Annotated in this window: 36 protein-coding genes (2 of these 36 cut by a window edge); 27 read left to right on the top strand and 9 right to left on the bottom strand. The window is 60.0% G+C overall.

The genetic code is table 11. The annotated features are described in order from the left end of the window. A protein-coding gene (locus MJQ68_RS11220) for a M23 family metallopeptidase (protein WP_238751203.1) crosses the window boundary here: on the bottom strand, positions 1 to 953 show its 5' portion. The gene continues 733 nt to the left of window position 1, outside the view; only the first 953 of its 1,686 coding nucleotides appear in the window; its start codon is at positions 951 to 953; its stop codon lies off the left edge, out of view. Between the two features lie 14 nt (positions 954 to 967). Beyond that, a complete protein-coding gene (locus MJQ68_RS11215) occupies positions 968 to 2,206 on the bottom strand; it encodes an acyl-CoA dehydrogenase family protein (RefSeq protein WP_238751202.1) in 1,239 nt (412 codons plus the stop codon). A 118-nt stretch (positions 2,207 to 2,324) separates the two neighbouring features. Here MJQ68_RS11215 and MJQ68_RS11210 point away from each other — a divergent pair, with 118 nt between their 5' ends. Both MJQ68_RS11210 and MJQ68_RS11205 read left to right on the top strand, forming a co-directional pair. After that, a complete protein-coding gene (locus MJQ68_RS11210; protein ID WP_238751201.1) occupies positions 2,325 to 3,173 on the top strand; it encodes an alpha/beta hydrolase in 849 nt (282 codons plus the stop codon). Positions 3,174 to 3,182: 9 nt separating this feature from the next. Next, a complete protein-coding gene (locus MJQ68_RS11205; RefSeq protein ID WP_238751200.1) occupies positions 3,183 to 3,839 on the top strand; it encodes an SDR family oxidoreductase in 657 nt (218 codons plus the stop codon). On the opposite strand, the gene MJQ68_RS11200 is transcribed toward MJQ68_RS11205, so the two are convergent. Continuing rightward, the gene (locus tag MJQ68_RS11200; RefSeq protein WP_238751199.1) at positions 3,830 to 4,162 is read right to left on the bottom strand and encodes a DUF2853 family protein; all 333 of its coding nucleotides are present in this window, start codon (positions 4,160 to 4,162) and stop codon (positions 3,830 to 3,832) included. The two genes, MJQ68_RS11205 and MJQ68_RS11200, sit on opposite strands and share 10 nt — an antisense overlap. 128 nt (positions 4,163 to 4,290) lie before the next feature. Between MJQ68_RS11200 and MJQ68_RS11195 the strand changes: the two genes are divergently transcribed. Next, positions 4,291 to 4,968, top strand: a complete 678-nt coding sequence (locus MJQ68_RS11195) for a DUF4129 domain-containing protein (RefSeq protein ID WP_238751198.1) — start codon at positions 4,291 to 4,293, stop codon at positions 4,966 to 4,968. Further along, positions 4,961 to 6,229 (top strand): DUF4350 domain-containing protein, encoded by a 1,269-nt coding sequence (locus MJQ68_RS11190; RefSeq protein ID WP_238751197.1) that lies wholly within the window; start codon positions 4,961 to 4,963, stop codon positions 6,227 to 6,229. Before MJQ68_RS11195 ends, MJQ68_RS11190 begins: the two co-directional genes overlap by 8 nt. A gap of 2 nt (positions 6,230 to 6,231) precedes the next feature. Here MJQ68_RS11190 and MJQ68_RS11185 read toward each other — a convergent pair whose 3' ends face one another. Further along, positions 6,232 to 7,239, bottom strand: coding sequence for an aldose 1-epimerase family protein (locus tag MJQ68_RS11185; RefSeq protein ID WP_238751196.1), 1,008 nt, complete (start codon positions 7,237 to 7,239; stop codon positions 6,232 to 6,234). Here MJQ68_RS11185 and MJQ68_RS11180 point away from each other — a divergent pair. From MJQ68_RS11180 to recG, 3 genes are read left to right on the top strand one after another with little or no spacing between them, the layout of a single operon-like run. Further along, complete coding sequence (locus MJQ68_RS11180) at positions 7,168 to 9,486, top strand: CotH kinase family protein (RefSeq protein WP_238751195.1); 2,319 nt, start codon at positions 7,168 to 7,170, stop codon at positions 9,484 to 9,486. The genes MJQ68_RS11185 and MJQ68_RS11180 overlap by 72 nt on opposite strands. A 9-nt stretch (positions 9,487 to 9,495) precedes the next feature. Continuing rightward, on the top strand, positions 9,496 to 10,233 hold the full coding sequence (rlmB, locus tag MJQ68_RS11175) for a 23S rRNA (guanosine(2251)-2'-O)-methyltransferase RlmB (RefSeq protein ID WP_238751194.1): 738 nt from the start codon (positions 9,496 to 9,498) through the stop codon (positions 10,231 to 10,233). Between the two features lie 51 nt (positions 10,234 to 10,284). Continuing rightward, positions 10,285 to 12,414, top strand: coding sequence for an ATP-dependent DNA helicase RecG (gene recG, locus MJQ68_RS11170; protein WP_238751193.1), 2,130 nt, complete (start codon positions 10,285 to 10,287; stop codon positions 12,412 to 12,414). Between the two features lie 57 nt (positions 12,415 to 12,471). Here the strand turns inward: recG and MJQ68_RS11165 are convergent, their stop codons facing one another. Continuing rightward, positions 12,472 to 27,186, bottom strand: a complete 14,715-nt coding sequence (locus MJQ68_RS11165) for a PKD domain-containing protein (protein WP_238751192.1) — start codon at positions 27,184 to 27,186, stop codon at positions 12,472 to 12,474. 777 nt (positions 27,187 to 27,963) lie between these two features. Between MJQ68_RS11165 and MJQ68_RS11160 the strand changes: the two genes are divergently transcribed. From MJQ68_RS11160 to fcl, 18 genes are all read left to right on the top strand, one after another. Continuing rightward, positions 27,964 to 28,746 (top strand): polysaccharide biosynthesis/export family protein, encoded by a 783-nt coding sequence (locus MJQ68_RS11160; protein WP_238751191.1) that lies wholly within the window; start codon positions 27,964 to 27,966, stop codon positions 28,744 to 28,746. Positions 28,747 to 28,778: 32 nt separating this feature from the next. After that, positions 28,779 to 31,136: a GumC family protein gene (locus MJQ68_RS11155; protein ID WP_238751190.1), complete on the top strand. Its 2,358-nt coding sequence runs from the start codon at positions 28,779 to 28,781 to the stop codon at positions 31,134 to 31,136. Positions 31,137 to 31,183: 47 nt separating this feature from the next. Beyond that, on the top strand, positions 31,184 to 32,446 hold the full coding sequence (locus MJQ68_RS11150) for a lipopolysaccharide biosynthesis protein (RefSeq protein WP_238751189.1): 1,263 nt from the start codon (positions 31,184 to 31,186) through the stop codon (positions 32,444 to 32,446). Between the two features lie 99 nt (positions 32,447 to 32,545). After that, positions 32,546 to 33,472, top strand: a complete 927-nt coding sequence (locus MJQ68_RS11145; RefSeq protein WP_238751188.1) for a hypothetical protein — start codon at positions 32,546 to 32,548, stop codon at positions 33,470 to 33,472. Positions 33,473 to 33,479: 7 nt separating this feature from the next. Further along, positions 33,480 to 34,658, top strand: coding sequence for a glycosyltransferase (locus MJQ68_RS11140; protein ID WP_238751187.1), 1,179 nt, complete (start codon positions 33,480 to 33,482; stop codon positions 34,656 to 34,658). Beyond that, positions 34,655 to 35,884, top strand: coding sequence for a glycosyltransferase family 4 protein (locus MJQ68_RS11135; protein WP_238751186.1), 1,230 nt, complete (start codon positions 34,655 to 34,657; stop codon positions 35,882 to 35,884). The genes MJQ68_RS11140 and MJQ68_RS11135 overlap by 4 nt, the downstream gene beginning before the upstream one ends. 5 nt (positions 35,885 to 35,889) lie before the next feature. Next, positions 35,890 to 37,218, top strand: a complete 1,329-nt coding sequence (locus MJQ68_RS11130) for a hypothetical protein (protein WP_238751185.1) — start codon at positions 35,890 to 35,892, stop codon at positions 37,216 to 37,218. Further along, entirely contained in the window at positions 37,208 to 38,227 is a 1,020-nt protein-coding gene (locus tag MJQ68_RS11125) for a glycosyltransferase family 4 protein (RefSeq protein WP_238751184.1), read from the top strand. Before MJQ68_RS11130 ends, MJQ68_RS11125 begins: the two co-directional genes overlap by 11 nt. After that, positions 38,224 to 39,354, top strand: coding sequence for a glycosyltransferase (locus MJQ68_RS11120; RefSeq protein WP_238751183.1), 1,131 nt, complete (start codon positions 38,224 to 38,226; stop codon positions 39,352 to 39,354). The genes MJQ68_RS11125 and MJQ68_RS11120 overlap by 4 nt, the downstream gene beginning before the upstream one ends. Then, positions 39,351 to 40,277: a glycosyltransferase family 2 protein gene (locus MJQ68_RS11115; RefSeq protein WP_238751182.1), complete on the top strand. Its 927-nt coding sequence runs from the start codon at positions 39,351 to 39,353 to the stop codon at positions 40,275 to 40,277. The genes MJQ68_RS11120 and MJQ68_RS11115 overlap by 4 nt, the downstream gene beginning before the upstream one ends. 177 nt (positions 40,278 to 40,454) lie before the next feature. Beyond that, on the top strand, positions 40,455 to 41,708 hold the full coding sequence (locus tag MJQ68_RS11110; RefSeq protein ID WP_238751181.1) for a WcaI family glycosyltransferase: 1,254 nt from the start codon (positions 40,455 to 40,457) through the stop codon (positions 41,706 to 41,708). After that, complete coding sequence (locus tag MJQ68_RS11105) at positions 41,687 to 43,105, top strand: exopolysaccharide biosynthesis polyprenyl glycosylphosphotransferase (protein ID WP_238751180.1); 1,419 nt, start codon at positions 41,687 to 41,689, stop codon at positions 43,103 to 43,105. The genes MJQ68_RS11110 and MJQ68_RS11105 overlap by 22 nt, the downstream gene beginning before the upstream one ends. Positions 43,106 to 43,231: 126 nt before the next feature. Beyond that, the gene (gmd, locus tag MJQ68_RS11100; RefSeq protein WP_238751179.1) at positions 43,232 to 44,347 is read left to right on the top strand and encodes a GDP-mannose 4,6-dehydratase; all 1,116 of its coding nucleotides are present in this window, start codon (positions 43,232 to 43,234) and stop codon (positions 44,345 to 44,347) included. Between the two features lie 307 nt (positions 44,348 to 44,654). Further along, the gene (locus tag MJQ68_RS11095) at positions 44,655 to 46,238 is read left to right on the top strand and encodes a DUF1800 domain-containing protein (protein ID WP_238751178.1); all 1,584 of its coding nucleotides are present in this window, start codon (positions 44,655 to 44,657) and stop codon (positions 46,236 to 46,238) included. Between the two features lie 11 nt (positions 46,239 to 46,249). Then, positions 46,250 to 47,845 carry a DUF1501 domain-containing protein gene (locus MJQ68_RS11090; protein WP_238751177.1) on the top strand — a complete coding sequence of 532 codons (1,596 nt, stop codon included), beginning with the start codon at positions 46,250 to 46,252 and terminating at the stop codon, positions 47,843 to 47,845. A 126-nt stretch (positions 47,846 to 47,971) separates the two neighbouring features. After that, positions 47,972 to 48,931: a UDP-glucuronic acid decarboxylase family protein gene (locus tag MJQ68_RS11085; RefSeq protein WP_238751176.1), complete on the top strand. Its 960-nt coding sequence runs from the start codon at positions 47,972 to 47,974 to the stop codon at positions 48,929 to 48,931. Positions 48,932 to 49,009: 78 nt separating this feature from the next. Beyond that, on the top strand, positions 49,010 to 50,326 hold the full coding sequence (locus MJQ68_RS11080; protein WP_238751175.1) for a UDP-glucose dehydrogenase family protein: 1,317 nt from the start codon (positions 49,010 to 49,012) through the stop codon (positions 50,324 to 50,326). Then, a complete protein-coding gene (gene fcl / locus MJQ68_RS11075; RefSeq protein WP_238751174.1) occupies positions 50,323 to 51,255 on the top strand; it encodes a GDP-L-fucose synthase in 933 nt (310 codons plus the stop codon). Before MJQ68_RS11080 ends, fcl begins: the two co-directional genes overlap by 4 nt. A 135-nt stretch (positions 51,256 to 51,390) precedes the next feature. Here the strand turns inward: fcl and sucD are convergent, their stop codons facing one another. The 4 genes from sucD to carA form a co-directional block, all read right to left on the bottom strand. After that, positions 51,391 to 52,263: a succinate--CoA ligase subunit alpha gene (gene sucD / locus MJQ68_RS11070; protein ID WP_238751173.1), complete on the bottom strand. Its 873-nt coding sequence runs from the start codon at positions 52,261 to 52,263 to the stop codon at positions 51,391 to 51,393. An 8-nt stretch (positions 52,264 to 52,271) separates the two neighbouring features. Further along, positions 52,272 to 52,589, bottom strand: coding sequence for a hypothetical protein (locus MJQ68_RS11065; RefSeq protein ID WP_238751172.1), 318 nt, complete (start codon positions 52,587 to 52,589; stop codon positions 52,272 to 52,274). 32 nt (positions 52,590 to 52,621) lie between these two features. Beyond that, on the bottom strand, positions 52,622 to 53,917 hold the full coding sequence (gene eno, locus MJQ68_RS11060) for a phosphopyruvate hydratase (protein ID WP_238751171.1): 1,296 nt from the start codon (positions 53,915 to 53,917) through the stop codon (positions 52,622 to 52,624). 89 nt (positions 53,918 to 54,006) lie between these two features. Beyond that, positions 54,007 to 55,110: a glutamine-hydrolyzing carbamoyl-phosphate synthase small subunit gene (gene carA, locus MJQ68_RS11055; RefSeq protein ID WP_238751170.1), complete on the bottom strand. Its 1,104-nt coding sequence runs from the start codon at positions 55,108 to 55,110 to the stop codon at positions 54,007 to 54,009. A 225-nt stretch (positions 55,111 to 55,335) separates the two neighbouring features. Between carA and MJQ68_RS11050 the strand changes: the two genes are divergently transcribed. Continuing rightward, complete coding sequence (locus MJQ68_RS11050; protein ID WP_238751169.1) at positions 55,336 to 55,866, top strand: DUF421 domain-containing protein; 531 nt, start codon at positions 55,336 to 55,338, stop codon at positions 55,864 to 55,866. Positions 55,867 to 55,955: 89 nt separating this feature from the next. After that, positions 55,956 to 57,671 carry the 5' portion of a GMC oxidoreductase gene (locus MJQ68_RS11045; protein WP_238751168.1) on the top strand. 6 nt of this gene lie beyond the right edge of the window, so only the first 1,716 of its 1,722 coding nucleotides appear in the window; it begins with the start codon at positions 55,956 to 55,958; its stop codon lies beyond the right edge, outside the window.

Raw genomic sequence — 57,671 nt, 5'->3', positions numbered from 1 at the left:
ACCGTTACGGTCACGGGCTCACCCGGTAACAGCTCCTGTATGCCATCCTCCGTAAGTAGGGACTGCGTGGTGTCACGCCAGAACACGGCATCCGGCGTCCGCGCATACAGCAGGTAGTACCACGAGGACCGTTGCTTCCAGGCACTGTAATCGGTCAGCGCGTTCAGGTATTCGGTATCCTCGTAGGCGATGCGGTCGTAGACAAAGGAAAAGGTCTTGCGCTCATTGATGTGGAGTGCCGCGGCGTAGATCCCGTTCCGGTTGGGCATGGCGTTCTGCCGGTCGAATGCCTGGAAGCCCAGTCCTACCCTATCGTGGCTTACCCGAACGGTATCCGGCAGACTCCCATCGAGCAGATCGTACTCCGTTTCCGCTACGGGGTGGTCACGGGCATCCAGACTGTACACCCTGAGTTTACGCAGCTGCGGACTGCGGGTATCGGGCACCGCAAAGCCTAGCGACAGCGGATTGAGCGGTGCATCCGTAGCCGACTCACGGATCTCGAAGTGCAGGTGGGGGCCGAAACTGAAGCCCCGGTTGCCTACCCCACCGATCTGCTGTCCCTGCCGTACGGGGAAGGCCAGGGAATCGGGCCGCAGATCGATCTCGAAGGATTCACCTGCGTACTGCAATGCTCGTATAGTATCCCGGTACGCGGGAGCAAGTACCTCCAGGTGGCCGTATACACTGCGTTTGCCGTCCGGGTGGTCGATGTACACCGCCTGACCGTACCCGCCGCCGCTCACCCGTATGCGACTCACGTAACCTTCCTGTACGGCGTAGACGGGTGTGCCTACCGCTGCACGAAAGTCGAGTCCGCCGTGAAAGTGATCGCTGCGGAGCTCCCCGAAGGTGCCGGTGACCAGGAGGGGGCCCCTCAGGGGTGGGGTATACTGGGCGGATACCCCCAGACTATACAGCAGGAATAGGCCTAGGCAAATCAATCTGATCATCGGGAAGTCGCTACCTAGCCAAATGCATTGATCCCCGTGATGTCGTGTCCGGTGATGAGCAGGTGCACGTCGTGGGTACCCTCGTAGGTCAGCACGGTCTCCAGGTTCATCATGTGGCGCATGATGGGGTACTCGTGGGTGATGCCCATGCCGCCGTGGATCTGACGGGCTTCGCGGGCTACCTCTAGGGCCATGTGTACGTTGTTGCGCTTGGCCATGCTGATCTGGGCGGGGGTTGCTTCTCCCCGGTTGGCCAGGGTGCCGAGGCGCCAGGCCAGGAGCTGGGCCTTGGTGATCTCGGTGATCATCTCGGCGAGCTTCTTCTGCTGGAGCTGGAAGCCGGCGATGGGCTTACCGAACTGCTCGCGCTCCAGTCCGTACCGCAGCGCGGAGTCGTAGCAGTCGAGGGCCGCACCGATGGCACCCCAGGCGATGCCGTAGCGGGCCTTGCTGAGGCAGCTCAGCGGACCGCGTAGTCCCCGGATATCGGGAAATACGTTCTCCTTCGGTACCCGTACGTTATCGAAAACCAGCTCACCGGTGATGCTAGCCCGCAGGCTCCACTTGCCGTGGATCTCTGGGGCGCTGAAGCCGGGGCTGTCCGCGTCTACAACCATGCCACGCACTTTGCCCTCCTCGTCCTTGGCCCAGACCACGGCCAGGTCGGCGATGGGGCTGTTGGTGATCCACATTTTGGCTCCGTTGAGGATGTAGGCATCACCATCGTCTACGATGTTGGTGAGCATGCCGCCGGGATTGGAGCCGGCATTGGGCTCCGTGAGTCCGAAGCAGCCGATGTAGTCGCCGCTGCCGAGTTTGGGCAGGTACTTCTGCTTGATCTCCTCGGTGGCGTACTTGTAAATGGGGTACATGACCAGACTGCCCTGCACCGAAGCCATCGAGCGCAGGCCACTGTCGCAGCGCTCGAGCTCCTGCATGATCACGCCGTAGGCGATCTCGTCCATGCCGCCGCCGCCGTACTCTACCGGCAGGCTTGGTCCGAAGGCACCGACCTCGGCCAGCCCCTTGAAGAGGTGGGTAGGGCACTTACCGCGCATGGCGGCATCCTCGATGATGGGGCTCACTTCGGCCTTGACCCAGTCGCGTACGGACTGTCGGGCCATGCGGTGGTAATCCTCGAACAGGTCATCCACCAGGTAGTAGTCGTGAAACTGGTAGCGGTCGGCACGGGCCTGCTGGTGGAAGTCCTCCTTCTTGGTGACGTTATGGTGAGTGGTGGTGGTTTCGGGCATGATAGATCGGCTTTAGGGCACTTGGGTAAAGATACGGCGCAGGCGTACACTCGGCGTGCAATGCCCCGGCCTAAGTAGCTTTTCGCTTACTTTACCCCACGCACCAAGCACACCGATCATGCTAAAATACCTTTGCTTACTCCTCGCCCTACCGCTAGCTGCCCAGACCGGCCAGGTAAACGACCGGGTCACCATGCAATCGGACATCCTGGGTATGGAGCGCGCCTATGCCGTTTACCTCCCCCCCGGCTACGCGACCGATACGCGTAGCTATCCCGTCCTGTACCTCCTGCACGGGGCGGGCGACGATCAGACGGGCTGGGTACAGTTCGGCGAGGTTGGTCACATCGCCGACAAGGCCATTCGGGAGGGTACGGCTACGCCGATGATCATCATCATGCCGGATGCGAACACCGGAAAGCGGGGCTACTACAATAGCATCGGAGGAGACTTTCGCTACGAGGACTTCTTCTTTGAAGAGTTGATGCCGGAGGTAGAGTCGAAGTACCGCATTCGGGGCGAGAAACGCTATCGCGCCGTAGCCGGCCTGTCGATGGGCGGTGGCGGTACCCTCATCTACGCCATGCACCACCCGGAGCTATTCTCCAGCGCCGCCCCCCTGAGTGCCTGGGTGGGTGAGCTCACGCAGGATGCCTACGCCGAGCGGCTGCAACGCAACGGCGACACCTTCGACGAGGCCACTATGAAGGCGTACTTCAACCGCTACAGTGCGCTGGCTCAGGTGGAGAACGGAGATGCCGAGCAACTTGGCAGCGTGCGCTGGTACATCGACTGCGGCGACGATGATTTTCTCTACGAGGGCAACAGCCGCTTACACATCCTCCTGCGCGAAAAGGAAGTACCCCACGAATACCGCGTACGCGACGGGGCCCACAGCTGGACCTACTGGCGTGAATCCCTGCCGGAGGTACTCGGCTTCGTATCCCAGGCCTTTCACCAGTACTGAGTCCTCCCCATGGAGTATATGCCTCAGCCCCTGCGGGTACTCGTCACCGGTGCCTCACGGGGGATCGGCCGGGCGTGTGCGGAGGCGTTCGCGCAGGCGGGGCATACCGTGACGGCCGTAGCGCGTACGGGTGATCAACTAGCTAGTCTAAAGGCAGCGTGTGGCGAGCACGTCGAGGTACTGGTGGCCGACCTGACCGAGGACTTGCAGCTTACGGGTACCTACGACGTAGTTGTACTGAACGCGGCCTATTTCGCGCCCGGGGGTCTGCTGGATACCCGTGATGTATTCGGCGAATCCTTCACCCTGAATGTACTGGCCAATCACCGCCTGGCCCGGCAGCTACTGCCGGCCATGCGCGATCGGAAGTCCGGCCACCTGCTGGTGATCGGCTCTACGTCAACCGACGATACTTCCCCTCACATGACCGCCTATGCGGCCACTAAGAAGGCGCTACGCGCCCTGTATGAAGGCTGGGAGCAGGAACTGATCGGTAGTGGCGTCCGCACTACCCTGATCGCCCCGGGGGCTACCCTGACGAGCAGCTGGGACGGGCAGGAACTCCCGCCCCGTATGCTGGCAGCAGCGGAGGTAGCGGCACTAGTTTACCGGGCGGTGACGCAGGGGCTCACCGGACGGATCGTGCTGCGGGCGGATCAGCCGTAGTGGCTCTCCATACCCAGCTCCTTGACCACCAGGTAGTAGAATACGGTGCGGTGCTTGGCGCGATCTACGTATTTCTTGCAGACGGTCTGCACGGCATCCATGGCCTTTTCTTTGTCGGTCATACCGAGCTTCTTGATGCAAAGGTTATCTACGACGCGCTGTAGTTCGGCCTTGTCGCTACAGGCTACCTTGTTGGCATCGCTATTGTAGATGGAGGGCCCCAGGCCCTTTGCGACCTTACGGAGCAGGTCCTTATCGGCGTTCTTGTCCATTTTATCCAGGGCGGTCTCGTAGACGGCAAGGCGTTCATCAAATTTACTCATACGTACAGGGGGAGCTTGGTGTCCGGAAGAACCAGACAGGTGAGAAAAACTCTAATGTAAAGAAAACTGCTGTAGCCACCCCGCCTACCGCTGCCTGCCTCCACCCCTGCGTATCTTCGTCCGTACTGATGAGACTTCTACTCCCACTCCTGCTATTGTTCTATGCTCCACTGGGGGCGCAGGGAGGAGACGGGTCAGATCTCTTTCCAGCTACCCGGCATCAGGAGCTCCGCGAAGAACTCACCTATGAGCCCGAGGAGGAAGTAGTCGAGGAGCCCGCAGCGCCCGTCCGCTTCGATTTTGACCTGAGCAGCTTCCGCTCCCCGCTCGTTGTGGGCATCGCCCTGGCCTTAGTGCTGGGTTTGGGGTTTCTGATCTACCGTATTCTGGGTGACCTGGCGGTAAAACGACGGCAACAGGCTACGCCCCCCACAACGGGAGTAACCGTACAGGAGATCGTAGAAGAAGAACTCATGCAGCAGGGGGTCTCCCTGAGCATGCTGGAGCGGGCCGAGGCCGCCGGACAGTACGACATCGCGGTACGCTTACGCTATATCGATGCGCTCAAATCCCTCCAGGACGCCGGCCTGATCCGCTACCGGCGCGACTACAGCAACCGCGACTACCGAGAGCAACTCGCGGACCACCCCCTACGGACCGATTTCGTGCGCGTCGTGGAAGCGTATGAGCGGTACTGGTACGGTAGGTACGCCATCGACCGACTGAGCTACCGCTTGGTCGAGCGGGACTTTCGTACCCTGAGCGAGCAGATCGCGGTACCCACCACAACGGCCAGCCATGACTAAGGCATCCCCATGGCACATCCTGATCGGTGGTCTGGCGGTACTCAGTCTGTGCGGCTGCCCCGCTACCCCCTGGTACGAAACCTACGACTACGAAGGCAGGGAGCCCTACGGTTTGTACGGGCTGTACGAGCTACTGGCCGCCCGCCCCGAGGGCATTCACCTGCTGACCGACAGCAGTGATCTAGCGCAGCTTGACTCCGTCACCGGCACCAACTACCTCTTCGTCGGTCACTCCGCCCAGTACCGGGAGCAGGCCGTTACGGGTCTGCTCGACTACGTAGAGCGCGGCAATACGGTCTTCCTGGCCGCCAACGAGGTACCCGAAGATCTGGCATACCACCTCTTCGGTGACGACTGCTACTATGAAGCCTTCGAAGACTATAGCTACTACAGCGACGAGCGGTTTCCGACCGTACAGGTCGACTCGACCGTAGCCTATCGTTACCCCGCGGGTGACAGCTTTTCCCTGGTCTGCGTGCGGTACCGGAAGCCGGCCAGATTCAGTCTTCATACGGTGAGCGACCGCTTACTCTGCGACGAGGCGCTCGACAACCAAGTGCTCGGCGTACTCGACACCCACGGCATAAACTTCGTGCGCCTGGGCTGGGGCGAGGGCAACTTCTACTTCCACGCCAACCCCATCTACTTCACCAACTGGTTCCTGGTCGACTCCCAGGCCTACCGCTACCCCGAGACGATGCTCTCCGTGATCGGCGAGGGGCCCGTATACTGGGATGAATATCACCGGCGGTACCGGCAGGACCCCAGCAGCGGCCCGCAGACCGTGCAGCGTGACTACACCGGTGGTCGCAACCTGCTCGAGGGCAATCCTACGCTCCGCTACATTCAGGAGCGACGTGAACTGGCCTTCGCCTGGTACACCCTGCTGACCGGGGTCTTTCTATTCGTCGTTTTCCGCGGCAGGCGGCGGCAGCGGGTCATCCCCATCATTCCCCCGCGTGAGAACAGCAGCAAGCGCTTCATCGATACCATTAGCCGGCTGGTCTACCAGAAGGGGAACCACGCCGCCCTGGCCCAGCGGGAACTGGCCAGTCTGCGCTTCCATCTCAACCACCGGCGGGGCGTACGCTGGACCGAGGGCCAACCCCCACCCGCCGATCTGGCCGAACGGACCGGACTCCCGGAGGCTGTCGTCGAACGGGCGCTGACCGAGATCCGCGTAGTGCGCGCCGGAAAGAAGCTGGAGGACGGTGATCTGCTGCGGTTCTACCGCGCTATCGAACCGCTGTACGGGGTGTGAGCCTACAAAATCTTGATATCGTAGCTCATCTCGTACGCTTCGTTCGGCTCCAGTTGTACGATGCCTTCCTTGTGCGCGAATACGCCATCGCCCTCGGCGGCGTCCGCCAGACCGATCCAGGGCTCGATGCAGACAAAGTCTCCGTTGGTCTTTGCCCATATACCCAGGTGGGTCCAGCCCGCATAGTCCACCTTGAGGACAGGACCGTGGGTACGGCTCTCCAGGTTCACGCTGCGCGACTCCAGATCCTTGAATACCAGCGCATCTTCGGCGAATAGCTCATGGGTGAGGGGCAGCACCTTGCCGCCCTCCGTCCAGGGTACGGGACGGGTATCGGTGGTGCTGACCGTACCGGCATCGGTGACCCGGTAGCTCTTGCTGTCTTCCGCATGCTCGAAGCGCAGGACGTAATCCTCGTAACTATCGCCGTCGAAGAAGGGGACCCGGAAGGCCGGGTGTCCCCCCAGGTGAAACAGCATCGGCCGGTTGTCGCGGTTCATCACCTCGTGGTACACGATCAGGTGCTCGTTGCGCAGCCGGAAGGTGATGCGAAAGTCGAAGTGATAGGGGTACTGGGCGTAGGTTTCCTCATCGGAGCAGAGCCGGAACACGAGCCGGTCCTCCAGCTTGGAGTACAGCTCCAGTTTGTCGCTGTGCCGGATGATGCCGTGCTTCGGGATGGCATACTCCTTGCCCTCGATCTGCGTTTTACCATCCTTGAGGGTGCCGATGATCGGAAACAGGACGGGTGCGGTACTACCCCACACGGCCGGGTCGCCACTCCAGATATACTCCTGTCCGGTGTCCCGCTTCACCAGGCTGGTCAGTTCGGCACCGGTTGCGTTCACGGTTATTCGGAGCAGGTCGTTTTCCAGGCTGTGCATCAAGAAGGTAGTAAATTGGTTGCCCCCAAAGTACTCAATTAAGGCGTTTACGGCTTGCGTGGTATCCTTCTCTTCGTCCTCTTCCTTCCGTTGCTGTCCGGCGCGCAGGATACCCTGTCCTTCCATCCCGCCCCGGGTATCTACGCGCGGACGCAGCAGGTACGGATTGCGGGCGGGGCCGCGGGTGCGGTGTTCTATACCACGGACGGCAGCACCCCCACCCCACGCTCTTCCGTGTACGACGGCACCCCCATTCCAGTCAGTACCTCCCAGGTCGTCCGCGCTGCGCGCTTTAGCGGGTTCGTGCAGCAGGGCCGGACGGTGGGAGCCAGTTACCTGATCGGCGAGCCCGCTACGGAGTTGCTTACCGTATCGGTAGGGATCGATCCCTGGCGACTTTTCTCGACCACCTCCGGCTGGTTCATGCCCGGCCCCGACGACGGCCTCGGTGCCTGGGACCCTCAGGGCGCCAACTGGTGGACCCACGCCGAACACCCCGCCCACGTAGACCTCATCGAAGCCGACGGCACGGTCGTACACGATGGCACCCTGGGCCTGCGCATGTTCGGCGGCGTAAGCCGCATGCACCCCCAGAAGTCCTTTTCTCTCTCTGGCCGCAAGACGTACGGCAACAAGCGCATTGACTACCCCCTCTTCGGCGACGACGGACCCGACGACTTCCGCTTCCTCGTCGTGCGCAACGGCGGCAGCGACTGGGGCCGCAGTTTTATTCGCGATGCCCTGCTCACCAGCCTGCTCGTCGACCCCAGCTGGGACATGGACCTCCAGGCCGCCCGCCCGGTCCACGTTTACCTCAACGGTACCTACTGGGGCCTGTACCACCTGCGCGAAAAGATCAACCCCCGCTACCTGGCCGACCACCACAAGGGGGTCAAGAAAGACTCCCTCAGCCTACTGGAGCACCAGCAAACCCTCAAGCACGGCTCCATCCGGGCGTACCGGCAGCTGCAGGTGTTTATCACTACCCAGGACCTGCGCGATCCCGCTACCTTCGCCCGCCTCGGTGAGCTGATGGACATTGATAACTTCCAACGGCTTCAGATCGCCCAGACCTACTTCGACAACCGGGATGCCGGTGGCAATATTCGCTACTGGCGACCGGACGGACCCGGACAGCGCTTCCGCTGGTTGCTGTACGACGTAGACCAGGGCTTCGGTCTACACCGCCGGGAGGGTTGGACCATCAATACCCTGGCCTTCAATACCGACCCCGCCGGACCGAGCTGGCCCAACCCGCCCTGGTCTACCCTCTTCCAGCGCCGGTTACTCACCAATCCCGATTACCGACGCACCTTCGTCAACCGTACGCTCGACTACCTCCACAGCGACTTCAGCCCCGAGGCCGTTGCGGAGCTGACCGAAATTATGATCGACGGCGTGACCGACGAGATGCCCCGTCACCTCGCCCGCTGGGAGCAGTCGCCGAAGCAGTGGCAGTACCACCTCGAGCAATTGCGTCGCTTCGGACAACTGCGGCCCACCTACCTGCGCGAGCACCTGCGGGACTACTTCCGGGCGGGGGCGGATCGCACCGTCAGCCTACAGGCGCGGCGGGGCGGCTATGTCGTACTTAACGACAACCTACAGGTCGGCAGCGACGGACTGAACGGTGCGTACTTCGCCAACTTCCCCCTCAGCCTGCACGCCGTAGCCGAACCCGGCTACCGCTTCGCGGGGTGGGACGGGACGGATCTCGAGGGCAGCGACATCACGCTCGACTTGGCACGCGACCGGGCGTATCATCTCATCGCCCGCTTCGAAGCCGTCCAGCACCCCCTGGCGGATCAGGTCATCATCAACGAGCTCTGCCCCCGCAGCAAAGCCGGTGGTGACTGGGTCGAGCTCCACAACCGCAGCAGCGGCCCGGTAAAATTGACGGGTTGGTACCTGACCGACGACAGCCGGCGGCGGTACACCTTCCCCCCCACCAGTCTACCGGCCGGGGGCTACTTGGTGGTATGCGAGAAGGAGGATAAGTTTCGCCAGACCTACCCCCTGGCCCCCGACTTCCTGACCGGCCTCCCCTTCGGACTCAATAAGTCTGGCGACCGCATCGGGCTCTACGCCGGCGACGGCAGCTACGTCAACGCCCTGAGCTACCGGCTGGACGATCAGGCGGATAGCAGCTTCACCTACGCCCTGGCCCTCCCCGGCCTGGACAACGTACAGCCCGAGCACTGGGTCGTCGAGTCTGGCCCCGGCACCCCCGGCACGGCTAACCCCACCCACCTGCAAACCGCCCTCGTACCCCGACAAACCTACTGGACCCGCATCAGTATCGGGGTAGCTGTACTGCTCGTGGTAGGCCTGGCCAAAACATTGCACCAGCGGCCCCGCCCGGAAGGAATGTAATTTTGCGCGATGAAGCAACGTGAAGACCTTATCTACGGCCGCCATCCCGTACTGGAAGCCCTGGCCGCCGGACAGCCCGTGGACAAGGTTTTTCTGCAGCAGGGTACCCGGGGAGAGTTCGAGAAGGAACTGCGGCAGGCCTGCAAACTGCACGAAGTACCCATGACGCTGATCCCCCAGGCGAAACTGCAGCGAATGGTGCGCGGCACCCACCAGGGCGTCGTGGCCCAACTGGCAGCCGCAGCCTACCAGCGCATCGAGGATATTCTGCCGCAGGTGTACGAACGGGGGGAGACCCCGCTGTTTCTGCTCCTAGATGGCGTGACGGATGTACGCAACCTGGGGGCCATCGCGCGCTCGGCGGAAGTGTGCGGCGCGCAGACCATCATCATCCCCCAGAAGAACAGTGCCGGACTCACCGCGGATGCCGTAAAGAGTAGTGCCGGGGCCCTGGCCCGCATCCCCGTATGCCGCCACAAGAGCATGGTCAATACCGTAGAATTTCTGCAGCTGAGCGGCGTGCAGGTAGTGGCCAGCGACCTGAATGCGGAGCGCTACCTACACGAAGTATCGCTCAGCGGTCCGCTCTGTATCGTCATGGGGGCCGAAGACGAGGGCATCAGTGAGGGCGTAGCGCGCAAGGCCGACACCACCTTTAAACTGCCCCAGGCCGGCATACTAAACAGCTTCAACGTATCGGTGGCCGCCGGTATCCTGCTCTTTGAGGCGATGCGTGCGCGCAGCTAGCCGGAGAACGCGGGGCGACTTATATTTACCCCAAATTGTTTTAAAAAACCCATGTCTCCCGCAACCTCCAAGGCCGGTCTGCTCGACCGCGGCATCGCTAGCCTGAAGGGGATCGGCCCGGCCAAGGCGGAGCTGCTCGCCAAGGAGCTGCAGATCTTTTCGCTCGGCGACCTCGTGTATAGCTACCCCTTCCGCTACGTAGACCGCACGCAGTTTCATCAGATCATCGACATCCTGCCCGACCAGGGCAACGTACAGCTCAAGGGCAAGCTCGTCACCCTGACCCGCCGGGGTGAGAACCGCAAGCAGCGCATGGTCGGCCGCCTGCGCGACGAGAGCGGCGCGGCGCTGGAGCTGGTTTGGTTTCGCGGCATCAACTACCTGGACCGCACCTACCAGATCGGCGAGGAGTACGTCGTGTACGGCAAGGTCGAGGAGTTCAACGGCAAGCTCAGCATCACCCACCCCGAAATGGAGCTGGCCAAGCGCGCCGTGACCGAAGACGCTGCCACCTTCGAGCCCGTCTACGCCAGCACCGAAAAGCTCAATAAGCGCGGACTCGACACCCGTGGGCGCCGCAAACTCATCCGGGCCATCATCGACCAGCTCAGCCCCGCCGATCTGCCGGATATGCTGCCTGCCTACCTCATCGAGGAGCTTCGCCTATTGTCGCACTACGATGCGGTGCGCATGATCCACCTGCCGGGCAACCAGGAGGAACTGGAAGCCGCCCGCCGCCGGCTCAAGTTCGAGGAGTTGTTCCTGCTACAGATGCGGCTCCTACAACTCAAGGTGAGCCGGGAGGCCCGGGTAGCCGGCTACGCCTTCGGGCAGATCGGGGAGCACTTCAATACCTTCTTTACCCAGCACCTCCCCTTTACTTTGACCGGTGCCCAGAAGCGGGTGCTGCGAGAGATCCGGCACGACCTGGGTCGCGGCATCCAGATGAACCGCCTGCTCCAGGGCGACGTAGGCTCCGGCAAGACCATGGTGGGTCTGATGTCCATGCTCATGGCACTCGACAACGGCTTCCAGGCCTGCATGATGGCCCCGACGGAGATACTGGCCTATCAGCACTACGAGTCGATCCAGGATTACCTCAGGGGCATGGACCTGCGGGTCGCCTTCCTGTCCGGCAGCGTAAAGGGTAAGGCCCGCCGCGAACTGCTGGAGGAGCTGGCGGAGGGGCGCATCGATATTCTGCTGGGTACCCACGCCCTGATCGAGCCGCCCGTCGTCTTCAAGAACCTGGGCCTGGCCATCATCGACGAGCAGCACCGCTTCGGCGTCAAGCAGCGGGCCAAGCTGTGGAAGAAGAACACCCCCTACCCGCCGCACGTGCTGGTCATGACGGCCACGCCCATCCCCCGTACCCTGGCCATGACGGCCTACGGTGACCTGGACGTCAGCGTGATCGACGAGCTGCCCCCGGGCCGTACGCCGATCAAGACCGTCCACTTCACCGAGCACCGGCGCGAGCGGGTCTTCGGCCGCATCCGGGAAGAGATCGCCAAGGGGCGGCAGGCCTACATCGTCTACCCCCTCATCGAAGAGAACGAAAAGCTGGACCTGCTCGCCCTCGAAGTAGCTTACGACGAGATGCTTGACCGCTTCCCCCGGCCGGACTACCAGATCAGCGTAGTCCACGGCAGGATGAAGCCGCAGGATAAGGACTTCGAGATGGCCCGCTTCAAGAACGGCGAGACCCAGATCATGATGGCCACCACCGTCATCGAGGTGGGCGTCAACGTACCCAACGCCACCATCATGGTCATCGTCCACACGGAGCGCTTCGGCCTCAGCCAGCTCCATCAGCTCCGCGGTCGGGTGGGCCGGGGGGCGGAGGAGAGTTTCTGTATCCTCCTGTCCAGCGTCAAGCTGAGCAAGGAAAGCCGCAAGCGGATCAAGACGATGGTCGACACCACCGACGGCTTCAAGATCGCCGAGGCAGACCTGCAGCTCCGCGGCCCGGGCATGATCGACGGCACCCAGCAGAGCGGGGTACTGCAGATGCGCATTGCCGATCTGGCGCAGGACGGCCGTATCCTCTCCGCAGCCCGCGACCGCGCCAAGGATATCCTGGAGCAAGATCCCAAACTGCAGCGGCCGGAGCACCTACTGCTGGGACGCTACCTGGAGCACCACATGAAAACGGTGAAGGGCTGGAGCCTGATTTCCTGACACAAAAACGGCCCGGTACGCGAGGTACCGAGCCGTTGGTTTAGTCAGCCTGAGCCGTTACGGTAGCTTGATGAACTTACGTACCAGCTGGCGGTCGCCGTCGATGACGCGCAGGCTGTAGGTACCCATCGGCAGGGCCGATACGTCCAGTTTGTCCTGCAGCCAGTCGCCGTCCTTAAGGTAGGTGCGGGTGCGGATCAGGCGTCCGTTGATGTCGGTGATGATCAGCTCTACCTCACCGGTCCGGTCGCTCTGCAACTGGAAGCTGAGGCTACTGGCCGTCGGGTTCGGGAACAGGATCAGTTCGGGCGCGGCCGCTGGTGCGAAGTCTGGGCGGAAGTTGCCGGGTTCCTCCTCATCGGTTCCACCCACGAATCCTTTCTCGCAGTTAACTGCTTTACCACCGAGTCCTGCGGGCAGTGACTTGGTCTGGCTCAGCACCATCTTGTCGATCATGGTGAACGACTCGCGGTTGGCGACGGTCAGGGTGTGTACCCCTTCATCGAGATTGAAGGAAATATCCGTTCCGTTGTCATTGACCTTGACCCACTGGAAGCCTTCGGTGAGCATCTCCGTACCGCCGACAAACTTGGCGAAGTTTACCCAGGGGGAGTCATCGACCTTCACCCAGAAGGAGTTACTGGCACTGCGCCAGGCGTTGATCCGGAAGAATAGGTGGTAGCGTCCTCCTTCGGGCAAGTCTACCGTGGTGGTCAGTTGCGATCCCGGTGTACTGGTCGTAGGTACCGAAAAGCGGGTGGGACCACTGTAGCCGACGAAGGCCTGATTGGACGCACTGCTGCTGGCGCGGGTGAGCCACCTGGTATCGAGTTCGGCACATTCTGCCTCCATCCAACTATTGCCGTCGTAGTCGCTGTCCGTCTCACAGGCATCACCGATACCATCTCCATCGCTGTCGAGCTGGTCTGGATTAAAGGTGGTAGGACAGTTATCACGGAAGTCGAGCACGTAACCACGTGGCTGGTCGCAGGCGGAAACGAAGGTGCGTGGGTCACCGAAGCCATCGTTGTCGAAGTCAGCAAAGAACAGGCGGCGGAAGACGATGGTAGAGTCGAGCGGCGCACAGTCGAACTGATCGGGATTACCGTCATTGTCATCATCGTCGTCACAGGCATCGCCCTGTCCGTCCCGATCGGTATCGAGTTGGTTGGGGTTGGCCACCGTGGGACAGTTATCCTCCGCGTCAGGGATACCGTCGTTATCGGCATCGTCTGGCTCGGGCTCTCCCGCCGTCACGGTGATCTGTACGACGTCCGTAGCGGTAGCGCCATCATCATCGGTCACGGTCAGGGTGACCGCATAGGTGCCGACGGCGAAGGTAGCACTTGGATTAACCCCGGTAAGGGTATCACCATTAGCCCAGGTCCACTGGTAGCTGACGATGGCACCATCCGCATCACTGGATCCACTGCCGTCGAACTGTACGTCCAGTGGTGCTTCTCCGCTAGTCGGCGTGGCGGTGGCTACAGCGACTGGGGCAACGTTGTCAGGCTCCGGCTCAGTCACCGTGATGGTGACCGTGTCCGAGTCCGTAGCGCCGTCATCATCCGTGACCGTCAAGACCACAGCGTAGGTGCCGGCTTCCGTAAAGGTCGCGGTAGTGGTAGGCTCGCTGCTCGTGTCCGCTCCGGGGATCGACCACTGGTAGGAGACGATCGTACCGTCTTCGTCCGTCGAGGCCGTGCCGTCCAGTTGGACTTCCAGCGGTGCGGTACCCGTCGTCGGGGTAGCGGTAGCTACGGCAGTGGGGGCAATATTATCAGGCTCCGGCTCGGTGACCGTAATGGTGACCGTGTCCGAGTCCGTAGCACCATCATCGTCCGTGACCGTCAAGACCACAGCGTAGGTGCCAGCTTCCGTAAAGGTCGCTGTCGTAGTAGGCTCGCTACTCGCGTCTGCTCCAGGGATCATCCATTGGTAGGAGACGATCGTACCGTCTTCGTCCGTCGAGGCCGTGCCGTCCAGCTGGACTTCTAGCGGTGCAGTGCCCGTGGTTGGCGTAGCAGTAGCTACGGCGACCGGGACGATATTGTCAGGCTCCGGCTCGGTCACTGCAATGGTAACTGTGTCCGAGTCCGTAGCGCCATCGTCGTCCGTCACCGTCAGGATGACTTCGTAGGTGCCAGCTTCCGTAAAGGTCGCTGTCGTAGTAGGCTCGCTACTCGCGTCTGCTCCGGGAATCGTCCACTGATAGGAAGCGATCGTACCGTCTTCGTCCGTCGAGGCCGTGCCGTCCAGTTGGACTTCTAGCGGTGCAGTGCCCGTCGTCGGCGTAGCAGTAGCTACGGCGACCGGGGCGATATTATCAGGCTCCGGTTCAGTCACTGCAATGGTGACCGTATCCGAGTCCGTGGCGCCATCGTCGTCCGTCACCGTCAGGATGACTTCGTAGGTACCGGCTGCGAACGTAGCACTTGGATCGACCCCAGTGAGGGTGTCACCATTCGTCCACGTCCACTGGTAGCTGACGATCGAGCCGTCTGCGTCACTGGACCCACTACCGTCGAACTGTACGTCTAGCGGTGCTTCTCCTGTAAGTGGCGTAGCGGTCGCTACGGCAGTGGGGGCAATATTGTCAGGCTCCGGTTCAGTCACTGTAATGGTGACCGTATCCGAGTCCGTAGCGCCGTCATCGTCCGTCACCGTCAGGATGACTTCGTAGGTGCCGGCTTCCGTAAAGGTCGCGGTAGTGGTAGGCTCGCTGCTCGTGTCCGCTCCGGGAATCGACCACTGGTAGGAGACGATCGTACCGTCTTCGTCCGTCGAGGCCGTGCCGTCGAATTGGACTTCTAGCGGTGCGGTGCCCGTGATTGGCGTAGCGGTTGCTACGGCGACGGGGGCGATGTTATCGGGCTCCAGTTCGGTGACGGTGATGGTGACCGTATCCGAGTCCGTGGCTCCACCGTCGTCCGTCACGATCAGCACGACGGGGTAGGTGCCGGCGTCAGCGAAGGTTACGGTTGGCGTGGGCTCGGTGAGGGTATCCTGATTGGGGATGATCCAGGTGTATCCGATGATGGATCCATCTTCATCCGTTGAGCCGGTCGCATCCAACTGTACCACCAGGGGGGCGGTACCTGCCGTCGGTGTAGCGGTGGCTACGGCAGTGGGGGCGATGTTATCCGGGGCTACGACGGTGAGCGTCATAACTTCGAAGTCAGTCGCTCCCTCATTATCGGTGACTGTGAGGGTGATGTCGTAAGCGTTCGGGGTAGTGAAGACCTGATCGACTACCTCGCCGGTAGTAGATCCTCCTTCCCACTCCCACTGGTAGGAGACGATCGTTCCGTCCGGATCGTCACTCTCCGTGGCATCCAGGGTGACGGTAAGCGGGGCGATTCCACTGGTCACGCTGGTCTTACCGCGGGCCATGGGGGGCTGATTGGCCGTATTGCCATCACAGTTCTCATCCTCAGGACCGAAGCCGGTGGGGGTCGACTGTTCCTTGCTGATGTATACTTTGTCCAACTGCGCACCATTCTCACTGAAGGCAATGTCAATGACATTCGTACCGGCCTGTAGCGCAAAGGGACTGTTGGTGCTCTCGTTCCATACAAAGTCTCCATAATCGGTGAAACCGTTCCAGATGAACCAGCTTCCGTCGTTGACGCGTATCCAGAAGGAATCGTCTGCATCAGAACCAGCAAGTACCCGGGCAAACAGGTAGTATGATCCACTCGCGACATCATCCAGGGTAAAGCGCACGCGGTTCTCGGCTTCATCCGCCGGGGGCGTATCGATGGCATCCGGTCCGGTATACGTGACGTAGCGGTTGCCGGAGGCACGGGGGTCTCTACGGGTAGTCCATGAGCTACCTACGGTGGCACATTCCGCCTCGAAGGTGAACGTAGTCGTACCCTCCTCGGCTTCCTCACAGGCATCACCCGTTCCATCGCCGTCAGTATCGAGCTGATCGGGGTTAGCTACCGTAGGGCAGTTATCGTCCGCGTCGGCGATACCGTCGCCGTCGGTGTCCGCTTCACTCGCGAATGCCTCGATGGTGATCACATCGGTCGCCTGACCTCCCCGGTCATCGGTCACGGTCAGGGTCACCTCATAGGTGCCCGCCGCGAAGGTGGCAAAGGCGGCCGGCCCGCTCGCGGAACCGACACCCCAGTTCCAGCTGTAGCTTACGATCTCACCATCCTCGTCCGTCGAGCCGGTACCGATCAGGTTGACTTCCAGGGGGGCTTCTCCGCTAGTGACGTCAGCTGCCGCCACGGCAATTGGCAGGATATTAGCTACCTCGCCTACGGTGACGGTGACCTGATCCGTGGCAGTAGCGCCTTCATTATCGGTTACGGTAAGAACTACGTTGTACACTCCCTCATCGGCTAACTCGATCGCGGGAGTAGCTCCGGTGATAGTCTGTCCATTATAGCTCCAGCTGTAGGACACGATGGTGCCGTCTGAGTCAGTCGAACCACTTCCATCCAACTGCACCTGCAGTGGAGCGGGTCCCTGCGTCGGACTGGCCGTTGCTACGGCTAGCGGACGGCGGTTCCCCTCCGTAGCACCGCAATTGATACTCGGGCTACCCACATCAGTAGGTATAGCATTATCCACGTCGATGTGGATCTTATCGAGTTGCGTGCCGTTCTCCCGGAATGCTACGTCAATCGTATTGTAGCCCTCCGTCATACGGAAGGGACTATTGACGAATTCCGCCCAGTGGTACGTAGGACCTACCTGGATATTCTTCGCCCACAATAGCCACTCGCCGTCATTGACCCGGATCCAGTAGGAGTCATCACTCGGTGTAGGTGCGAGCACCCGGCCGAAGATGTGGTATCGTCCGGCACGGGCCTCCTCCAACACGAAACGGACCCGGTTAGCCGGAATATCCGCCGGGGCGCTGTCCTTAGCCTCCTGTGTGAGACTGACCACGTACCGTCCGTTTGCTGCGTCAGCATCTTCTACGACGGTCCATGCCGATCCGACCTGCGCGCATTCCGCGTCTAGCCAGAATACATTCTCGCCTTCCACCGACGTGTCGCAGATATCACCGATACCGTCGTTGTCTACATCCGTCTGCGTAGGGTTCGGGGTGGTCGGGCAATTGTCCGTATTGTTCGTTACGTAACCCGCGGGCTGAATACAGACCACCAGTGAATCGTTGGGGTCACCGAATCCATCCCGGTCGAAGTCGGCATAGTACACCGCTCCTCCACTGCGGGACGCATCCAGGGGGAAACAGTCCTGCCCGTCGGGTACCCCGTCGTTATCATCATCCAGATCACAGGCATTGCCTACTCCATCTTCATCCAGATCGGCCAGATCCTGGGAGGTCCGGTTGGGGCAGTTGTCCAGGTCATTCGTGACGTAGTTATCGGGCTGTACGCAGTCTAGTACGAAGTCATCCGGATCACCGAAACCATCGCCGTCAAAGTCCGCGTAGTAGGTATTCTGGCTCTGGTCGGGGTTCGGTACCGTGGGGCAGTTGTCCTCCACGTCACGTACACCGTCACCATCGATGTCATTCAGATTGGCCCGTACGGTCACGGTCACCACATCGGTGTCCTTGGCCCCGTCGTCATCGGTGACGGTCAGGGTGACATTATACGTACCGTCCGGGAATACGACCTGGGGTTGCAGACCCACAGCCTTTCCACCGTTCGCCCAGTTCCAGTCGTAGGCAATCAGTGTACCGTCCGGGTCGGACGAAGCCGTACCGTCCAATAATACCGTCAGGGGCCCGAGACCGTCCGTAGGGTCCGCAGTGGCTACGGCAGTAGGCGATTGATTGGGGACATCGCCACAGTTCGTAGCGGGCTGTCCGGCTCCCGTAGGTACCTGATCGGTCTTGCCTACGTGTAGCTTGTCGAGTAGCACGCCATCCTCGCGGTAGGCGATGTCGATCGTAGAGTTGCCGTCGGGGAGGATAAAGGGACTACCCAGGAGCTCATTCCATTCGAAGGTGGTACCCTGGATGATGCCACTGGCCCAGCGCACCCAACTTCCGTCGTTCACGCGAAACCAGAAGGAATCATTGGCGCCACCGTCGGCGAGCACCCGGGCGTAGATGTAGTAGGTACCGGGCTGTGCCCCCTCCACCGTAAAGCGGATACGGTTGGCGGGTACATCAGCCGGCGGCTCATTGGTCGAGTTGCCGGAGGGGTAGACCACGTAGCCGTCCCGGGAGGCATCCAGTCCACTGCGCGTCACCCAGCCGGCTCCGACCGCAGCACACTCGGCTTCGAGCCAGAAGTCGCGGCGGCCGACTACGGAAGGATCACAAGCGTTTCCTATTCCGTCGTTATCCGAATCCAACTGATCGGCATTGGAGATCGCGGGACAGTTGTCCGTATTGTCGAGCACAAAATTTTCGGGCTGGCTACACGCTACGATACTGCTGTCGGGATCACCGTAGCCATCTCCGTCGAAGTCCGCATAGTAGGTACCGAACTGCCCAGCCCGCGGGTTGAAGGGTCCACAGTCATCGACATCGGGGATGCCGTCACCGTCGTCGTCGTCATCACACTGATCACCGATACCGTCACCGTCCGTATCGGTCACGTCGGAGGAGGTGAAGTTGGGACAGTTGTCATTTGCGTTGGACACATAGCCCAGGGGGGCTTCACAGGTTTCGACGAATACGGCTGGATCACCCAGTCCGTCGTTGTCCGTATCCGCGTAGAAGGTGGGTACGATCTGGTTCGGATTAGCGACCAGGGGACAGATGTCGCGGCTGTTCAGGATGCCGTCCCCGTCAGTGTCTTCATCCCCGTTCAGCACCTGCAGGGTAGCCGAGGTAGAGGATTTCGTATTCTCATTATCGGTCACGGTCAGGCTCACCTCGTAGGTACCCGGCGTTTGGAACGTAGCCTGGGGACTGATGCCCTCTGCTTCTCCGGTAGACCACTTCCACTGGTAGTCCGTGATATTACCATCAGTATCCCGCGACTCCGAGCCGTCTAGCGTAACCTTCAGGGGAGCGATACCGTAGGTAGGCCGCAGGTTGATCAGCGCGATCGGCCGCTGGTTGATACTCGCACAGTTGATCGCTTCCTCGCCGAATCCGGTAGGCAACTGGCCATCCAGCGACAGGTAAAGCTTATCGAGCTGGGCGCCATCTTCCCGGTAGGCGATGTCCAGGGTCACCGTGCCGTCGAGCAGGTCGAAAGGTCCCTCTTCACCTACTTCGGTCCATTCCCAGACGTCGTAGGTAAAGCCCTGGTACCAGCGGAACCACTCGCCGCCGTTGAACCGTACCCAGAACGAATCATCGGCTACGCTGGTCGTGTAGGTACGTCCGAACAAGCGGTAGGCACCCGCCTGCACGTTCCGAATGACGAAGGTCAGCTTGTTCGCCGCGATATCTTCGGGGGGCGTCACGGTAGAAGTACCCTGCCCCTGTGGAAATACGACGTACACGCCGGCCGAGGCGCTGTCGCTACGCACCGTTTCCCACTTCGAGCCTACATCGGCACACTCCGCTTCCAGCCAGAATACACTGGTACCGGTAGCCGATCCGTCACAGATGTCCCCCACGCCGTCTCCGTCACTGTCGATCTGGTTGGGGTTAGCGATATCGGGGCAGTTATCCGTATTGTTAGCTACGTAGTTCGAGGGGGGGAGCGCACAGGTGGAAAAGCCATCATTAGGATCACCGAAGCCGTCTCCGTCGAAGTCAGCATAGTAGAATACGGCTACGCCTACCCGTGCATTGAATGGTTCGCAGTCGTCTACGTCCAGTACACCGTCGTTGTCGTCATCCGGATCACAGCCGTCACCCAGTCCGTCGCCATCCGCATCCGCCAGGGTGGTAGAGCTTACCGTAGGGCAATTATCCAGACGGTTAGCCACGTACCCAGGGGGGACTACACAACTCTGTAGGGGTTGATTGGGATCACCGAAGCCGTCCTGATCCAGATCGGCGTAGTACACGGTCGGCGTGGTCACGTTCACGCGCAGGGTCGTTTCGTCACTACCACAGCCGTTCTTACCTCCCACGGTGTAGGTGTAGGTACCCGTGCGGGTGGTGGCGGGATTAAAGCTATCCGGTACCGTTTGTCCATTGAGTGTCCAGGTACCACCACGCTGCGGGTTACCACCCAGTGCGAATAGCCGGTCGTACAGACTGAAGGGCTCACTGGTCCCACATACGCTGGTCGTTCCGCCCGTTCCCGCAGATGGCTCTTCTAGATTGCTGTCGATGCGCACCGTAGCGGTTGCTTCACAACCTCCGGCGCTGGTGGATACCGCGCGGTATTCGCCTACCTCATTGACTACCAGTGTATCGACCCGGCTGATTACCCGGTCGGATTCGTCGTACCAGACCACTGCAGCCGATGTATCGTCCGATACGGCCGTGAGGGTGATGGACTCCACCGAGCAGTTGATCGTGGTCAGCGGTGCTTCGATCCGCAGATTGGAGGGTACGGCCCCTGCAACCACCTCTACCGTACTGGTGAGGGGGCAGTTGGGTGCGGTCGTGGCCAGTGTATAGGTACCTGCAACGGTGACCAGGGGGTTGGCCTCCGTCGAGGTGAAGCCATTTGGTCCAGTCCAGCGGTAGGCACCAGCCGATACGTTGCCCCGTAGTTCCACACTGCCGGTTGTACAGTTCAGCACCTTGGCCTCGCCGTCCGTGTTGGCGTCCACGGTACAGTTAATATCGGTATCGTTTACGGTGAGGGTGAAGGTGGAGCTGGTCGTCAGTTCGTTGTAGTCCGTACCGGTCACCTGTATACGCAGTTGCTTACGCGCATCGGCTACATCGGCCTCGATGGTGAATACACCGGTCAGGCTATCCAGCTGGATCCAGGAGGGCAGCGCTGCGCCACTCGCTAGCTGAGCGGTGTACAGCAGGCGGTTGCCCGCGTACGCCTTGTCGAAGAAGGTGCTTACGTCATACGTTTCTTCCTCGAGCACATCTACGCTCAGGTCGGCGATCTGCCGGGCCGAGGGTACTTCCAGCGGACGCACGTTGATCATATAGATCACGTTGTCCTGCCAGTCACAGTTACCCTGTCCCTGTCCACACCCGTTACCCACATTGTCCTGTAGTACGATGTACTCGTTAGGAATCACGCGGCCGGTACGGTCGATTGCTTTGTAGACTCGTACCCCATTGACCTGCTCCTTCAGGTCACCGTTCAGGTTACCCCCGAGGGAATTGTAGCCGTTGATCGTGATACTAAAGGGTTCTGGCACTACCCGTTCGCGGTCGGCCGCTACGGCATCGATTTCGTTCTTCAACCAGGGAAGCACAGACTGGAACCAGGACGACCCGTGGTCGAACTGTAGCAAGATCTCGTTCGTCCGGCTCCGAAAGGTAGTCGTATTCGCTCCGCGGCTGTGGAAGGCAGCGAGCTGGTAGGCGATCACCTGGATCGAAGGGTCGGCCTGTACGAAGTAGTCGGACAGGATCACATCCCCTTCCCTACCCGATTCCACCCGCTCGGCAGTCAGTGGGTCGGAGCTGGGCCGAATGATCAGCTCACCGTTCTCGTCCCGCCCCATTTCCGTACCGAAGCCCGTCACGTCAAATAACTGCTGGGTGGTGATCTCGGAGCTTCCTTCCGGCGTGTCCATATAGGCACCACTTAGGGTAGCGGTTGCCTCGGTACCGTTGTCTGCATTAGATTCGATAATCAACTGCTCGGTCACTACCCGCCGGTAGGGCGGCTCGTTGACTACGAACTTCAGTTCTACATCCAGGAACTCTCCCCCCGCGATGACCAGGCCTTCTTCGGGCACCGTCACGCCGTCCACGATGAAGTGCTTCGGCGCAGTAGTAGTGAGTCGACGGATGACGAGCGGCGCATTGCCGTCGTTGTAGATCCGCATAGTGTTCTCCAGTCGGGTGATGGTCGTATCCTGTTGGAAGTTGATCGGCCGCCGGATCTTGGTGAACGAATACCAGTTCTCGAAGGGTAGCCCACGGTCGTTGTTCAGCACCGTGGTCCTGTTCTCCAGGCGGATCACCGCACCCGTGCTGGGCACCAGGGTGAAGGAACGAGTAGCCGTACCCGTATTCCCCAATCCATCCGTCACGGTAGCCTTGATCAGGTTACTCTGCGCGGTCACTCCAGTGGGCAGACTGACCTCGAAGGGCCCGGTGTACCGCGTAGGACCGGTACCGTTGAGGGTATAGAAGAGGTCGCCCAGACTACCGCTACCCGACTTATCGGTCGCCGACAGGGTCACCGTAGCCCGTCCGTAGTATTCTCCGGCAGCGTTGGTGTTGCCCCGTACGCGAATGGCGATCTCGGGACTGAAGGCACTGCTGTCTACCGGTACGATATTGACGTACACGATCTTGGTGTTACCGTTGAACGGAGCACCTTCATCGTCAATGGTGAGCCTACCGTCGTTTACGCGCACCGTATCGACGCCAATCGCTAGCGTGCTATTGCCCGAGGGCACGAAGTCGTCGATCAGCACTTCACCCTCCGCGCGGATGGTATGCCGGCTGTTCGTATTGGACGGATCTCCGGCAGCTAGCTGTACCCGGTACAGTCCATTGGGCAGCGCGATTTCCCAGTCCTGGGGATTGTTCTGGCCGAAGGGTTCCAGGCTATTGAACGAGCGCAGTAGTTTGTCCTGATCCGAACTCAGGTCCGTGATGCCCCGCTCGTCACCCCGCGCCGCAGCGGTATTATTGGAGGCTTGCCCCGTAGTGGGATTGATCCAGCCGTAGGTCTGCCCATTGGTACGCCGACCATATCCCAGACCGATATCGGCCAGGTAGCCCGAGGGGGGCGAGAAGGAATCGTCCTGAAAATTGATCTTGATTGTTCCGTTTGCATCCTGTTCGTTCACCGTAGCGGTGACGCGCAGCACGGCCGGCTCGAATCCATCGGCCGTAGCGGTGACGGAACCTTCGTATACCCCGAAGTCCAGCAGGCTGGCATCTACCGTAACGTCGATCAGCTCGCCGTAGCTGTAGCTGCTGGGCAGCACGATCCAGGGGTCGCTTGCCGTGAGCGTGACGGCATCGTCGAGTATATCCGTATTGGCGATCAGGTTGGTCGTGTACTGCGTAGAGGTCTGCCCCACGATCGCATTGACACGGATCGCATCCGGCTCGAAACTCAGGGCGGGCTCCGGCGCTACGTAGGCCTTTACGTTGGTGAGCAGGAACACATAGTCCTGATAGTCTCCATTATCCGCTTCCTCGAACGCCACCAAAAAGGCGTTGGAAATAGGCGCGCCCTGGCGGTCCCGGGCGGGATACACCCGTGCACGGTGGGCGACCCCGCCACTGCGATTGAGGCCGTCTTCCGTGTAGTTGATCCGCGAGGATCCGATCGATGCGGTATAGATACCGAATGCCCCGCGACGGGGCACGAATGTGCTCGACCCCGACCGCAGGTCCGGGTAAAGAGTTTGGGACTGAGCCACGCCATCGGCGAGCACACCTACCTGATTGAGCTTTACCTGCCCGTTGACCCGGTTGTACCAGCCGAAGGGCAGCGCCGCATCGGGGGAGTAGCGGGCCACGGCCACTATACCTACCGGTCCGGTACCGGCCACCTCGAAGAGCGGCTCGAGCACTTCCTGGCCCTGCGCCGTGGGTGCGGTCGTGTTATTTAGACTAGTCCAACCTACGTCCACACCGTAGCCCAGCACATCCACTACATCCTGTAGGGGGGGCTCCAGTCCGTCTCCGTAGCCCAGCGTTTTGAGTCCGTTCAGGCTCACGGTATAGTTCACCGCATCCGTATTCGTGGTGAAGACCAGGCTACTCGGCTGGTAGCCGATGTTGTCCTGGTTGTTGAGCGGCTTATACGTCACGGTATACTCCTGCGCGGCCGCAGGTGCAAGGGTCACTCTCCGGGGGCCCACGAAACTAAAATTACCCGAGAACTGGCTTCCGGGTATGCGCACGTCCGTGATCCGCAGGGGGGCGTTGCCGGTGTTCCTGATGGTCACGACCTCCGTGTCCGTCTGAGGGGCGGGGCCACGCTGTGAGGCTTCAAACAGCAACTCTGCGGGAGTAGCCGTAATGGCGGGGGCTAGCACCAGGCGCGCGGGGGCCACGTTAGTGATCCGTACTACGATATCCTGGTAGTCGAATCCCTCGATGTGCTCCTCGAAGGCGAGAATGTAGATATTGTCTACCCCGGGCTGTTCGTACACCCGTACGTGGTGGGGGATCGCCCCCTCAAAGGTGTTCAGTACATCCTCCGAGTACACGTAGCGATTATCAAAAAACGGCCACCGGCTGTAGAAGCCAAAGATCTTATCGCCCGGGTCGAAGGCCTCGACACTATTGCGCGTAAGCTCGGGCTGCAGGGTACGGGCCTGCGTGTTCTCTACGGTCAGCAGTTCGGAAGCCGTAGCCGCGATACCGCTTTCGTACCAGCCGAAGCCTACCACCGGATTGTTAGCCTTGGGTCCGTAGACGCTCAGCACTTCCAGAGTGACCGGACTTCCGTCCACCGCCCGCTGAAAGTACTGGATCTGCTGCTCGTCACCCAGAAGATCGTTGTAGGTTTTGCCGCCGGGCAGATTGATCCGGTTCGTTGAGATATCCTGATCACCGACCGTGATGGCCAGCCCGTAGGTATCGAAGATTTGCTGTAGCGATGGCTCGTCATTGGCACCGGGCGGGTTGGTGCCCAGGCCACGGAGCTCGATCTCGGCGCTGACCTGCGTATTTTCTCCGGTTACCCGTAGCGTGGCAGTCTTTGACCCGGGCGTGGTGGGGTTAAAGTTGACCAGCACGGTGGCGCGCTGACCCGGATCGATCAGGGTAGGCAGGGTGCTGGCGTTGGCGCGGAACTGATCGGCGTCCGGCCCGGTAATGGCCAGCTTCGGGCGGACCAGGGCGGCATTGCCCCGGTTGATGATATTGATGGCGATGTCTTCGCCCGGCACGCCGTCGGCTACGTCGTCGGTGATGACCGTCAGGGGGTCTACCTCGATGGTCGGCTGGGGGGAGGAGTTGGCGCTGGGGCGCACCAGTACGATACCCTGGCGGCCGTAGTCGGCTACGTAGAGGTTTCCGTTCGCCCGGTCTTCGATCAGGTCCAGGGGGTCCTTGAAGCCAGCGAGTCCGGGGATGCCGATCTTGCTGGTCAGGATGTCACCGTTGGGGCCATTAGGAAGTAGGGCGATGATGTCGTCACCGGCGCTGTAGCGGCATACCAGCAAGGCCCCCTTAAGCTTACCGTCCTCTGCGTCACTGCGGTATTCGATCACGCCGTTGGGGGAAAAGCCGTAGCCGAAATTGAAGGCGTTACCACGGTAGTTAGGATCCGGGCTAACGGAGTTGTCGTAGCCCTCGACGTCTACCGGTCCGCGGTTCAGGACGAACTCGCCCCGCAGGGGGTTCGCATGACCGTAGAATCCGATCCCCTTGGTGGGGTCTACGCGAAACAGAAAGTCCCGTTGGGTATTGTTGCCGAAGGTGGCCGGGATAGGGGGGAACTGCGACTTGCTGTAGTCGTAGAACTCGCCATTGGGCCGGCGGGTACCGTCTACCGAGGCCGGAGTATTGGCACCGCCCGCCGTTCCGTTGGTGGGAATATAGAGCTGACCGTTGCTGTGCCAGGTCAGGTCGAAGGCATTGCGGATACCAGTAGCGAAGATCTTGAGGGGAGCATTGACGAAGTAGGGATTGTATGTACCGTCATCGGGATACTGCACGCCGTTCTCCGTGTAGGTACCCGTACCGGTACCCAGGGTAGGTGAGTTGACGTCGACGGCGTTGATGGCGGCCTGGTCCTGGGTGGTCTTTGCGTCCAGTGGCCACGCGCTGGCGGGGAGCAGGTCGAGATCGAGCCGCAGGGTAGCGGCGGACATCAGGCGTTCTTCCCGCAGACCCCACGAGCGGTCGGGCGCACCGCCGGCGGTGTTACTCCCTACGTTGAAGTAAAGGAAGTTATCCTCTCCTTCCCGGAACGCCAGGCCATTGACCAGGTGGTCGCGCCGCGAGCGGGGCAGATTCTCGATCAACAGGTTTTCTACGCTGAGATCGGGGCCGGACAGGCGGCTGATCTTACCGTCCCAGGCCGGGCCGTTGGTCAGTACGCCTTTGGAATGGCTGACGTAGGCGATGGGCTCCGTCTTTGATGACCGGGGGTCGAACACCAGACCGATCGCCGTGCGCGCACCGTAGGTATCTTCCAGCACCGTGATGGTCTTGCGGTTGGAGAGCGCTCCGCTGCCCTGCTCGTCCAAATCCCAGCGGTCGATGGTACCACTGATCCGCAGGCCGTAGAGGCGGCGATCGGGGCCGATGGCCAGGGAGGTGTAGACCTCCCCGGTGGCTACATTACCTACCTGTACGAAGGACACGCCGTCGAGCGCAGTGCGTTCCTGATCGCTCTCGGCGGCAGTGGTAAAGGTGGCGACGTACCGTTCGAAGGTAGCGCCGGTCAGGTCCTTCACGCCGTCTACCACGAAGCGGTAAGAGGTATTGACCTGCAGGGGGATGGTGGGGGTAAGGTTGATCGCGTCACCACCTCCGGTACCGTTGGCTGCCGAAGGGATCTCGTTGCCGGTAGCGACTTCGAAAAGCTTGACCGTACGGCTGTTGACCGTATTATTGTCGACTCCAAAAATACCGTCCTTACCGTTGGGCAGGAACAGGTCGTTGGCCGAGATCGAGGTGGTCAGGCTCACGTTCTGGGCCCCGTTGGCGGGAATACTACCCTTGACGGAGGGCGTGCCACCGGTCTGCCAGAAGTCCGCCGCCCCGTGGGTCGCCGCCGCGAGAGAAACGGGGGATAGCTGCGCCAGGAAGAGCAGGGCAAGCAGCAGGGTGAGTTTTACTGAAACAGGTAAAGTGTTATTCATAGATGCTTTTTTCAGTGGAGACGGGCGGGGTCTGATCCGGTACAGTCTCACTACGGTCGCTTGCTGGGGCAGCGGCCGTATTGTCTAAAAAACCTAGGCTAGATGGGTCGACGGTATACACCTACCTCCGGAAGAGACGGCTGGAATGCACCGGCCGTAAGGATCTGGGAAGTATAGTTTGATTGTTTACTCAACACTGACTCAGGGATACACGGTCGGGACTCATCGGTACTTAACTGTAAAATCGACCAAAACATTGGATTAATACGTCACAACCGAGTGAATACACGGTGAAATACGGGGGCGGTAGGGCAACAGATTTATTTCGCGACCTCTTTTCACCTCTGACCTAACGATCCCCCTGCCCCGCTGTTTAGTAGCAGTCGCTACATCCGGCGGTATGGGGGAGTGATGTGCGTATTTGTCAGTTCACCGCCAATTGCCCCGCACCTGCGGCCCCGCCCCGCTGTCAGAGGACCCGGCGGTACAGCTTCCGGTCATCCAGCGTACCAAATTCGCGCTAGGTGCCGTTAATCAGCGGGAACCCCGTCGCATCCGGACGCTGTCAGGCTCCCAAACTGTGCTTACCGCTTATGCTGTACGCTACTCATCAACTAGTACCCAACTAACGTCCTCCTGTCCGCTACGATACGATGCCACCCATCAGAACGGGAAGCGTATCGACCTCCTTGTCTTTACCCCGATAGTGTGCCGCCCCGACACATAGAGGCCGGAGGCGTGCGTGTTCTATCTTTGTTGCCCCAAGTCCTTTCCCGTATGCGCCCACTCCTCTTTGTATCTCTCTTGTTTCTCCTCCTGTGCAGCAGTTGCGTTTCGTATAGCGAGTTGGTCAATTTCGAAAGCATTGAGGCGGAGCGGGAGCGGATCGAGACGATCGACAACGCGCTGACGCTGCACATCCAGCCGCGGGACCTGCTGCGCATCCAGGTAATAAGCGTCAATCCAGATGCGGCACTGCCCTTCAACGACCAGGCGCTCACCGGCGGGCTCGGGCAGGTGAGCAACCAGAACCTACAGTTGTTCTCTGGCTACCTGGTGGACGAGGACGGCTTCATCGACCTGCCCCTGCTGGGCCGGGTGGAGGCCGCCGGGCAAACGGTAGAGTCGCTACAGTTCCTGATCCGCGGCAAACTGGAAAGCTACCTGGTGGAGCCAGTAGTCAACGTACGCTACCTCAACTTCAAGGTGACGGTGATCGGAGAGGTGACCCAGCCCGGCGTGATCGCCCTGCCCAATAGCCGGGTGACGGTGCTGGAGGCCATCGGCCTGGCGGGGGACCTGACGGACTACGCCAACCGCAACTCGGTGCTGGTGGTACGGGAGCAGGATGGCGAGCGCAGCTACAAACGACTCAATTTTCAAAATGACGAGATCTTCTCCTCGGAGTTTTACTACCTCAAGCAGAACGATGTCATCTACGTAGAGCCGATCCGGGCCCGTACGGCTACGGTGCAGGATCCCGCCCAGCGCTTCGTAAGTTATATCACCCCCGTGATCTCCGTGGCGGGTCTCATTATCGCGCTCACCCGCGGAAGATAAGGCAATGCCCTACTGGCTAACCCGACAACACTATGAAAAACGTTCCTGAAAACTTCGCCGCCCCGCTGCGTCCCCCCGGAACCGGTGGCGGCACGGGAGGCTTCGCCCCGGCAGTGGGCATGGACTACGCGGCGCTGGTGCAACGCTTCCTGCGCAACTGGATCTGGTTCGTGCTGGCCATCGGCGTGGCACTCACGCTGGCCTTCCTGTACCTGCGCTACACCACACCCATCTACGAGGCGAAGATGTCCATGCTCATCGAGGAGCAAAGCTCGGGCACGCCCGGACTCTCCACCGAGGCTATTACGCAGGAGTTGGGCTTCCAGAACAGCTACGTGATCGACAACGAGATCTACATGCTGCGCTCCAACTACATGATGGAGCGGGTAGTGCGTGCACTGGGGCTACATACGGCATACATCCACCAGGGCGCGGTACGCAATACGGAGGTCTACCAACCCAAAGACTACCAACTCGTGCGTACGGACACCGTGCGGGAGGCCGATCCGGAGCTAGTCAAGTACGGCGCCGTATTCGTGCGCTTCGATAGTCCGGAGGAGTTCTCGCTGGTACGCGGTGATGGCGATACTACCACGATGCGCTACAACCAATCGTTCCCGATCGGTACCCGCAGCTACCGCCTGGAACGCGTGGCGGGTAGGGAAATCGAAGATGCGGTATCCCTGTACGAGATCGAGGTCATGGACCCCGCCCTGGTCGCCAAGAAGTACGCCGGCGAGCTCACGGTCACCCAGGTCGAACGCTCCGGCGTGGTCAACCTGTCGCTTACCGATCCGGTAGCGAAAAAGGCCCGCGATATCCTCAATACGCTCGTGGCCGTGTACGAGCAGCAGATCCTGGAGCAGCAGAGCCAGACCGGCGCTAAGACGCTGGCCTTCCTCACCGAGCGACTCGACTTCGTGACGCAGGAGCTGGATGCGGTGGAGACCTCCATGGCGCAGTTTCGCCAGAGCGCTAACCTGAACGTGGACCTGCAGACGCAGGGTGCCGATTACCTGGCACGGGTCAATACCGTAGATCAGTTGCTCGCCGAGCAGCAGGTGCGGCGTGGATTGCTGCAGGATATCGAGTCTACCCTGACCGAGGGCAACGACTACCGGGCCCTGCCACTGGCCTCGGAGGTGATCCCGCCGGTGCTGACGGAGCTCATCACCCAGTACAACGAGATCGTCTTCATGCGCGATCAGACCCTGGAGGGCGTGACCCTCAACCACCCCACGGTGGCGAGTTTTACCGAACAGCTGGATGTGCAGAAGAGCACCATCATGCGCAGTGTGAATGTGCTCAAGCAGGAGAGTGACGAGCGCATCGCCAACCTAAAGGCCCGTCTGGCACCCATCGAGCGCAAACTAAGCCGGCTACCGGCCAACGAGCAGCGCTTTCTGGAGATCATGCGTGACCAGACCATCAAGAGCAACCTGTATACTTACCTGCTGACCCGCCGGGAAGAAGCTGCGCTGACGGTAGCCGCCCAGGTATCGAACACCCGCATTCTGGACCGCGCCTCTAGTGGATCGAACCCCATCTCTCCGTACCGCCCGATGATCTACCTGATGGCCTTCGGTATGGGGCTGATCGTGCCCGCCGGTGCGATCTTCCTGCGCGAGTTGTTCGGTAAGACCGTCGTGACCGAAAAGGAAATTACGGACTACCTGCCCTACTCCATCGTGGGCCGTGTAGTGACGAGCTCCAAGAAGGAGTCTCTGCAGATGATCGAGAACAACCGCAGCGCCCTGGCCGAATCGTTTCGGCAACTGCGGACCAACCTCGGCTTTTTGCTGCCCGACGGGCCGGCGGCCACGGTGTTGATCACGTCCAGCGTCAGCGGGGAGGGCAAAAGCTTCATCTCTTCCAAACTCAGCGCCGCGCTAGCCCTGACCAAGAAGCGTGTCGTGGTCATAGGACTGGATATGCGCAAGCCGAAACTGGCCGAGATGGTACTGGATGAATCTAAAACAAACCGCAACGTAGGGCTATCGAACTACCTGGTGGGCAAGTCGACCTACGAGGAGATCATCACCCCCACCCCCTACGAGCGGCTGTGGATCATCCCCAGTGGTCCGCTGCCCCCCAACCCGGCGGAATTACTTACGGAGGAGCGGATGGGTACCCTGATGGAACGGCTGCGCCAGGACTACGACGTGATCATCCTGGATGCTCCGCCGGTCGGGATCGTGACCGACGGTTTACTCATGAAGGACCACGTAGACGTTACGCTGTTCGTAGCCCGTATCGGCGTGACACCGAAGAAGAGCATGCAGTACATCAATGAGCTGGCTACGTCCGGTAACTTACACCGGATCAACCTGGTGATCAATGGCATCGACCCTAAGGCCGCCTACGGTTACGGCTACGGCTACTACGAATAACCAGCTTCTGAATGCTTGCAGCTTTACGTAATCGGTTCCCCCTGATCATGAAGTGGGGGAAACTCATCGGGGTGACCGGGGGGGCGCAGATCCTCATTCAGGGCCTAGGGTTTTTGGTCGGCATCTACATCATCCGCATTCTCTCGCAGGAGCAGTACGCCTACTATACCCTGGCCAATACAATGCTGGGCACGATGACGGTGCTGGCTGACGGCGGTATCTCTACCGGTGTCATGGCCGAAGGTGGCAAGGAGTGGAAGGACCGTGACGAACTGGGGGCAATCCTGGCCACCGGCATGCAGATGCGCCGGCAGTTTGCTATCGGTAGTCTGCTGGTCTCCATACCGGTGCTTTACTACCTACTGCACAGTCAGGGCCTCCTGTGGTGGGAGTCGAGTCTACTCATCCTCTGTCTGATCCCCGCCTTCCTGGCAGCTCTGTCCGGCTCGCTGCTTCAGATCGTACCACGGCTCCACCAGAACATCAACGAACTGCTCAAGATCAACGTGCAGCTCAATGTGGTGCGGCTCGTGCTCACCCTCCCGCTGCTACACTTCCTTCCCCTGGCTTCGCTGGCGATACTGGCTTCGAGCATCGGGCAGTGGGTGAGTAACATACAATTGCGCAAGCTGTCGCTCAAGAAGGCCAACTGGAAGGCAGCACCTACCGCCGAGTACCGCAGGCGGATCATGGCCAAGGTCAAAAAGATCCTGCCCGGCAGCATCTACTACTGCATTTCGGGGCAGATCACCGTGTGGCTCGTTGCCTTTTTCAGCGATACGGATAGCGTAGCCGAGATCGGGGCGCTCTCCCGCCTCATGATGCTGCTGTCACTGGTGAAGCTATCGGTCGACATGCTGATCGTGCCGCGCTACGCCCGGCTGCCGTCGGATAAGAAGACCGTGATCCTCCGCTTCTTTCAGGTGCTGGCTTTGCTCACGGGGGTGTCCGTCCTTATCGTAGGGGCCGTGTACCTCTTCCCCAATGTATTCCTCTGGATCCTCGGGGGGCAGTACATGAACCTGGACTACGAGGTCGTCCTAATGACGATCAGTAGTTGTATCATGCTCGTCAGCGGAGTGGGCTACATGTTGGCAAGCTCGCGCGGTATTATCCCTAACCCGTACCTATTCATTCTGGTCAACGTTGTGAGTCAGGTGTTGATCCTGTACTTCCTGGTGGACTACACCACACTGGCTGGTGTGATCCTCTTTTCCATTTACGGAGCCATCCTCAACCTGGTGTACCGGGTAGTCGATTTCCTCTACCAGACGCTGGTGAAAGTGGACTGGAGTACGGAGGGCTCCTAACCTAAAGCCCGTAGTGCACGTTACCGGCAGGTAAGGGAGACGCTATCCTGCGGTTTTCTGTTCTACTTAAGAGATTCCATCTAAGCGTCCACGCATGTTATGAAGATCCTTACCACACTCGCCGAACGTGACTATTTCCTAGGTCTGGCCGCCCTCCTCAACTCGGTGGTGGCGCAGGGCACGCATATCGACAAGGTGATCGTCGGGTACCGGGAGGCCCTACCGGACTGGCTCCCCCCCCTGCAGAATTCGCAGCACGGCAAGTCCTTTTCTACCCCTTCAGGATTACAGGTCGAGTTGGTAGAACTCAACGGAAGCCTGCACATGGTGCACGAGAAACCAAAGTGGTTTCTGCACGTCACTGAGACCCTGGCCCCCGATGCGAGCGAATACTACTTCTTCGACTCCGATATCGTGGTCAATAGCCGCATGAGCTTCTACGGGGAGTGGGCCCGGCAGGGCATCGCCCTGTGTGGCGACGTCAATTTTCACTTTCACCGCTACCACCCCATCCGCAAGCAGTGGGCGGCAATTGCGCGTGCGCAGGGGCGCGAGGTGGTCAATGAACTGGACGAGTACTACAACAGTGGCTTCCTGGGCTGGACGCGGGAGACCAAGCAGTTCATTCACGACTGGAACGATGCCTTTGCCATGCTCTCGCCCCACAGCGGCGACATGAACCAGTTCCGGGTCTTCGACCGCACGGCCGTCGTACTCAGCACCAATCAGGATTCGTTGAACCTGGCCGCCATGATCACCGAGCAGCCCATCTCTCCCATCGGCCCGGAAGCCATGGGATTCATTTACGGCCTGCGCCTGATGCACCATCCCATCGGCCCCAAGCCCTGGACCCGCAACTTCATCCCTGAGTTCTTTGCCGGACGTCCCCCCCGGGAGGCCGACCTGATCTTCTGGCAGCATGTTAACGGCTCAGAACTACAACCCGTCTCCGCCGGCAAGGTCCAGTGGATGGAAGCCCAACTGAAGATGCTGCGCTTCGGCGGCCGCTTCTACAAGAGCATCTGATAGCACCATGGCTAAGCTTCTCTTCCTCTGTGGCTCACTGGTCCCCGGCCGTGACGGCGTAGGCGACTACACCCGCCGCCTGGCTGCCCAGTTGCGCGCATTCGGCAATGAAGTAGCCCTTGTAAGTCTCTACGATAAGGAAGTCAGCAAGCCCCGGCGGGAAGACCAGACCAGTGGGCAAACGGCCGTACCCACCTTCCGCATCCCCTACGCTAGTCCGGTCACCGATCGCGCACGGCTCCTGCAGCAGGAAGTGGACCGCTACGTGCCCGACTGGATCAGCCTACAGTATGTCCCCCACGGATACAACAAATACGGCCTTCCGGCGGGCCTGCTCTACGTACTAGCCCGCCTGCGTAGCCGGGCCGCCCGCCACCTGATGTTTCACGAACTTTGGATCACTCCCCACCCGGGCTTCCAGCCCAAGGAGCAGTTCATTCACCACCTCGAGCGGCAGTCCGTACGCTACTTACTGAGCTCCGCCTATGCCGCCCGCGTCGTACATACGCACCTGCCGGCCTACGGGGCACACCTGGAAGCAGAGGGAGCCGAAGTAAGTCCCCTGCCCCTGTTCGCCAACGTAAGTGGCCAGGGATATTCCGCGCCCGGATCCGGGAATGATCGGATCTATACCGCTGCCTTCTTCAGTCAGTTAGCGACGCCGCCCGCGGTGATCACGTTCCTTCAGCAATTGCAACGACACCTTGCCGGCCGGGACACGTCACTACGCATTGCCCTACTGGGCGGAGCACCGGACCGAGTCGCCCACGCGGCGGCAGCGCTACAGGAGGCCCTGCCGGAAGCCACTATAGATCCTACCGGATTTCTACCCACCGCGGAGCTTTCGCGACGGCTGGCGGAGGCTGACCTGGGCGTCACCCCCGTCAAGCACCACGAGATCGGCAAGAGCGGCACGGTGGCCGCCTTCCTGAGTCACCGCCTGCCGGTAGCCGCTCCCGTGCGTACGGAGACCACTCCGAGTTTCTTCGTGCCGCAACTCAATGCAGCGGTACTCACCTCCTTCTCGGCCGCTGCGCTGTCTGATGCCCAGGCGGCGGCCCAATCACTTGATACTCAGCTTATCGCTGTTCCTCACATCGCCGCTATCTTTGCCCGCGACCTCACGGCGGTCCCGGGTACGGCATCCGTAACTCACCCCTTTATCCACCCAGCTCTCTCCGAATGATTACTGTTTCTCACCCCACTGGGAATGCTAACCTACGTGCCGCTATTGACGGCATGGAGGCCGCCGGCATCCTCAGCCACTACTATACCGCTATTGCCACCTACCCCGGCAATGCCTTCGACTGGCTCAGCAAGATCGGCCCGCTCGAAGACTTCAGCCGCCGGTCATTTTCTCCCGGACTAGCCAGTAAAACTCAGGTACATCCCTGGAAGGAGCTGGGCCGCCTGCTCGCCTCCAAGACCGGGATGCGCTCGCTTACCCAACACGAAACCGGTCTGCTCTCCGTAGACGCCGTCTACCAGAGCATCGACGAATACGTAGCCGGTCGCCTCATCAAGGAGCAGCCCAAAGCGGTGTACGCCTACGAAGACGGTGCGGCCACCTCCTTCGAGCGGGCCCGTCAGCTGGGCATCGCCACCCTGTACGACCTGCCGATCGGCTACTGGCGCACCGCCCGCCGCATGCTCAACGAGACCATCGCCGAGTACCCCGAGTGGGCTACGACCATCAAGGGCGTGCTGGACTCCCCCGAAAAGGTAGCCCGCAAGGACCGCGAACTGGAACTGAGCGACCAAATCTTCGTAGCCAGCACCTTTACGGCCGATTCCCTCAAGGACTATCCCGGTAAGCTCGCCCCCGTACACATCATCCCCTACGGCTTCCCCACGCCCATCCAGAACCGGCAGTACGACTCCGTCGGTCAGCGCCCCCTGCGGCTGCTCTTCGTAGGCGGACTCTCCCAGCGCAAGGGCATCGCCGAACTCTTCGCCGCCGTAGATCACTTCGGTGACAAGGTGACGCTCACCGTAGTGGGCCGCAAGGTAGCCGAAGACTGTGCCCCCCTCAACGCCGCCCTGGCCAAGCACCGCTACATCCCCAGCATGCCCCACCAGCAGGTCCTGGCCCTCATGCGCGAGCACGATCTGCTGGTCTTCCCCTCCCACTTCGAAGGCTTCGGTCTGGTCATGACGGAGGCTATGTCACAGGGTACACCAGTCATTACCACCGAGCGTACCGCCGGGCCCGACATCATCGAGCACGGTGAGGACGGATACATCGTACCAGCGGGATCCACCGAGGCACTCATCAACCAGATCGACGAGTTGGTCTCCCGTCCCGAGCGGGTCGCCGAGGTCGGCCGCGCCGCCTCCCGGCGTGCCGCTCAGCGCCCCTGGTCGGCCTACGGACACGAACTCGCCGTAGCCATACAGGACGTTCTGCGCTAGTCTCTATGCAAGCCCTTTACCCGCGCAATACCCACGTCGAGCTACCCGACTACGTGCAATCGGCCGACCGGCTGACGCGGCGGCTGATCTACCTGTACATCTTCCTGCTCTTCTTCGAGGGAGGATTGCGTAAGTGGATCCTGCCGGGCTTATCCACCCCCCTGCTGATCATCCGCGACCCCCTGATGCTGGTCATCATCGGAGCCTACTGGTCGGCGGGGCGGCGACTCCTCAACGCCTATACCCTCCCCCTGCTGGTGCTGGGCGTGCTGTCCTTTTTTCTCAGTATCGCCTTTGCCCACGGCAACCTCTACATCGGACTGTTCGGCTTGCGTACGCTGCTGCTGCACTTCTTCCTGCTGTTCATCATGGGCAATGTGTTTACCCGCGAGCACGTGGAGACGGTGGGCCGCTACATCATTTACCTCCTGCCGGTGATGACCCTGCTGATCGGCCTGCAGTTCTACAGTCCACAATCGGCCTGGGTGAATCGCGGCATCGGGGGCGACATGGAGGGATCGGGCTTCAACGGGGCCATGGGCTACCTGCGCCCCTCCGGCACGTATTCCTTCACCACTGGTCTGACTACCTTCTACGGCCTGGCGGCCGCCTACGTGTTCTACTTCCTCGGTGCCCTGGAACGGATCAGTAAGCTGTGGCTACTGATCGGCTTCCTCTGTCTGCTGGCGGCTATCCCGCTGTCCATCAGTCGCAGCTATTTCTTCCAGTTCCTGATCTGTATTTTCTTCTTCGTGATCGCGAGTCTGCGCAGCGGCCGCTCGGTACGCAACCTGGGTATCGGTGTGGCGCTGACTCCGTTACTGGCCGCGATTCTGTACAACTTCGAGTTCATCCAGACCGGTGTAGAAGTACTCGTGACCCGCTTCGAGCTGGCCTCTAAATCCGAGGGCGGCCTGGAAGGCACCCTAGGCGATCGCTTCCTCGGGGGGCTGATCGGTGCATTTACCGGAGAGAAGGGCTTCCCCTGGTACGGCGCCGGCCTCGGGCTGGGCACTAACGTAGGGGCCTCGCTTTACGGGCGGGCCAACGAATTTGTCGTCGCAGAGGAAGAGTGGAAACGGGTAGCCGGTGAAATGGGTCCTTTCCTGGGCATCCCGGTGATCCTATTGCGCGTCATTCTCGGCGCACACCTATCGCTGGCGAGTCTTCGTGCCTTACTCACGCGGGATAACGCACTACCGTTCATGCTGCTGAGTTTTAGCCTCCTCCAGGTACTTCAGGCCGCCTGGGCCTCCCCCACGACCCTGGGCTTTTCCATCCTGGCGGGCGGTCTCACCATTGCCAGCCTGAACGATTCTTCCCATGCAGCTTAACCTGATCTTCCGCAAGCCCTACCCCACGGCCTTCAGCATCGAACGCCTGTTCGACCAGCTCGCCGTGGAGTACCGCAGGCAGGGAGTGACCGTCAACCGCCTGGAACTACCCCACTACAACAACACCCTTCCCAACCTACGGAAGAACAATCAGTGGGCGGGCACGCAGGTGCACGAGGAAGCGGACGGGCAGGGCCCCACGATCAACCACATTACGGGAGACGTCAATTCGGTGATCTTCAGCCTACGCCGACCTACCGTTATTACGATCCACGACTGCAACCCCCTGCTGCGCTTTCCCAAATGGCACCCACGCTACTGGTTCTACCGCTGGTGCATCTTCGAGTGGCCGGCCCGTCGGGCGGCGGCCGTCACCGTCATCTCCGAGAAGACCCGGCAGGAATTGCTGACGCTCACCAGTTGCTCCCCCGGCAACATCCACCTCATTCCCAACTGTGTAGATCCAGCCTTCACCTACCGGCCTAAAGCCTTTAATACGGCCTACCCCACCATCCTACAGATCGGCGTGAAGGACAATAAGAACCTACTCCGCCTGACCCGGGCGCTGGAGGGCCTTCCCTGCCGCCTGGAGATCGTAGGACAGCCCCGCCCTCAGGACATTGCGTTACTGGACGAACTGGCCATCGACTACCACTGGGCCACCGGATTATCCGATGCGGAAGTTCGGCAGCGTTACATAGACTGCGATCTGCTGGCGTTCGTTAGCACCTACGAGGGCTTTGGCCTTCCCATCCTGGAGGCCCAGGTTACGGGCCGGGCCGTGCTCACCAGTGCACTCTCCCCCCACCGTGAAGTGGCCGGTACCCGGGAGGGGGCCGTTATGGTCGATCCCTATTCGGTGCAGGCCATACGGGCGGGACTCGACCGTTTGATCCACGACGACCAGCTGCGGTCTGACTTGATCGCCAACGGGAGAGCCAACGCGGCGCAGTATTCTATTGCCGCGGTAGCCCAACAGTACATTGACCTCTATACCAAATTATCTTGAAGCCACTTACTATCCTTTATCCCACCGGCAGCTTTTACCCCGCCCAGACCGGTGGGCCCGACAATACCGTGTACTGGATCACCAAGGCCCTGACCCACCGCGGGCATAAGGCCATCATCTCCTCCACCGACCTGGGGCAGGGCCTACCCATGCCCCGCAGCCGCTGGCTGGATACCGACTACGGTCAGGTGATCTACACCCACAACCCCATTCACTACCTGCCCCTGCGGGTCATCCTGCGGGCACTCTCCCAGATCAAGCAGGCCGATGTACTCCACCTGACGACCATCACCTACCCCTCTAGTTTCGTGATGGCGATCATCAACTCCTGGTTCGTGGGCCGGCCGATCCTCTGGTCGTCACGTGGTGATCTGGACCCGGCCATCCTCCAGCGGTCGCGCGGTAAAAAGATGGCGGTCATCAAGCTGATCAAAACCCTGGTCAATAAGGACCTGCTCTGGTTCCACTCCACCTGCGATGCCGAGTCGGGTTACATCCGCGATCACTTCGGTGCGGATGCCAAGATCATCCAGATCCCGAACTACATGGAACTACCGAAGCAGATCGAGACCACCAAGGAGAAGTTTTTCCTTTACATCGGCCGCATCGACCCCAAGAAGGCCATCGAGAATCTCATCACCGCTCTGGCGCAATCGGAGGATTTCCTGGCCAGTGAGTTCACCCTCAAGATCGTCGGAGATTATTACAACGAGTACGGCCACCAGCTCGTCAAACAGGTCGAGCAGCTCGGGCTGACGCAGAAGATTCGCTTCCTCGGCCACCTGGAGGGGCGGGAGAAAGAAGAGATCCTGGCCAGCGCCTGGTTTACCTTCATGCCTTCCCATACGGAGAACTTCGGCGTAGTGGTCATGGAGGGTTTGGCGCAGGGCACTCCCGGCGTAGCCTCCACCGGTACCCCCTGGGAGATCCTGAAGGAGCGAGACGCAGGCTACTGGATCGACAACGACCCGGACACACTCACCAAGACGATCGATCAAATCCTAGCGCTGCCCCCCGAGCGTATGCAGCAGCTGAATGCCAACGCCCTGAAGCTTGCCCGGGACGAGTTCAGTATTCACGCCAACGTAGCGGAATGGGAATCCGCCTACCAAAAGATTTTGTCATGAAGCATACCTTGACCATTGTAATTCTCACCTTTAACGAGGAAGCCAACATCGAAAAATGCCTCGATTCACTGGCCACCGTGCAGGCACCGATCTACGTAGTCGACTCATTCTCTAAGGACCGGACCCTGGAGATCCTGGAGCAGCGCGGCATCCCCTACGTGCAGCACGTCTTCAAGAACTACGCCGCGCAGCGCAACTGGGCGCAGGCCAACCTGCCCACCGAGGGGGAATGGGTACTCCACCTCGATGCCGGGGAGACCCTTACCCCCCAGATGGCCAGCTGGCTCAACGAATCCTTCGATCCTAATCGGGGAGACGTGGACGGCTACATGTTTGCCCGTCGCACGATCTTCATGGGTCGCTGGATCAAGCACGGTGGCTTCCATCCCATCTACCACCTTCGGCTCTACCGGCGCCACCTCGGCCACTGCGAGGATAAGGTGTACGACCAGCACTTCGTAGTCGACGGAAAGACCGAGGTAGCCGGTACCAACGTGGATATGGAAGATACCGTAATGAACAGTCTGCGGGACTTCACCGTCAGCCACGCGCGCTGGGCCGTGTTCGAGGCGGTCGAATCCGTCCTGGCACAGGAAGAGACCGGCGAGGTACAGGCCAATTTGTGGGGCAACCCCATCGAGCGCAGGCGCTGGCTCAAGAGCCGCGTATTCCAACGTGCGCCGCTGTTCCTGCGGAGCTTCCTGTACCTCTTTCACCGTTACGTGGTCAAACTGGGCGTACTGGACGGTAAGGAAGGCCTCATCTTCCACTTCCTCCAGGGGTTCTGGTTTCGCTTCCTGGTGGACTCGATCATCTTCGAAATACGACAGGAAATCCGCACGCGCCCCATCGAGGTCGTCGTCAGAGAAAAGTACGACCTCGACATTAACCTATTTCTGAACCAGGAGTCTTCCATCGTGTAGCCGGGGGGGGGAAGGCACGCGCCTTCCCCATTGCGACCCCATATATTACCGTAGTGGAGAACCTATCTTTGCGGATAATAAACCGCCTAAGACTGCCACGTCGACTTTCGTCCACGTGTCCGTGTCTACTCAGGCTCCCCAGGCTTACGGCTCAGGGCATCCTCTGACCAGCTCAATATGAAAATACTCATCTACGGCATCAACTATGCGCCAGAGCTCACCGGTATTGGTAAATACACGGGAGAGATGGCAGCGTTCTTTGCCGCCGCCGGCGATGAGGTCGAGGTCATTACCGCCCCGCCCTATTACCCGCGCTGGGAAGTTGCCGAAGCCTACCGGGGTGGGTACCGCAAGGAAACCCTGGAGGGCGTCACGGTACTCCGCTGCCCCCTTTATGTCCCTACGGAAGTGACGGGTGTACGACGTATCTTACATGAGTTCAGTTTTGTGCTGAGCTCTCTTCGATACTGGATCCCCCGTTATTTCCGTCCCTACGACATGATTTTGTGCATCAGTCCACCCTTTCATCTACCGTATGTAGCCCTGCCGCACCGCTGGTTACACGGTACTCCGGTGGTCAATCACATCCAGGACCTGCAGGTCGACGCAGCCCGCGACCTCGGCATCATCCGCCAACCCTGGCTACTGCGCATCCTGGAGTCGGCAGAGCGCTGGCTACTGCATAGTGTGTCCGGCGTATCGACGATCAGCACCGGTATGCAGCATAAGGTAGTTAAGAAGGGGTTAAAGCTGGACGACACCATTCTCTTCCCCAACTGGGTGGACAAGGAGCTCATCTACCCCGTAGCGAAGGCGGCATCCGCCCGCCGCGACTGGGGGTTCGAGGACGAGGACTGCATCGTTCTGTATGCCGGCAACCTGGGCGAGAAGCAGGGGCTGGAAAGCATTCTACACGTCGCGCAGCGCCTGCGCGATATGCCCCGCCTCACTTTTGTGATCATCGGCGAGGGTGGAGCGAAGGACAGACTGCAGGCGGAAGCTGAGGCCATGCAACTGACCAACGTCATCTTCAAACCCCTCCAACCCCTGGACCGGTTAGCGGCAACCCTGGCGGCGGCGGATGTACACCTGGTGCTCCAAAAACGCGCCGCGGCTGACTTAGTGATGCCCTCTAAGCTAACGAACATTCTAGCCGTAGGAGGACATGCGTTGGTAACGGCCGAAGCGGGCACCACGCTCTATGACTTGGTGCAGACCCACCGACTAGGCACCCTGGTAGAACCTGAAAACGTGGATGCCCTGGAATGCGGGCTACGGGAAATTCTGAGTGGGGCGCGTGCGCAGGATGCGGCGGGTGCCGAGGAATTTGCCTCCGCCAAACTAGACAAAGAAAATATACTTGCTGATTTTAGACTGCTTTTGACTTTGAACACTAAACAACACAATTCATGGAACTCTCTACACAGGTAGCTGCATCGACCCATACTCGGGTGATGCGGGCTACGCCGCATCGGTATGATCTGATTGCGACGGACTTTATTCTGATCAACCTTTCGTTCTTTCTGGCAAGCCTGCTTACCTACGGCGTATTCGACTACGATAGCGTGATCAACGGGCGCAATCTGGCGCTGGTCGTTTTTGTCAACATCGCATGGGGCTGGCTGTGCGTGTACTTCAACGCCTACCGCTGGTACGAACGCGTGAGGATGGAGCAACAGCTCTCCAAGGTCTTCAAAATACTCGTCTTCCTACTTTCCTTCACCTCCTTATTCTACTATAACGTACTGCATGAAGCACCCTATACTCCGTTCATTCTTCTAGCCCACGGTATCGCGCTAGTCCTTATTTCTACCGGCCGCGTGTTTCATCGGCTACGGGAAGAGAGCCCCTTCGAAAAGTTTCGCTACGTTATCGTAGGAGGCAAGGCGGAGAACCTGCGGCAACTCTTCAAGGCCTTCGACTACTGCTTCCCCGGCAGTGCGGAGCTGGTAGGTCGCTTTGGCAATACCCCCCACGCCAACGTAGCCAATATCGGCAAGTACCACGACCTGAAGCAGTACCTGCTGAGCCGGCCGAATATCGATAAGCTTATTTTCTTCCACAGCGACCTGACCCTACAGGAGGAGCGAGAGATCATGCGAATCTGCGAAAACCAGTTCATCGACGTAGAAGTAGCCCCCCGGGAGACTACTCTGTTTCCCCGCACCTACAAGTCACAGCAACTGGGTGATCTGTCCATCCTCACGCTGAAGGAAGAGCCGCTGACCGCCCTGCGCAACAAGGTGATCAAGCGCACCTTCGACCTCGTCGTGAGCACCCTGGTAATCCTGTTCATCTTCCCCATCCTGATGCCGATCGTAGCGATCGCCATCTACCGGGAAGACCCCGGTCCCATCTTCTTCCGCCAGGAACGTACGGGCTACCGCAACAATGTGTTCCGGATGTGGAAGTTCCGCTCCATGCGCATCAACGAACGCTCCGACTCCAAGCAGGCTACCCGGGATGACGACCGGATCACCCGCGTGGGCGCCTTCCTGCGCAAGACCAGTCTGGACGAGTTCCCCCAGTTCATCAACGTGTTCATGGGCGATATGTCCGTAGTAGGCCCCCGCCCCCACATGATCAAGCATACGGAAGAGTACGCCCGCATCATTGACACCTTCATGATCCGTCATAAAGTGAAGCCCGGCGTCACCGGCCTGGCTCAGATCAATGGCTACCGCGGTCCCACGGACGAAATCTGGAAGATGGAAAAGCGCGTCGAGTACGATGTGTGGTACCTGGAGAACTGGAGCCTGCTGATGGATATACGCTGTGTCGTGATGACGGTCTATAACGCGGTACGTGGAGAAGAGAACGCGCTATAGCCTCACACACTACACGACCCGACTCTAGAGTTAATCCCGCATACCTTACCCTTGGCGCTTCCCGATCCATCGGTCCGGGAGGCGCTTTGTTTTTCCCACATCGTCTCACCTACATTACCACCTACTATGTCAAAGAAAGCCATCATCACCGGTATTACCGGACAGGACGGTGCTTACCTCACCGAACTACTTCTGAGCAAGGGGTATGAGGTGCACGGTATCAAACGCCGCGCGTCGCAGTTCAACACCGATCGGATCGACCACCTGTACCAGGATCCCCACGTCTCGGAGCGCAACCTGATCCTTCACTACGGTGACCTCACTGATTCCACCAACCTGGTGCGCATCGTACAGGAGGTGCAGCCCGACGAGATCTACAATTTGGCGGCCATGAGCCACGTAAAGGTGAGTTTCGATATGCCTGAGTACGCGGCAGATGCCGATGGCATCGGTACGACCCGCCTGCTGGAGGCCATCCGGCTTCTGGGCCTGACGGACAAGACCCGCTTCTACCAGGCATCTACCTCGGAGCTGTACGGACTGGTACAGGAGGTACCACAATCCGAAACGACGCCCTTTTACCCCCGCTCCCCCTACGCGGTAGCCAAGCTCTACGCCTACTGGATCACCGTCAACTACCGCGAAGCCTACGGCATGTACGCCTGCAACGGCATCCTGTTCAACCACGAAAGTCCGCTGCGCGGGGAGACCTTCGTGACCCGCAAGATCACCCGGGCCGTGGCTAAAATATCTATGGGCCTGCAGGATAAGCTCTACCTAGGTAATATGGACGCCCAGCGTGACTGGGGCCACGCCAAAGACTACGTGGAAGGGATGTGGAGAATCCTGCAGCAGGATGAACCGGAGGACTTTGTCCTGGCTACCGGCGTGACCACCCGCGTACGCGACTTCGTGCGGATGTCGTTCCGGGAAGTCGGTGTAGAGCTAGAGTTCAAGGGTAAGGATGCTGAGGAGATCGGCTACATCGCCGAGGTACACAACGAGGATTTCCCCCTCGCCGTCGGCACCGAAGTAGTCGCTGTAGACCCCCGATACTTCCGCCCTACGGAGGTAGAACTTCTCCTGGGCGACCCCACCAAAGCACAGGAAAAGCTGGGATGGAAGCACACCTACGATCTGGCAGCTATGTGCTCCGAGATGGTACGGGCTGACATCAAACTGTTCCGTCGTGACCAACTGCTGAAGCGGGAAGGCTTCGAGATTCGTAATCAGTACGAGTAGGCTGGAGGCAGAAAGATTGTAAAAACCGTTCCGGAGGTCCAATAAAGTAAGGCCTCCGGCGGTTTCAATCCTAGCAGCGACGAACAAAGCTGCCTATTATTTTGGATCTTTGACACAGCCCACGTAATTTTGGGCCGCCCTAGGGATATATCCCTGGCTATGACACTGCCTTCCTACGGTATTCCAATTTGCAAAACGTTCAAGATTAGATTCCCCGACGTAAGTCGCCGGACCCTACCTGGTTGTTTTCATTTTAAATACCTACGATTTGTCTAAACCATCCACTTCGTCTCCCACCGTTGCCCCATTGAGCCGGTATTCTGGCACATGGGATCGTGAAAAAGCCGCCCATCTCCTTCGCCGCACGCTCTATGGTCCTCTACTGGAAGAGATCAAGACCGCTCAGCGGGCTGGCCTGGACGCAACCGTCGATCTTCTCCTAAAGGACGCTTCCATCCCCTCGCCGCCGGTCAAGTACCGCAACGACTACGATGAGTACATCACGCTAGGCGACACCTGGATCGACAAGAACTACCGCGGCAACAATCAGTACCGCGGCGTCTCCCTTAAGGGCTGGTACTACAACAATATGGTCCGCTCGGACCGCACCAACATCCAGGAGCGCATGAGCTTCTTCTGGCTCAACTACTTCGCGATCTCCGGTCCGGCTACCGATCACCGGGCCATGTACCGCCACCTGAAATTGTATCAGGAGCAAGCCGTGGGCAATCTGCGCACCATACTTCAGCGGATCACCGTCGATCCCCGGATGCTGTTCTGCCTGGACGGCCACACCAACGACCGGCGCAATCCGAACGAAAATTATGCCCGGGAGCTCATGGAGCTCTTCACGCTAGGTAAGGGCCCGGCCGTAGCACCCGGTGACTATACCACCTACACGGAACAAGACGTGGAGGCCCTTGCCCGTGCGCTCACCGGCTGGCGCAACCGCGACTTCCTGTACAGCGACTCGAACACGCCGGTAGAGAGCTACTTCGACTCCGCCGCTCACGATACGGGCGACAAGCAACTCAGCCGCCGACTGGGCAACAAGGTCATTCGCAACGGAGGGGCCAACGAGTACAAGGAGGTCATCGACATCCTGCTGAGTTACAAGGCCTCCGCCCTCAACTTCTGTAAGCGCCTCTACCGCTACTTCGTCTACTACGAGATCAACGACGAGGTGATGACCCACGTGATCTACCCCCTCGCAGACACGCTGATGCGGAACAACTACGAGATCAGGCCCGTACTGCGGCAACTGCTCACCTCGGAGCACTTCTACCGGGAGACCTTTCAGGGTGCCATCATCAAAAACCCCCATGACTTCCTGGGCAGCATCCTGCGGCCCTTCCGGGAATTCGATCACGAAACCCGGGTACTCAACCTACAGCGCCGCTACGAGCTCGGCGACCAGTACTCCAACTACTGCCGCGACCTGCAACTGCAGTTCCTGGAACCCCCTACGATCTCCGGGTGGAAGGCGTACTACGATGCTCCGCAGTACTACCGCCACTGGCTGAGCCCCGCCCTGATGCAGAGCCGTGACAAGATTTCCATCGGCCTGCTCCTCGACGAGGATTACCACATCAAGGGCGACCGTATCGACATCAACTACTACGGGTACATCAAGTCCCTCACCGATTCCAAGAACGTGGACAATATGATCAGCGAAACACTGCTGATCTTCCTCCCCCGCCCCCTGGCCAGTAACCAGATCAGCTACCTCAAGGGTAAGCTGTTGCAGGGCACCTCGGAGTCGCAGTGGCGCACCCTCGTAGAAAAATACCTGGCGAACCCTGGAGTAAAGGAATACGCCCGCCCCGTAGACGATCTTCTGCGCGATTTTTTCAAAGCACTTTTCGGCCTCGCTGAATTTCAACTCCAGTAATCATTACTCGCATGAAACGTAGAAACTTCCTCCAAGCGGCGGCCACCCTTAGTATTCCCGCCTTCTTCCCCCTGACCAATACCCGGGCCAGTACCTCGCGCTTCACCTCGATGATCGCGCCGGACTCCGACCGGATCCTCGTCATCGTACACCTGTTCGGCGGTAATGACGGGCTCAATACCCTGATCCCCCTCGACCAGTACGACGACTTGAAGGACGTACGGAACAACGTACTCATCGATCAAAGTAGAATCCTGAAACTCACCGACGAGCTGGGTATTCACCCCGAGATGGGGGACATGAAGAACCTCTTCGACGAGGGCAAGCTTCGTCCCGTACAGAGCGTAGGCTATCCCGACCAAAACCGTAGCCACTTCCGGTCAACGGATATTTACACCTCGGGCTCGGCGGCTAACGAATTCGTCACCACGGGCTGGATGGGACGGTACCTCGATACCCAGTACCCCAACTATCCAAGCAATTACCCCAACTCCGGCCAGCCCCACCCCCCGGCTATCTCCATCGGTGATGTAGCTCACCCCACCTGTGAGGGAGCGAAGATCAACATGAGCCAAACGGTCCTCGACCCCACGCAGACCCGGCAGCTCTCGACCATGTCGGGCAGCAGCCCCGGCGATAAGTACGGTAACGAGCTAGACTTCATCCGCACCACGATGAAGCAGACCAACGACTACAACAGCGTCATCAAGGCGGCCGCCGAGAAGGGCTCGAATGCCGTGACCTACCGCCGCCGCGACGAGCGCATCTACCCCAAGAACCAGTTCAACCCACTGGCGGAACAACTCAAGAAGGTAGCCCGCATGATCAGCGGTGGCCTGCAGACCAAGGTATACACCGTATACATGAATGGCTTTGATACCCACGCCGGTCAGGTCATCGAGGGCAACGAACACCAGGGTACTCACGCCTTACTCCTCAGTGATGTGAGCCGGGCCATCAGCGACTTCCAGAACGACCTGGCTAAGCAGGGATTGGAGGAACGCGTACTCGGTATGACCTTCAGTGAGTTCGGTCGCCGCATCCGGCCCAATGCCAGCTTCGGTACCGATCACGGTACGGCCGGCCCCATGTTCCTGTTCGGCAACTGCGTCGACGGAGGCATCCTAGGAAACAACGTGCAGATCGACCGGCAGGTCAGTCAGGGTACGGGAGTACCCATGCAGTTCGACTTCCGGGATGTATACGGCTCCATTCTGGTCGATTGGTTCAACGTACAGACCTACGACGTAAAGCGGCTACTCCACAACGACTTCAAGTACCTGCCCATCGCCAGTACGTGCAATGAAGACAACACGGCAGAGTCAGGCCCGGAAGAAAAACCTGAAGAAGGATGGACCATTGGTGAACCCAAGCCGAACACCTCCAATCAGGTCGTGATCGACATCACCAGTCCGGGCACCAATCTCCTGCGCTACACCCTCTTCGACGGCCGCGGCCGGATGGTACTCGCTAATCAGATCAGTGTAGATGGCACGGCGCAGCACGTACTCTTCACCCGTCCGCGCCGGCTGCCCTCCGGTACGTACGTCCTTCGTCTGGCCACCGAGACCGGTGGTAATATGACACGGAAAGTAGTGCTCAACTAGACTTATTCGTTCGTTAAACGGTTCCCCAAACACAACAACACTAGACGTTTATGCGGTTACCAGGGGGATCATTGATCCTCCTGGTTTCGCTTTTTTACCCCTTTCACTATACCCCCACGAACAAACATGCTAAAAGTACTAATCACGGGTGCCGCCGGATTCCTCGGTTCTCACCTTTCCGACCGCTTCCTGGCGGAAGGTTTTCATGTCATTGGCATGGATAATCTCATCACCGGCTCGATGGATAACATCGCCCATCTGATGCCCCGCAAGGACTTTGAGTTCTACTACAGCGACGTCAGCAAGTTCGTGCACGTACCCGGCGAGCTCGACTACATCCTGCACTTCGCCAGCCCGGCCAGCCCGATCGACTACCTTAAAATGCCGATCCAGACCCTGAAGGTTGGTAGCCTGGGCACCCACAACCTACTCGGTCTGGCCAAGGCCAAAAAGGCCCGTATGCTCATCGCCTCCACCAGTGAAGTATACGGTGATCCCCTCGAACACCCCCAGAAGGAAACGTACTGGGGCAACGTGAACCCCGTAGGCCCCCGCGGAGTCTACGATGAAGCCAAGCGATTCCAGGAGGCCATGACCATGGCTTACCACACCTTTCACGGCCTGGAGACCCGCATCATCCGGATCTTTAATACCTACGGGCCCCGCATGCGCCTCAATGACGGTCGCGTACTGCCGGCCTTCTTCAGCCAGGCCATCCGTGGGGAGGGACTGACCGTCTTCGGTGACGGCAGTCAGACCCGTTCCTTCTGCTACGTAGACGACCTGGTCGAAGGCATCTACCGCCTGCTCATGAGCGATCACGCTCAGCCCGTCAACATCGGCAACCAGGACGAGACTACCATCCTACAGTTTGCCGAGGAGATCCTAGAACTGGTCGGCAACCCCGACGCGAAACTGATCCGCAAACCCCTGCCGGTAGACGACCCCAAGGTGCGGCAGCCCGACATCACGAAGGCGAAAGAGATCCTGGGCTGGAGCCCGAAGGTGAGCCGTGCGGAGGGTCTGCGCAGAAGCCTGCCCTACTTCCGTGAAGCCGTCGCCCGGGCGGATGCCCAAAACGCCTAATTAACTCTCATTCCTTTGCGGGAGTGGGACATTGCACCTGCGGCCCCGCCCCAATCTTTCCAATAAACCAAACACACTATGAAAATTGCAGTAGTAGGCACCGGCTACGTAGGCCTGGTGACCGGAACGTGCTTTGCCGAGACGGGCAACGACGTGATCTGCGTCGATATCGATGCCAATAAGGTCGAGCAAATGCAGCAGGGCAAAGTGCCCATCTACGAGCCCGACCTGGACGTACTCTTCGAGCGCAACCAGCGGCAGGGCCGCCTCAAGTTTACCACCGACCTGAAGGAAGCCGTCGACGCCTCCGACGTGATCTTCCTGGCCCTACCTACCCCCCCCGGTGAGGGCGGAGCGGCTGACCTGAAGTACATCCTGGGCGTAGCCAAGGACCTCAGTACCCTCATCACCAAGTATACCGTGGTGATCGACAAGAGCACCGTACCCGTAGGTACCGCCGAAAGAGTACACGCCGCCTTGGTCGAGAACCTGGACGAAGCACTCTTCGACGTAGTCTCCAATCCCGAGTTCCTGCGGGAAGGCGTAGCCGTAGACGACTTCCTGAAGCCCGACCGCGTAGTGATCGGCACCGACAGTAAGCGAGCCAAGGAAAAAATGCGCCGCCTGTACGAGCCCTTCGTGCGCTCGGGTAACCCCATCATCTTCATGGACCTGCGCTCGGCCGAGATGACCAAGTACGCCGCCAACTCCTACCTGGCCACCCGCATCACGTTCATGAACGAGATCGCCAACCTGTGTGAAAAGGCGGGCGCGGACGTAGATGCCGTACGCAGGGGTATGGGCAGCGACTCCCGGATCGGCAAGCGCTTCCTCTTTCCCGGTGTGGGATACGGAGGTTCCTGCTTCCCCAAGGACGTACAGGCCCTGGCCATTACCGCCGGACAGCACGACTACAACTTCAAGATCCTCGATGCGGTCATGGATGTCAATACTCGGCAGCGCTTCCGCATCGCCGACAAGCTGGAGCAGTACTACGGTGACAGCCTCAAGGACAAGACCATCGCGCTGTGGGGACTAGCCTTCAAGCCCAATACCGACGATATCCGCGAGGCTCCCGCCCTGTACACCATCGACCGGCTCCTGGAGGCGGGCGCGCAGGTGCGGGCCTTCGACCCCGAAGCGACCGAGCACGTCAGGGCGATCTACGGGGACAAGGTTACCTTCTGTGAAGATCAGTACACCGCGCTCAGGGGTAGCGACTGCCTGGCGATCGTGACGGAGTGGAGCGTCTTCCGCACCCCCGACTTCGACCGGATGAAGGAGCTGCTCACCGAGCCCGTCATTTTCGACGGCCGCAACCTCTACGACCTGCAACGGATGCAGGAAGCTGGATTCCACTACGACAGCATCGGTCGGCAACCCGTACAGGCATGAGTCCAGCGCATAAAATCTACGTCGCGGGACACCGTGGCATGGTAGGCTCGGCCATCGTGCGTAAGCTACGGGCGGATGGGTACGAGAATATCGTGACCCGCACCAGCAAGGAACTCGACCTGCGCGACCAACGCGCCGTGAATGAGTTCTTTGCGGCGGAGCGGCCCGAGTACGTCTTCCTGGCCGCGGCCAAGGTGGGCGGCATCATGGCCAACAACGTCTACCGCGGGCAATTCCTCTACGATAACCTCATGATCGAGGCCAACATCATCGAGGCTGCCCGGGTGAACGAGGTGACCAAGCTACAGTTCCTCGGCTCGTCGTGCATCTACCCCAAACTGGCCCCCCAGCCCCTGACGGAAGATGCCCTGCTGACCGGCCCCCTGGAGCCCACCAACGAGCCCTACGCCATCGCCAAGATCACCGGGATCAAGCTTTGTGACGCCTACCGCGCACAGTACGGCTGTGACTACATCTCGGTGATGCCTACCAACCTCTACGGCCCGAACGACAACTACAACCTGGAAACCAGCCACGTGCTGCCCGCACTGATCCGCAAGTTTCACGAAGCTAAGAAGGCGGGTACCGAAGAGGTAGTCATGTGGGGCACCGGCTCCCCGAAGCGGGAGTTTCTCCACGCCGACGACCTGGCCGCTGCCTGTGTCTTTTTGATGCACAACTTCAGTGACTATGGCTTCGTCAACGTCGGTACCGGCGAAGACCTCAGCATCTTCTCCCTGGCCGAAACGATCAAGGACGTGGTCGGCTACGAAGGGCAGATCACCAAGGATACCAGCAAGCCCGACGGCACCCCCCGCAAACTCATGAACGTCGATAAGCTCCACGCCATGGGCTGGAAGCACTCGATCGAGCTGCGGGAGGGGATCGAGCGGGTATACGCTTCGCTTGGCTCTGCTGACTGGTACTAGGATTTAAACACGGATTACGCGGAGTCGTAGCACGGATTAACACCGAAATATAAAAGGGAAGTAAGACGTCGTCTTACTTCCCTTTTTGATCCGTGGCAATCCGTGCCCAAAATCTGTGTAATCCGTGTTTAACCCCTAACGGCCAAGCGCCTTAGCCATAGTACTACCAATATCCGCGGGGCTCTTCACCACGTGCAGCCCACACTCTTCCATGATCTGCATCTTGGCTTCGGCGGTATCCTCGTGGCCACCGACGATGGCACCGGCGTGGCCCATGGTGCGGCCCTTGGGGGCGGTCTGTCCGGCGATGAAGCCGACGACGGGCTTGGTGCCGTGCGCCTTGATGTAACGGGCGGCGTCAGCTTCCATGGTACCACCGATCTCACCGATCATGATGATGCCTTCGGTGCCGGGGTCGTTCATGAGCAGTTCTACGGCGTCCTTGGTGGTGGTACCGATGATGGGGTCGCCACCGATACCGATGCAGGTGCTCTGACCCATACCGGCCTTGGTGACCTGGTCGACGGCCTCATAAGTAAGCGTACCGGAGCGGCTCACGATACCGATTTTACCGGGGGTGTGAATGAAGCCGGGCATAATGCCGCACTTGGCCTGTCCGGGCGTGATCACGCCGGGGCAGTTGGGTCCGATCAGGCGGGTATCGTAATCGTTGATGTAGGAGCGCACCTTCACCATATCCTGTACCGGGATGCCCTCGGTGATGCAGATGATCACCTTGATGCCGGCTGTAGCAGCTTCCATGATGGCGTCGGCGGCGAAGGGCGGGGGTACGAAGATGACGGAGACGTCCGCACCGGCTTCCTTGACGGCCTCAGCGACGGTATTGAAGACGGGCTTGTCGAGGTGGGTCTGTCCGCCCTTACCGGGAGTGACGCCGCCGACGACAATAGTGCCGTATTCGATCATCTGCTCGGCGTGGAAGCTGCCCTCCTTACCGGTGATACCCTGTACGATTACCTTAGAATCTGAAGTCACTAAAACTGCCATATAAAAGCTTATTTGTTGACGATGATGAATACGTCTTCATCATCCTGTTGCATGTAATAATTTTCCCGCGCGAAACGCTCGCGGTTCTGCTCCATATCGAGCTTGGTCGCCTCCGCTTCCACGGTCAGTTCGTCGTAGCGCTCCAGGTCGTTCTCCAGCCGGTTCACGGTGCTGTGCAGGCGGAACTGCGTACCCACGTCGTGCCGATCCACGAACACCATCAGGATCACGAAGGCGACCAGCGTGAAGAAGTACTTGTTCCGCAGGTAAGCGGGCACTTTATGCCAGAGGGTGGTGAGGGGGTTGGCGGCTTTACGGGGGGGCATGGCGTGAAGGTACGGGGTGGCTACGGTACGAACTACTTATTCAGCTTACGCAGCAGGTCCTTGCCGGGGAAGTAGGCCGTTTCGCCCAGTTCTTCCTCGATGCGCAGCAGCTGATTGTACTTGGCGATGCGGTCGGAGCGGCTGGCGGAGCCCGTCTTGATCTGCCCGGTGTTGAGGGCTACGGCCAGGTCGGCAATGGTGGTATCTTCGGTCTCTCCGCTGCGGTGGCTCATCACGCTGGTGTAGCCGGCCGTCTGGGCCATACTCACCGCCTCGATGGTCTCGGTCAGCGAGCCGATCTGGTTTACCTTGATCAGGATACTGTTAGCGCTCTGCTCCGTGATACCGCGGCGCAGGCGGTCGGTGTTGGTGACGAACAGGTCGTCGCCCACCAGCTGCGTGCGGTTACCGATGGCGGCGTTGAGCGCGGCCCAGCTGTTCCAGTCGTCCTCGTCCAGTCCGTCTTCGATGCTGAAGATGGGGTACTTATCCACCCAGCTCTTCCAGTAGTCGACCATGGCAGCGGGCTCGATCTTGCGGCCGTCCGACTTATGGAAGTGGTACACGCCCTCCTCGGCGTTGTAAAACTCGGAGGCCGCGGCGTCCATCGCGATCATGATATCCTCACCGGGCTTGTAGCCGGCTGACTCGATGCTCTTCAGCACGATCTCGATGGCCTCTTCGTTGCTCTTGATGTTGGGGGCAAAGCCGCCCTCGTCGCCGACGTTGGTGCTGTATCCCTTGCTCTTGAGCACCTTCTTGAGGTGGTGGAAGGTTTCTACGCCCATCCGCAGCGACTCCGAAAAGGTATCGGCGCCCAGGGGGATGATCATGAATTCCTGGAAGTCGATGCTGTTATCCGCGTGGCTGCCGCCGTTGAGGATGTTCATCATCGGTACCGGCATGGTGTGGGCGTTCACGCCGCCGATGTAGCGGTACAGCGGCTGGTTCAGCTCCAGGGCGGCGGCCTTGGCGGCGGCCAGACTTACGCCCAGGATGGCATTAGCTCCCAGCTTGCTCTTGTTCTTGGTACCGTCGAGCTCGATCATCGTCTCGTCGATGTAGCGCTGATCAGTCACGTCTACGCCCAGCAGTTCCTCGGCGATCTTCTCCTCCACGTTGCTGATCGCGTTGAGTACACCCTTACCCATATAGACGCTTTTGTCCTCGTCGCGCAGTTCTACGGCTTCGTACTTGCCGGTGCTGGCCCCACTGGGTACGGCGGCACGGCCTACGATGCCCTCGGCGGTCACTACTTCCACTTCTACGGTGGGGTTGCCGCGGCTGTCGAGGATCTGGCGGGCACGGATATCGAGAATACTGCTCATAGGTACAGGGAGTTAAGGAGTTAGGGGGAGAAGGGGATTAAGGACGTCGAGGGGCGAAGGTAAGTCCTGGCCTTAACCCCATAGCTCCCTTAGCCCTTAGCCCCTTTGATCAAATCTACAAATTGGTCGAAGAGGTAGGCCGCATCGTGGGGTCCGGGACTGGCCTCGGGGTGGTACTGCACGCTGAAGGCGGGCTTACCGATGATGCGGATACCCTCGATGGTATCGTCGTTGAGGTTACGGTGGGTGATCTCGACCACGTCGAGGTTCTGCGCAATGGCTTCCGGACTTACACCGAAGCCATGGTTCTGACTCGTGATCTCGCTCTTGCCCGTCAGCAGGTTGAACACCGGATGGTTGATGCCCCGGTGGCCGTTGTGCATCTTATAGGTAGGTATCCCTACGGCACGGGCCAGGATCTGGTGACCGAGACAGATGCCGAACATGGGCTTGTCCTCCGCTAGCATAGCCTGGGCGGTCTCTACGGCGTAGTCCATGGCCCCGGGGTCGCCGGGTCCGTTACTGATAAAAAGCCCGTCGGCCCCGAAGGCGTCGATCTCCGCCATGGTCGCCCGGGCGGGAAAGACCTTTACGTAGCAGTCGCGCTGCACGAAGTTGCGCAGAATGTTCTTTTTGGTGCCGAGGTCCAGCACGGCCACCTTGATGGCTGCGGCGGGGTCGCCGAGGGTGTAGGCTTCCTCGGTGGTCACTTTACTGCTCAGTTCCAGTCCCTCCATATCGGGGGCGGCGTCGAGCTGTCGCTTCAGGTCCTTGAGGTCGAAATTCTCGCTGGAGACGATGGCGTTCATCGCGCCCTTGTCGCGGATATGGCGTACGATGGCCCGGGTGTCCACGTCGCTGATGCCCACTACGCCCTCGCGTTCGAAGTATTCCTGGATCGAGCCCTGCGCCTGCTGCCGGCTGTAGGGGACGGTAAAGTTCTTACAGATCAGACCGGCGATCTTCACGTGGTCCGATTCCACGTCGGTATCCTTAATGCCGTAGTTGCCGATGTGCGCATTGGTGGTCACCAGGATCTGTCCGTAGTAGCTGGGGTCGGTGAAGATCTCCTGGTAGCCCGTCATACCGGTATTGAAGCAGATCTCTCCGGTAGTGGTGCCGATCTTGCCGGCGGCTCTGCCTTCGTAGGTCGTGCCGTCGGCTAGCAGCAGGATGGCGCGTTGGTCACTCATAGGGGTCGGCGGGGTTGGTACTCGCCGCGAAGATAGGAAGCGAAGCGGGATAGGTGACGAAGGAATCAGCTCACGGGGTATGCGACCGATCCGAAGTGCGTTATAACCGGGGCGGGTACGCGGGTGCCGGGCTTCCTGATGGCTTAGCTCGCCAGCAAGAAGTTGTACCAAGCGGCAACAGCTGGGGGGGTAAATGCCTTAAACCAGTTACCGGCACACAGTACCATGGGGGAGACCGTATTTTTCGACAACTGGCAGGACATTCTGCAGATCGGCATTACGGCACCCATCGTGTACGTATTCATCGTACTGGCTATCCGCCTGACCGGCAAGCGATCCACCTCCCAGATGAATAATTTCGACTGGGTCGTCACGGTAGCCATCGGCTCCATCGCGGCGAGCGGTATCATGCTCAAGGACCTGTCGATCACCGAGACCCTGTTCGCCATATCGCTGCTCCTGCTGCTTCAATACCTGCTTACCTCCGCCGTACGCAACAACGAATCTTTGGAGTCCGTCGTAAAGGCCCAGCCAACCCTACTGGTCCACGATGGTCAATTCCTGGAAGAGCCTATGAAAAGGGAGCGCATCACGCGCAGCGAGATCATGTCCGCCCTGCGCAATAGCGGCATTACGGACGTCCGCCTGGCACAGTGGGTCATCCTGGAACCCGACGCCACCTTCAGCGTGATCCGTAAATCGGATACCCCCCTATCCAAAGCCGCACTGGCGGGCGTGGAAGTGCCCGAAGACTAGCGCAACTACACACTACCTATCCGTTTGAAAGGGAAGCAGGCGGACATTCGCCGGATCGCAGGATGCCCCAGAGACTGTAAATTGCAGCTATGAGCAAAACCCCTCCGAACACCTACGACGCCATTGTAGTCGGTACCGGCATCAGCGGCGGCTGGGCGGCCATGGAACTGTGCCGTGCGGGACTCAATACCCTGGTGCTCGAACGGGGCCGGCCCGTAGCCCACGGGGACTACCCCACCGCCAACCTGGATACCTGGGACCTGCCGTATCACGACAGGATGACCGAACAGGAGAAAACGGCGCACTACGAAAAGCTGCAGCGCAAGGACTACATCATGCGGCAGAGCACTAAGCACTGGTTCGTCAGGGATGATGAGTATCCCTATACCGAAAAGCGCCGCTTCGACTGGGTCCGCGGCTACCACACCGGCGGCCGCAGCCTGATGTGGGGCCGGCAGTGCTACCGGCTCAGCGACCTGGACTTCACCGCCAACGCCCGCGAGGGCATCGCCGTCGACTGGCCCATCCGCTACGCTGACCTGAAGCCCTGGTACGATTACGTGTCCAGGTTCGTAGGCATTTCCGGCCGGCCAGAAAAGCTCGGCCACCTGCCCGACGGACCCTTCCTACCCGAAATGCCCCTCAACTGCGTAGAGGACCGGGTGCGCAGTGGCATCCAGCGCCGCTTCCCTGACCGGACCGTGACCCCCGGTCGCGCGGCTCACCTCACGGCCTACGACCCGACCGTACACCTGGGTACGCGCAGTGACTGCCAGTACCGCAACCGCTGTATGCGGGGCTGCCCCTACGGCGGCTACTTCGCCAGCAACTCCGCTACCCTACCCGTAGCCGCAGCCACCGGCAAGCTCACCCTGGTCAACCACGCCGCAGTACGCGAAGTGATCTACGACGCCGATACCCAGCGCGCCACCGGCGTACGCGTCAAACTCACCGAGACCGGCGAAGACACCGAATACTTCAGCCGTGGCGTCGTATTCCTCAACGCCTCCACGCTCAACACCGCAGCCATCCTACTGGCCAGCAAGTCAGCCGCCCAACCCAACGGCCTGGGCAACGACAATGACCAGGTGGGGCGCAACATCATGGACCACCACCACCGCACCGGTGCCTCGGGCAGCTTCTCCGGGTTTGCGGATAAGGCCGAGTACGGGCGTAAAGCCAATGGCTTCTACATCCCCCGCTTCGTCAATCTGGGTGATGCAGGCAGCAAGCGCGACTACCTGCGCGGCTTCGGCTTTCAGGGCGGGGCCAGCCAGGACGGCTGGTGGAAACTCGTACGGGAAGCAGACATCAGCCTCGGTGCCGACCTCAAGCAACGACTCACCCAGGCCGGCGGCGACTGGTCCGTGGGTATGACCGCCTTCGGAGAGTCCCTCTCCAATCCCGACAACCGCGTCACCCTCAACGAGGACCTGCTGGATAAGGACGGCCTGCCCACCCTCACCATGGATGTCGCCTTTGGCGAAAACGAGCGCCTCATGCGCGAAGAGATGGGCGTAGCCGCCGCCGAAATGCTCGAAGCCGCCGGGGCGAAGAACGTCCGCATGTATCGGGAAGAGGCCCACCCCGGTTTTTCCATCCACGAGATGGGCTCCGCCCGCATGGGCCGCGACGCCAGGACCAGCGTGCTCAATGCCCACAATCAGGTCTGGAATTGCAAGAACCTCTACATCACCGACGGCTCGGCCATGACCAGCGCCTCCTGCGTCAATCCCAGTCTCACCTACATGGCCCTCACCGCCCGGGCCGTGAATCACGCCGTAGGAGAGCTTAACCGCCAGAAT

The organism is Neolewinella maritima, from assembly GCF_923081025.1.
GTDB lineage: Bacteria > Bacteroidota > Bacteroidia > Chitinophagales > Saprospiraceae > Neolewinella > Neolewinella maritima.
This window is presented reverse-complemented; position numbering and strand designations above follow the sequence as displayed.

What these genes read in the sequence shown, in the direction of transcription:
- MJQ68_RS11200 (WP_238751199.1), bottom strand. Translation starts at nt 4,162, where the DNA reads ATGAGTAAATTTGATGAACGCCTTGCCGTCTACGAGACCGCCCTGGAT.
- MJQ68_RS11125 (WP_238751184.1), top strand. Translation starts at nt 37,208, where the DNA reads ATGCAGCTTAACCTGATCTTCCGCAAGCCCTACCCCACGGCCTTCAGC.
- MJQ68_RS11080 (WP_238751175.1), top strand. Translation starts at nt 49,010, where the DNA reads ATGAAAATTGCAGTAGTAGGCACCGGCTACGTAGGCCTGGTGACCGGA.
- MJQ68_RS11145 (WP_238751188.1), top strand. Translation starts at nt 32,546, where the DNA reads ATGAAGATCCTTACCACACTCGCCGAACGTGACTATTTCCTAGGTCTG.
- rlmB (WP_238751194.1), top strand. Translation starts at nt 9,496, where the DNA reads ATGAAGCAACGTGAAGACCTTATCTACGGCCGCCATCCCGTACTGGAA.
- MJQ68_RS11205 (WP_238751200.1), top strand. Translation starts at nt 3,183, where the DNA reads ATGGAGTATATGCCTCAGCCCCTGCGGGTACTCGTCACCGGTGCCTCA.
- MJQ68_RS11105 (WP_238751180.1), top strand. Translation starts at nt 41,687, where the DNA reads ATGGAACTCTCTACACAGGTAGCTGCATCGACCCATACTCGGGTGATG.
- MJQ68_RS11165 (WP_238751192.1), bottom strand. Translation starts at nt 27,186, where the DNA reads ATGAATAACACTTTACCTGTTTCAGTAAAACTCACCCTGCTGCTTGCC.
- MJQ68_RS11215 (WP_238751202.1), bottom strand. Translation starts at nt 2,206, where the DNA reads ATGCCCGAAACCACCACCACTCACCATAACGTCACCAAGAAGGAGGAC.
- MJQ68_RS11210 (WP_238751201.1), top strand. Translation starts at nt 2,325, where the DNA reads ATGCTAAAATACCTTTGCTTACTCCTCGCCCTACCGCTAGCTGCCCAG.
- MJQ68_RS11085 (WP_238751176.1), top strand. Translation starts at nt 47,972, where the DNA reads ATGCTAAAAGTACTAATCACGGGTGCCGCCGGATTCCTCGGTTCTCAC.
- MJQ68_RS11185 (WP_238751196.1), bottom strand. Translation starts at nt 7,239, where the DNA reads ATGGAAGGACAGGGTATCCTGCGCGCCGGACAGCAACGGAAGGAAGAG.
- MJQ68_RS11115 (WP_238751182.1), top strand. Translation starts at nt 39,351, where the DNA reads ATGAAGCATACCTTGACCATTGTAATTCTCACCTTTAACGAGGAAGCC.
- MJQ68_RS11155 (WP_238751190.1), top strand. Translation starts at nt 28,779, where the DNA reads ATGAAAAACGTTCCTGAAAACTTCGCCGCCCCGCTGCGTCCCCCCGGA.
- MJQ68_RS11160 (WP_238751191.1), top strand. Translation starts at nt 27,964, where the DNA reads ATGCGCCCACTCCTCTTTGTATCTCTCTTGTTTCTCCTCCTGTGCAGC.
- carA (WP_238751170.1), bottom strand. Translation starts at nt 55,110, where the DNA reads ATGAGTGACCAACGCGCCATCCTGCTGCTAGCCGACGGCACGACCTAC.
- MJQ68_RS11140 (WP_238751187.1), top strand. Translation starts at nt 33,480, where the DNA reads ATGGCTAAGCTTCTCTTCCTCTGTGGCTCACTGGTCCCCGGCCGTGAC.
- gmd (WP_238751179.1), top strand. Translation starts at nt 43,232, where the DNA reads ATGTCAAAGAAAGCCATCATCACCGGTATTACCGGACAGGACGGTGCT.
- MJQ68_RS11065 (WP_238751172.1), bottom strand. Translation starts at nt 52,589, where the DNA reads ATGCCCCCCCGTAAAGCCGCCAACCCCCTCACCACCCTCTGGCATAAA.
- recG (WP_238751193.1), top strand. Translation starts at nt 10,285, where the DNA reads ATGTCTCCCGCAACCTCCAAGGCCGGTCTGCTCGACCGCGGCATCGCT.
- MJQ68_RS11190 (WP_238751197.1), top strand. Translation starts at nt 4,961, where the DNA reads ATGACTAAGGCATCCCCATGGCACATCCTGATCGGTGGTCTGGCGGTA.
- MJQ68_RS11130 (WP_238751185.1), top strand. Translation starts at nt 35,890, where the DNA reads ATGCAAGCCCTTTACCCGCGCAATACCCACGTCGAGCTACCCGACTAC.
- fcl (WP_238751174.1), top strand. Translation starts at nt 50,323, where the DNA reads ATGAGTCCAGCGCATAAAATCTACGTCGCGGGACACCGTGGCATGGTA.
- MJQ68_RS11135 (WP_238751186.1), top strand. Translation starts at nt 34,655, where the DNA reads ATGATTACTGTTTCTCACCCCACTGGGAATGCTAACCTACGTGCCGCT.
- MJQ68_RS11050 (WP_238751169.1), top strand. Translation starts at nt 55,336, where the DNA reads ATGGGGGAGACCGTATTTTTCGACAACTGGCAGGACATTCTGCAGATC.
- MJQ68_RS11195 (WP_238751198.1), top strand. Translation starts at nt 4,291, where the DNA reads ATGAGACTTCTACTCCCACTCCTGCTATTGTTCTATGCTCCACTGGGG.
- MJQ68_RS11090 (WP_238751177.1), top strand. Translation starts at nt 46,250, where the DNA reads ATGAAACGTAGAAACTTCCTCCAAGCGGCGGCCACCCTTAGTATTCCC.
- MJQ68_RS11150 (WP_238751189.1), top strand. Translation starts at nt 31,184, where the DNA reads ATGAAGTGGGGGAAACTCATCGGGGTGACCGGGGGGGCGCAGATCCTC.
- sucD (WP_238751173.1), bottom strand. Translation starts at nt 52,263, where the DNA reads ATGGCAGTTTTAGTGACTTCAGATTCTAAGGTAATCGTACAGGGTATC.
- MJQ68_RS11110 (WP_238751181.1), top strand. Translation starts at nt 40,455, where the DNA reads ATGAAAATACTCATCTACGGCATCAACTATGCGCCAGAGCTCACCGGT.
- eno (WP_238751171.1), bottom strand. Translation starts at nt 53,917, where the DNA reads ATGAGCAGTATTCTCGATATCCGTGCCCGCCAGATCCTCGACAGCCGC.